The following is a 57,277-nucleotide window of genomic DNA, read 5'->3' as shown; positions in this document are numbered from 1 at the left end:
CGCCGCGCTGGATGACGCTCAGTTTGATTTGTCCGCTTAAACGACCCGCTTCAAACAGACCAAAAGCAATTTCGCTTGTATTCTCGCCGTTTTTCTCCAGCCAGAGCCGATGAAATTCCGCCGTATAATATTCCTCCGGCCTCAACGGCTCCACCGGACAAAAACGATCCTTGTTCTCACGCAGCAAGCACACCAACTCTTCCGCCCACTCCACTGTCATGACTCGCAGTTCCATGTACTATCTGTCCCCCATACCCTCTTATTGTTCCGTCTCTTCCATAGAAATAAGCACATCGCCGTTGAATTTCAGCTTTTTCGTACCGTAAATCCAGACGAAGCCGTTTTCTTGCCGCGCAGTCGGCTCGCCCCAACTCAGTTTGACCTGTTCCTTGAACATGCCGTTGACCACATGAGCGGCTTCGATATTCCGCCACATTTCCGGCGACCAGTTGAACGCCACTCTTGGATTTTCCATGAACAGATCATCTTCCCAGGCCGGCCGATTCGTCCACTCCATGAGCGGCATATTGGTCCAGCTGTAGTTCATCGGCAAGATCGCCTTTCTGCCGCTTACCGAAACGATCAGCCAGATAGGATCTTGCACCTGGATGCCCGGATACACATCGACCACTACAACCGGAAAACCGATGCCGACAGAAACGGCTGCCGGATTTTTATTTCCGGCCGACGGCGCACCGGACAGTTCGCGCAGCTTCGAATACACCGTCTTACCCATAAACTGCTTGCGCGCATTCTCCACGTCCGACGTTCGTACCAAATGATTGACCTGTCCGCGCATACTGCGCGCCACCAATTTTTCGCCGCTGCCTTCCACAGTCATGTACACCATGTATTCCTTCAAATCATAACCGGCCGTAAACGGCACCACTTCCGTAATCAGAACCTTTTTCCCGGCATGGCTGGCATACGGTATGCGAACCGAAACGTCGCCCTCAAAACCTCTTACGGCATTTTCCACCTTAAAAATCCCGTAGCCGTCAACCTGTTTATCGTCCGGCAACGACATGAACGTGAACGAGTGCCCTTTCCAGTCCTCAATCTTCAAATTGTCCACAGCTCCCGCAGACACTCCCCCGACAAGCCAAAACCCTACCGCCAGCACCAGGAACAACATTGCTTTTCGCATTGGCAACCACTCCTTTTCCAACTGACTTTTTGCGGCGACGTTCTTCGCCGCTTGAGGCCTCTTTTCTGCTTCTCTCTGCCCTACGCTTTCTCCTGCCTTCTCTTTCCAACACGTTCGCCTTTCTTTACGCCCTCGCGCTTTTCTCCGCGGAAACAGGCATGCCACGCAGGATTTGCAGTAAAAAGCCAGAATGAAATTCTTATATGGAATTAAATCTCGAGGAGGCTACAACATGTTGCAAAAGATCATCCCGTTGCTGTGTCTGCTGTTTGTTCTGACGGTATTGCCTGCAGCCGCAGCCGTGCCGCCGCCCCTGCCAAACGATGTCAACATCATCGCGCCGGGTCCGGAGGTTCCGGAAAAACTGGCGGCTCTCTCCGGTAAATGGGCCGGACAATTCAGCTGGACGGGGATAAACGGCGGCGCCAGCGGCAGCCGGGAACTTGTCCTGGTCGTAGAAAAAATTGAAGGTGACCAGGTCAGCGTCATTTTCTCTTACGGCTCTGATCCGAGAGCAAAAGAAAAGTGGACCCGCACAGTCGGCACCTTCTCTCTTGGCAAGCTGAAGGTTCCACTGAAACCGCCGTTTTCTCGCGCAGATATAACGGAAGAATTCACGCTGAAACCGGACAACACGCTCGCCTTCTGGGGCCCACCCAGTTCGCCTTACGGCTCCGACTTCAACGGCATTTTAAAAAAGCAGCCTTAAACTATGAAAAAGAGTGGTCATCTGACTGAGATGACCACTCTTTTTCAATCTGTTATTGATGCGTAATGCTGCGGTATGTTCAGTCTTGATATTTCCAATAATTCAAGAGTTCGAGAGTTCTAGTGGCTTGAAACAAATCAGAAACACACATCTACTGGGTGTTTCTGATTATTGGTTACTGTTAAAGTTAAAGCAGAGATCATCGCCCTTATTCTCTATAGGCTTTAACATATACAACGGCTAATTTAGCACTATCCATAATTGCTACTGCGTTTAATTCTTTTTCTTCAATATTAGAAGTCGGCAAATTTACACCTGCAACATTTAATACCGGCAAAATGTAATCGGCTTTTACGGCAAAATTTACATTTTGCGGCACAGTCCCCATTTTCCTTAAATAATAAACACTATTTAATCCTGCACTTGTAATTCCTATGACCCTCCCATCAGATAAGAGTAATGGGCCGCCACTGTTTCCTGGCTGAATTGGAATACTGATCTGAAACACTGTGGGATCATCTTTTAAGCCAGTCAAACAACTTACTAGTCCATCCGTAATTTTATGCCTGGTTCCTAAATCATTTGATAATGGAAATCCAATGGTATAAACCTTTTCGCCTTCTTTAATTTTATTGGTATATCCTAACGCCAAGGGTACGACTTTGCTTTCAAGACCTTCTACCGATAAAACGGCAACATCATTTGCCGCATCTTTTCCCACTACTTTTGCCGTCAATGTATACTCATTCTGAAAGGTAATCTCGATTTTTTTCGCATCAGCTATTACATGATAATTCGTCACTATCGTAGTTGGCGTAACAAAAAATCCGGTTCCCGTTGAGTTTCCGCCAATACTTCCGCCTCCTGTTGTGTTAAAGTTATCAATTCGGATAAAGTGAACCGTTCCAAGATATGGCACATTGGCTTGCATTATGTTTGCCTGACTTGTCACAAAATTAACTGCTTCGAGGTTCTGACTTCCCCACCCGACCATGGATTGAACTACATAGGCCCCCGTATATACTCCTGTAACTGCAGTCTTATTTATTACAATCTTCGCTTCACCATTTTTACCAAAACTATTTCCATTGACCAAAACTCCTGTATAATTCCAGTCTTTATAAAACTCTTTCGAAGGATTTTTAATAATTGCAACTTCGCCATAAAGTCCATTAACGGTAAAAGACCATATCCCTTCAACCGAATCCAGATTTTGATTCTTCAAATACTTAGTAACGATTTCATCTTTTGTCGTTTCTGGAACAACTCTCTTTAACGCAAAACAAGGTGTTGAACTTGCAATTAGAACAATCATCAAACACAGTATGATCCGCTTAAGCATTCAATATCCCCCTCTACTAATTTGAACACAGCCATATTTTTCGCCTCTTTTGAAACCCATTCCCTAATTAGTCAAAAAAATCCTGCTTAAACTCTTTATAAGTTACATAATTATTAAATACATGTTTTTTAACTTCGCTGGCATTTTTTAAGCAATTGAAAAATGCAGGCGAGCCGTAAGGCTTACCTGCATTTTTTCAATTGCTCTGTTATTGACGCGTGATGATGCGCACGACGCGTTCGTATACGAAGTAATCCCACATCCATTTCATGAAGACAACCATTTTGTTTCTGAAGTCGATCAGACGCAGGATGTGAACCAGCGACCAAAAGGCCCAGGCCCAGAAGCCTTTGATTTTGATCGAACCGACGTGGACGACCGCGGCGTTGCGGCCGATCGTGGCCATGTTGCCGACGTCTTTGTATGCAAACGGTTTTTGTTCCGTGATCGCTTTGCCTTTTAACAGACCCTTGATCGATTTGGCGACATGCGCAGCCTGTTGGATCGCGACCGGCGCAATCATCGGCAGCGGACGGCCGTCCTGGACGAAATGCGCGGCATCGCCGATGACGAAGACTTCCGGCTTGCCGGTCGCCTGTAAAAATTCGTTGACCACGGCGCGACGCATGCTGGCCTGTTCGAGGCCGAGCTTGTCCAAGAGCGGTACGGAACGCACACCGGCGGCCCAGATCAGCGTATGCGTCGGGATGACTTCGCCGCCTTTGAGCGTCATGCGCTGGCCATCGTAGTCGGTAACCTGGACGCAAAGACGGATCTCGACCCGTTTGCGAATCAGCGTTTCGAGCGTGGCTTCCTGCAGTTCCTGCGGCATCGACGCCAGCAGTTTATCGGATGCTTCCACAAGCGCGATACGCGCTTCTTTGAAGTTCAGGTTGTGGTATTCATGATCCAGCACGTGATAGATAAGTTCGGAGAGCGCACCGGCGGACTCGACGCCGGTCGGGCCGCCGCCGACCACGACGAAGGTCAGCATCGCGCGCCGCTTGTCGATATCCGGCTCGTGACTGGCCAATTCAAACATTTTCAGGACATGGTTGCGGATGCTGACCGCTTCATCAAGGTTTTTCATGCCGAAACCATAGGTCTCGACGCCTTCCATGCCGAAATAGTTGGTCGCGCCGCCTACCGCAACGACCAGATGGTCGTAACAGATGCGTCCGGTATTGGTCAGGACGCATTTGCTGTCATGGTCGAGCCCCGTTACTTCGGCCATGCGGAAGTTTACGTTCTTTTGCTCTTTGAAGATCGCGCGCACCGGATAGGCAATGTCGTCGACCGATAACCCCGCGGTCGCGACCTGGTACAGCAACGGCTGAAACAAATGGTAATTGTGCCTATCAATCAATGTAATGTCCACGTCGGCTTTGGCCAGGCCACGCGCAACGCGTACACCGCCAAATCCGGCCCCGACAATCACGACATGAGGCCTGTTTTTTTTCTCTTGTTCTCCCATAAAAAAACCCTCCACCCTTCTACTCAATAGCCTGACGAACGACTATGTTCTTTTTTTCACAGTAACCATCCAAAAAAAGATGGCGCCGCACTGCGGAACTGCCAGTCGTGCAAAGCAATACACTTCAACTCTTCCCTACACTTAAAGAGTTGAAAATAAATGATTCGCCACTTCTTTTATTTTTCCTGCTTACAAAAAACTTTTTTTGCGCCTGAAATAAAAAGAGCACATCGGCCCGGCGCTCGTTCGCCAGGAGATGTGCTCTTTTACGTGCTGCGCTCTTCTTCAAAAAGGCCAGCTTTTTTTCACCGTCAATTTTTCTTTCGCATATTGCAGCGCGGCATTATACGACTTTTCTTCCGCCGTTTCCGGAATCACGTCCTTAAAACCTTTGACTGCATACGAATTGCGTTCAGTCGCCAGGACATTTCCGTCCGCGTCAAAGTCCATCGACGTCATCAGTTGCGCCTGCCGTTCGCTCGTTCTGAAATAGTAGCGGCTCAAATTATAACCGCCGGTATCACGGTCCACTGTCTTGACCCACGCATCCACGAGTTTTTCCTCGCGGTAAGGATCTTGGACGTAGCGGATCGTCTGCGTATCGAGCGTCACATTAACCCGGTCTGTAGCAGCAATCACTTGAAAGCGTTCCGGCGCCGGTATCTGTCCGGCCGTGTTGGCTGTCTGGGCTCCGGCGGTCGCCTCCGCCGCCAGTGCCGTGCCCGTTACGGCGCATAAGACGAGCAGACATATCATCCACAGATATTTTTTCACAAAATTTTGCCCCCTTTGCTGCGTGTACCGTGAATTTAACGAATTACCCTACTATCTTTCTCCACCCGTCACTCAATTTCCTACTGCAAATAATTTATTAACTTTTTATTATCTCTTTTTGCCTCGATTGCAAAAAGCCCGGCCAGAAGGCCGGGCGAGACTGACGACAAAACGAAAGCAAGCGGGATGTTTTTTACACGAAGATGCGAAGAAAGGAATGCAGGAAGAGTTTTTAAATTTTTCTTCCTTTCTTCCCGACGGGCCGATACGATCGGCCCACTTCGCTTCTTCGTGTTAGCGCATTCTATTTTTTTCAATTGTCGAGAGTTTGAGTCCGGTTAGTAGGCCGAAAGCATTACAATTTCCCCATCCGTCCGAGGATCACGCGCGCGACGTGGACGCCGCTCGCGCTGGCCTGCGACAAGCCGCGCGTCACGCCCGCACCGTCGCCGATGCCGTACATATCGGGGATTTCAGTTTCCAGTTCACGCGTCAGTTTTAGACGCGAGCTGTAGAATTTCACTTCGACGCCGTACAACAAGGTGTCGTCATTGGCCATCCCCGGCGCAACCTTGTTCAGCGCATAAATCATTTCGATCAAGTTGTCCAAATGACGTTTCGGCAGTACCAGGCTGAGATCGCCCGGCGTCGCCGCGAGCGTCGGACGGGTGAAGCTTTGCGAGAGGCGGTGTTCGTTCGTGCGTCGTCCTTTAATCAGGTCGCCAAAACGCTGCACCAGCACGCCGCCGCCCAGCATGTTGGAAAACGAAGCGATTCGCTTGCCGTATTGATGCGGTTCGTTGAACGGTTCGGTGAAGCGGTTGCTGACCAACAGCGCAAAGTTGGTGTTTTTGCTGTGCAGCGCTTCGTCACGGTAGCTATGCCCGTTTACGGTGATGATGCCGTCGGTATTTTCTGCGACGACGTAGCCTTTCGGATTCATGCAGAACGTGCGCACGAGATCGCCGTACTGCTTCGTGCGGTAGACCAGTTTCGCCTCATATACCTCATCGGTGATATGCTCGAATACTTCCGCCGGGATCTCGACCCGGACGCCGACGTCAACCTGGTTGTTGAATACCGACAGCCCGTGCTTGCGGCACTCGGCGGAAAACCACTCCGCACCCGCCCGACCCGGTGCGGCGATCAAATGGCGGCAATCGACGCTGCTGCCGTCTTTCAGCTGCAGTTGAAAACCGTCTTCCACGCGCGAAAACGTATCCACGGCCACATCGAAGAGCATCGTCATGCGGACTTTCAGGAATTCGAAGAGGCATTTTAAAATGTGCAGATTGTTTTCCGTGCCCAGATGGCGTACCTTGGCCTGCAAGAGGTGCAGGTCGTAGTTGAGCGCCTTGTTGCGCAGCGTGCTGTTTTTCGTGGTGAAGAATTCTTTTGGTGCGCCGTATTCCAGGTTGATGGAATCGACATAGTCAATCAGTTCTTCCACTTCTTTATTAGAAATGAATTCGTTCAGCCAGCCGCCGAATTCAGTCGTGAAGTTGTATTTTCCGTCGGAGAAAGCGCCGGCGCCGCCAAAGCCGCGCATGATATCACAGGGAACACATTTGATGCAATGCGTTACTTTTTTTTCGCCGATCGGACAGCTGCGGCGATAAATGTCATGCCCGGACTCGACCATGATCACTTTTAAATCCGGCGCCTTGACCAGCAGTTCGTACGCGGCGAATACCGCGGCCGGGCCCGCTCCGATAATGGCAACATCATAGCTTTTTTTCATGCGTCACACCTCTTTATTTTTTCAGCCTCATTCGTCCGCCGCCTGCGCGGCAGTAAATTGGCAGGCTAAAAGACTGTCCCTCACTTCGTGCGACAGTCTCTAGGCCAAATGATATTATATAGCAATGACAAAATTTTGCAACATTTTTTTACATATTTTATTTTTCAAAAACAAGGTTGACAACGTTACACCATTATTGGTATAATCCATCCATAACTTCATTAATTGAAGGCAATGACGCCTCCGCACTTTGCGGAGGCGCTGTCTGTTTATTTAGGACAATGACGTCCTTTCACTGCTTAGCGTGAAAGGATTTTTTTCTTTTTCAGCCGCGGGAAAAAGAATTAGATGGCAGACCGTACATATTCCACTATGAAAGGATGGTTTTATCTTATGAAGAAACTTACCGTTTTAACGCTCCTCTTCCTGGTTCTTTTCTCTTTCGCCTCCGTCGCAGGCGCCGAAGAAGTCGTATCCGACGCGGCCGATGCCGCTGCACCGGTTGTCGCAGCCAAAATTGACAGCGGCGACACCGCTTTCGTTTTATTCAGCGCTGCACTAGTCATGCTGATGACGCCCGCTTTGGCTCTCTTTTATGGCGGCATGGTCCGCACCAAAAACGTTCTCAGCACTCTGATGCAAAGTTTTTTTAGCCTGGGTCTTATTTCCGTACAATGGGTATTAATCGGCTACAGTCTTTCCTTCGGGCCTGACGTCAATCACTTAATCGGCAACCTCAGCTGGTTCGGTCTGGCCGGCGTCGGACAGGACGCCAATCCTGATTACGCGGCCACGATCCCGCATCTGGCCTTTATGATTTTCCAAGCGATGTTTGCCGTAATCACACCCGCATTGATCAGCGGTTCTTTGGCCGAACGGATGCGCTTTCCGGCCTTTGCGGTTTTCGTCCTGCTTTGGTCAACCTTGGTTTACGACCCTGTAGCACATTGGGTCTGGGGTACCGGCGGCTGGCTGCGCGACATGGGCATCCTTGATTTTGCCGGCGGCACCGTTGTCCACATTTTATCCGGCGTTTCCGGTTTAGTGGTCGCACTCTATCTCGGCAAACGCAAAGGCTACGGCAGCGAAGTCATGTTGCCGCATCACTTGCCGATGACGGTTCTCGGCGCATCGCTGCTCTGGTTCGGCTGGTTCGGCTTTAACGCCGGCAGCGCGCTCGGCGCTAACGGTCTGGCTGCCAACGCCTTCATCGTCACGCACATTGCAGCCGCAGCCGCTACCGTTTCCTGGGTCGTCAGCGAATGGCTGCAACATGGCAAACCGACTATCCTCGGCGCAGCCAGCGGCTGTGTGGCCGGTCTTGTCGCGATCACTCCGGCAGCCGGTTATGTGAGTCCTTTATCCGCAATTGCTCTGGGCGCATTGGGCGGCATCATCTGCTACGCATTCGTCAGCATCATCAAACAACGTTTCGGTTATGACGATTCCTTAGATGCATTCGGCGTTCACGGCATCGGCGGAACCTGGGGCGCTATCGCCACCGGCATCTTCGCCTCGAAGGACATCAACGCGGCCGGAGCAGACGGTCTGCTCTTCGGCAATCCCGATCAACTTCTTACGCAACTGATCGGCGTCGGCGTCAGCTGGGCTTTTGCCGCAGTTGCAACTTTGGTCATCTTAAAAGCAATCAGCCTGGTCATGCAATTGCGCGTCGATCCGTCTGACGAAGCCGAAGGTCTTGACATCGTCGAACACGGTGAACGCGGTTATGCCTATCAGGATCTCAGCATCGGTTCGCAAATCGCTTTGCCGTTTTCCTCGCTTGAATCTTCACCTGCCGTCGCCACCGCCGACTTAAAGCTCGGCTACAAATAGAGGAGGGACTTTGCCATGCAAAAAATGACCAAGATCGATATCATCACTCGTCCCGGTAAGCTTGAGGAATTGAAAGAAGAACTGAACACGATCGGCGTAACTGGCATGACGGTCAGCCAGATCTTCGGCTGCGGTTTGCAAAAAGGTCACACCGAAGTCTATCGCGGCAAGGAGTACAACATCAACCTCCTGCCCGGCGTCAAGATTGAAATCGTCGTCTGCGAGGTACCGGTGGAAAAAGTCGTAAGCACGGTAAAGCGCGTCTGCCGCACCGGCAAGGTCGGCGACGGCAAGATCTTCGTCTACCCGATTGAAAACGCGGTCCGCATCCGCACCGGCGAAGAAGGCGACATCGCCATCCTCGACCCGACCGATCTGAAAAAATAACCACAGACAAGATCAGAGGCTGTCTCCGCTGCGCTTCTTTCAAGCGATGGAGACAGCCTCTTTCCCGTTCTCTTTCATAAGACTCCCTTCTCAACAAGGCGTTTCGTGTAACTTTGGTCATGTTCGCGAACATGTTCGACCTGCTGTTGATTGAGCTGTTGTACCAGCGTCAATGCGCTCTTCACACTGCGCCTCTTCTTCAAGCGCTCTTCCAGTTCATTCAGCCTGTGTAAAAAAAACTGATGCTGTTCACAGTGATCGGAAAAATCCGCGTAATCGTTAGCCTTTAGATAGCCTTCCTCCGTTTGAAAATGTTCCTGCATATGCGTGCGCAGCTCCGTAAGGAGCAGCACGGTCTCTTCTTTGCCGCCGCCCAATTTCAGGCTGTCATGCAAGCGGTTGATGCCTTCGACGATTTTTCGGTGCTGCCGGTCCAATTCTTTTATCCGGACGCTGTACGATTCATCCCAGCACAATAAAGCCATGGCCGCCACTCCTCCATTCGCCTTCTCGCCTTTCATTTTACAAATATTGGTTATTCAAGTATAAGCGCCCTACCATAAACTGTCAATCGCTTCGGCGCAAATTATCGGCTCCGTCTTGTCCGCTTTTCCCTTTCCTTGCGCTTTAATACGCATTCCAATTCATAAAAATTCTTTTAATTTCCTGCCTTGACGCCTCTAGGGGAAATGGTTATAATAAGCAGGCAATAAACGAAAGGGGACAGGTGACAGACTCATGAGTAAGGACTTGTTAAGTAAAATACTGGCCAAGCTCGATGAAATGGAAGAGCGCATGGCTGAGCTGGAGGAAACCACCGCAGAGGAAATGCAACGGCTGCACACCACGATGGAAGTGTTGAGCATCGAACAGCGCCACGATACGGCCACTGCCTTGCACCGTTTAGATATTAAAATGACTGCTCTGCTGGAAACCCAGAAGCTTAACGTCGAAGTGTTAAAGGCGACCTCATCGAACAGTATTCATCATTAAATCTCGCATACTATGTAAATTGCATTGTTATGACAGGAACAAAAAAAGGGTTACCCCTTTTTTTCGCCGGCTAGGTTACACAAAAAGTTTCCCTCCTGGCCATGAGCGATATATATTCCTTATTATATAGAGATGATGACTTAAAACCACTTTGCATAACTTCAAGCATCCTCCGGATGCCTGAAGTTATGCCTTTTATTTTTTCTTAGCCTTTAACCACGCTTGCCATCACGGCCGACAATTTATCCATCGTGATCGGTTTGACCAGATAGTTTTTCGCGCCTTTTTCAATCGCGTTGAAGACCATGTGTTTTTGCCCCAGTGCGCTGATGACCAAGATACGCGCTTCCGGAAAGCGCTCCATGATCGTTTCGATCGCTTTGACGCCATCCATGCCGGGCATATTCAGATCCATCGTCACAACATCCGGCTTCAGCTTTTCATATTCCGCAACGGCCTGCGCACCGCTTGAGACCTCACTGATGACCGTATGCCCCATCTGCCCGAGTATGCTCGACAGCGTCTTGCGCATGACCAATGCGTCATCGACAATCATTACCTTAGCCATTATTCCCCCACGCTCCCTTTATTTTCTTCATGCCAAATCGATTGGATTGCTTTCCAGCGAGACGAAATGAATCGTCAGCAATTTTTCTTCGCTGGAGATCCGGTACGACCAGATTTCCCGGTGCGGATAATTCAGCCAGCCGCCTCTCAGCTGCGTGATCGTCACCGGCGTATCAATCAAGATGCTTTTCAGGTTAGCCGGAAAGAGCGCCAGCGAATTGCCCAGGATCACATTGGCGCTTTCCGCGACCAGGCCTTCCCACGTTTCGTTTTCCGCCAAGCCAGCCAACACCTCTGGTTGCAAGCCGCCGGACAACGATTGCAGGAACAAGCGGTTCGCGCTGAGAATGAACGTGCCCTGTAAAACCCCTTTTACCGCAATGAATGCCGACATTTCCTCCAGCTGCAGACCGCCTTGCGTCAGACTAAAGTTTTCCGCATAAACCTGTTCCAGGCAGACATGTCCGCGCCAAAAGTCACGCGCCGCTTCTGCCAGCGGCCGCATCACCGCATCCCAGGAGATCTGCGGCGGCGCATCTTGCCGATCCAACGGCAGGAAAAACTGAAAGGTCGTGCCGCTGCCCCATTTTGTCATAACCTCGATGCGGCCACCCAGCTTGTCAACTTCTTTCTTGACCGCCGCCAGACCGATGCCGCGCCCCGACAGACTCGTAACGACCTGGCGCGTGCTAAAATCGTCGCGAAAGATCAGCTGCGTCAAAGCCTGTTCGTCGAGCGACGCCAACGCTGTCGCATCGTACATTCCCGTCTGCAGCGCGCGCTCTTTGATTCGTTCCAGATCAAGACCCCGGCCGTCATCACTGACAGCTACGAGCAAGAAACCGTCTCTTACTTTGATCCGGCACTGAATCGCACCCGCTTCTCCTTTGCCGCTTTTCGCGCGTTCGAGCGGCTCTTCCAGGCCATGTTCCAGCGCATTTTTGATCACATGCACCAGGGTATTGCTAAAAGCACGGTAATACTGCGGATTAACCAGGTTATCGCCGCCTTCAATCAGCATCGGGGCAACCGGTCTGCCGAGACGCTCCGCCATCGTAGCCACATATTCCGGATAGGAGGCCAGCAAATCGCGAAACGGTTTGTAACGCAGTTTGCGGATGAGCGGCAACAGCCACTGGCAATCAAACTTGCTCATATTCTGCAGGATCCGTTTCTCGATCGCCAAGAGTTCCTGCTTCGACACGCTAAGCAGTTCCGCCGCGGCAAAAAAACGTTCGCCGAGAAATCTCTTCAAGACCCGGATGTCATCCTCAAGCCAGGTCAACATCGTCTCACCGGAGAGCAGCGCCTGGTATTCGCGGTCGCCGGCGCCTCGCTCACGCAGATCGGCAAGCCGCTGTTCCAAATGATGCAATTCTTCCACGATACGCAGCAGATGAAATTGCGCGAACTTGCCTTTAAACGTATGGATGTAGTGCAGCAGTTCGGCCAAGCGTTTTTCCGTTAACGCTCCCGGGCCAAAAACGCTTTTCAGTTCGCGCCGGCAAAACTGGCGATATTCCTGGACGCATTCCGACAGATCATTATAGTTAAGTTTGGAGGCAATCACCATCTTGAGCACGTTGTGTTCCAATTGAAACTGTTGCTCCAACTGCCGTTTTTCCGTGACATCGGTAAGGATCAGCATCATCACCATCACCGGAGAGCCGTTTTCCAGGCGCAGTATGACCTTATACTTCAGCTCGAGCGTCATATTGCGCAGGACGATTTCCTCCGGCAGCAACGACAGGAAGACATCGCGCCGTTCCATATCTTCTTCGCGAAAAATCTGCCGGATCGCGCGCGCCAAGAAAGCCCGCTCCTCCTGCTCATGAGCGCTTTGCCCCGGATAAAGCAGTTGGCAGACATCCTGCTGCGCAATCGCGCCGGGAAAGAAGCGCAAACATTCCACGCTGTAAGCCGGATGCACCCGCAAGCTTTCGCCAAACATCAAGATGCCCTGCCCAGCGTTGTTTAAAAGATTCCCCAGCGCATTATTGCTCGCCTGCACCCGCTGAAACGATTCTTCGAGCATCGTCAGCATGCCATTGACGGCAACGGCCAGACGGGTCAATTCATCCTTGCCCTCTTCCGGCAGGCGCTTCCAGCAATCTTCCTGCCGCTTGATTTCCTCAACCTGACGCGTCAGCGTCAGCAAACGGCGCAGCACGGTTTGCTCGAGCAGCCAAAGGATCAGGGCGATCGCAACAACGGAGACAAGGAACATCCCGCCCAGAAAATATTGAAACGCCTGCTCGCCCTGACGTGATATCTTGCGCGGCAGCTGCAGCTTGAGCAAAAGCTCGCCGCGCTGCGCCAACGCAGCGATGGCAATCTGCCCCTGCAGCCGCTCCGGCTCTTCGCGCAGTAAAAACCTTTCCTCGCTCTCTGACGCCAGCGTCGCCGTCTCGTTCATTTCCAAGGAAACCGGCACTTGCAGCTGGCGAGAAAAATCCTCCAGCAACGCACCCTGCAGATAACGGCCGACCACCAGCAGCCCTGCCGCCTGCCCCTGACCGTCAGAATGCGTAATCGGATGATAGCCGATCAAAAGAGGCCCCTTGGGTAGTAAGACCACGCCCGATCCTCCGCTCTGCGGCAACGGTCCTCCATCCGCCAGACGCATTTTGCCAAGCAGTTCGTCTGGCAACGCTATTTCGCGGCGTTCTGCGGCGGCAAACGCCTTGCCGTAAACGAAACGTCCTTCGTTATCGAGCATCAGCCAGACATCGAGCCGATACGCTGCCGAGGTATCGCCGACGACGTCATTGATGTATTTTTCATTCGGCTCCATGACAAACGAATAGCTCTCATCCCATTTTCCATTGTCAAGCGCAACGCCAGCCAGATCCTCGAGACGCGTCTCCAGTATCCGCAACGCCCGTTCCATATCGGCGTGAGCATTCTCCCTTTCGAGCGCCTTAAAGCGCCCCAGGATCAATTCATGGGACAGCCCCGCCAGCAGTAAAAACAACCCGAGCATGATGCCGCCAAGAATGATGACTGTCTTGCGTCGCACCTTCATCCGCTTCACCGCCATAGTAAAAGTATCTTACCCGTTCCACATCCGGCCGCCGATCCCCTGCTCAATTTGGTATTTTTTTACAACCTCATTGTTCTCAGCCGCCTACTCCGGCACTTTGGCAAAGCGCGGCACGCGCACGCCATCGAGCACGACCATTTCCAGGAACATCGCCTTCGGCCGAACCCACAAACCGCCTTCGCCGTATAGCGCCTGATACACGACCAATTCTTCCTGCGTTTCGCTGTGCCTAGCGACGCCGAGCACGCGGTAATCCTTTCCTTTATAATGCCGATACAATCCTGTCTGCATATTTCCGCCCCCTGTGCGCGCTACAAGCGCAAAGATTTCTCTTGCGTCATCCCGCAGCATCAACCGGTTTCTCTCCTAGACTCGATTCGACACGCACTCGGATAGTTCCTCCACAGCTCGCTCTGCCACGCTGTCTCCCGCCCACGCTGCCCGCGACAGAAAAGACGCCCCGGCAGTTCAGCCAGGGCGTCTTCTTATTCCTCTTTATCGCGCATGCAGAACACTTTATTGTTCTTGTCGCGGTGAAAATTGATGCAGGCGCAGCACTTGCCGTGGCGTTCACATTCCTTTTTCGGGCAAGTGCAGTTTTCTTCGTTGCAGCGTTCCATTGTCCGAATCCTCCTTTGACAAAACTCTTGTTATTTCAGCGTTTCCAAATCCGAAACCTTGATCTGAATCGGCGCGGGTTCCGGCGCCGTCAATCGAATGCTGACGCTGTGGTTCGATTCGCTAGCGCCCCAGTCGGTTAGATAGTTCATTTCCTTCAGCGTCGTCCCGCCGCTTTGGAAAGCAAGCGCCAGTTTCAGCTTATAGCCTTTCGGCACATCAAAGAGCAGCGTCTCCCCGGCTGACTGACTGGAAATATAAACGGTCTTACCCAGGCCATAGACGCGAATGCTATCCATTGGCCGTCCCCAAAACGGGTATTTCCAAAAATAATCCGGATTCTCAATCGTCAGATGCACGCCGACTTGAACCATATCCGCTTCCGCAGCCTGTACTGGCGTGCTCGGCAGACAGAATCCCGCTAAAACCAATAAAAACAGTCCTATGCTTGCAACTTTTTGCAACAGCTTCATGCTCAGACTTCCCCTCCTTTGCCAATATCCATACGCGTTCAACTGCTATATCATTCTCGTTTCGAGTGACAATTCCTGCTTTTTCAGTGCCAACGCGCCTTTCCCCCTAATCGCGGCAAGTCAATTAGCTTCTCACGACTATTAAAAGCGTCAGTTTCACTTTCTTTTTTCCCCGTGAGGATAATTGCAGCCACGCGCTTTTGCATGCTATACTGATGTCAGTGTAATCCCCATTTACTTGACCGCCTGTTCCCTCCCGAGCAGGCGGTCGCTCCCATTTTAACGCCAACCTTTCGCTGCCAGCGAAAGGTTTTTTTCTGCTCTGCGTCGCTCTTTTCTTCGCTTCAACTTTCGCGCGGCAAAAAGCGACGAATCAGTTCCGCGCAAAGCCAGCACGACAGCAGCGCAGTCAGCGATACGCCGCTATATTTCAACCAGACCGACACCGTCCATTTCTGCACGACATAAGTCAACGCCAGAACGAAAAACTGATGGATATAGTAGATGCCGTACGAATTCTTCGCCAGATTGCGCCAGACCGGACCCGCTCCGTTGCCGTAAGTTCGGAATGCGGCCAGTAACGCAAACGTCATCGCCAGGCAAAAGAACGCATGGACGATTCCATGTCCGACTTTAAATAAAAGCGGTACCGGCGTTTCTAAGGTGAAAGCCAGACGGTACGCGACAAAAACCATTAATGACAGACCTGTCAGCGGCAGCCAGTTTCGCAAGGCCGGCTGATAGCCTTTCGCCGTAAACCAGCGCTTTTTCCACGCATAGACGCCAAGGCAGAAATAGGCGAAGCACAAGAAAACGCGACTGGGCTGGAAGGAAAACACATACAGTTTGTGAAACCAGGCATCGGCCGGCATAAAGAGATTGCCGACCAGAAAACCGCCTGCGGTCACGAAACCGAACAGGATAAAGGCGCGAGTCGTCGGATGCTGCGGCGACTTGCTGGGATAAAAACGTTTTGGCTTCAGATAAAAAGCGGCGGTCAGTGCCGCGTAGAACCAGGCCAGCGCGCCTAAAAACCAATAATGTGCCTGGTTATAATCCTGCGAAAGAAAAAACTTTTCGCTCCAGTAAGGAATATAAGGCGGCGGCGTCGGGGTACGGCTGAAATAGATCATATAAGTGATCAACGGCGCAAACAGCATCACGCCGCAAAGCCAGGGCAGTACGATGCGCAGCCCCTTGCTCCGCCAAAAAGCGCTGCCGCCTTTGCGCAGCAGCGCGGGCAACGCGAAATAGCCGGCGGTAAGGAAGAGGACCGGCATGATGAAGACGTCGGCAAGCATGACGAACAGATCGAAGAGCTTGCTGTTTTGCGTGTCAATGACATACCACCACTGCGGCGGTTTATGCATGAAACTGATCGCGACATGAAAGACGATGACCAGCAGGATGATCGCCGTACGTAAATTATCAAAAAAATATAAGCGTTCCCGCACCCGTTTCTTCGTTTCCCCTTTTGCTTCGCTAAGCGCTTGCTGCATCGAAACTCCTCCTTGCTGCTTTATTTGCTCAGACTAAAGAGCGGAATTATCTGCTAATTATAAATGATTCCTCTTTCGCGCCTTCAATCCCTGCCCCGAAGGCAAAAAAACGCAAACGCCGCAGCCGAAGCTGCAGCGCTTGCGTTTTTTTAAAAAATATTGCCGATCATGTAGTCCATGCTGACGCGATAAATCGCGCACAAACGTTTCAGATTTTCCAGCGTGACTTCACCGCCCTGTTCCCAGTTCGCGACCGCGCTGCGCTTGACGCCGACCATCTGCGCCAGCTGTTCCTGGCTATGGCCATGCCGTGCGCGCATTTCCTTCAGCCGATCGGCAAACGAGACCCGTTTGCCGCGCAGAAAGACGATGCTCTTGATCGCGCTTTCGATGATCAACATCGTCCGCTCGATGTCCGCGCTTTTCTCGCAGTAAAATTGAATGTCCCATTCCTTTAATGCTTCCATCGGCTCCAGCGTATTCGGCCCGCAGCCGGTCAAAAGCAAAATATACAGATTCTGATTGAATTCGCGAATCTTTTTGACGACCACTTCGCCGTTGCTGTCCGTCAGCAGATAATCGAGAATCAAGAGGTCGAACTCCTCCGTGCGCAAACGCTCGAGCGCCTCGCTCTCATCAGTAAGTCCCACAGTTTCATAATCCGCCAGATGCGCTGCCAAAACACGAACCAGCGCCTTGTCATCATCCAAAATCATGATCTTAAATTTTTTCTTCGCCATTTTCATCCTCGCTCCTCTGCCAGCGGCAATTCTAAGGTAAACTGCGTCCCGTTCTTCGAAGTGGCAAATGAAATGCTGCCATGAAAACGGCCGCGGATGATCGAATAGGTCGTATAAAGTCCAAGCCCGGTGCCGTGTTTCCCTTTGGTCGTAATCATCTCGCGAAACAGCTTGGCCGCGACTTCCGGACTGATGCCGCAGCCCTCGTCCTCGACCCGGATCACCAGCCGGCTCCATTTGATCGCCATCAGCACCTTGACGGCGCCGCCTTTTCCTTTATACGCATCACCGGCATTGTTGACCAGCACCGTCAATACCTGGATCAGGTCATTTTCATGGCTGCGCAGGCGCACCCGGTTCACTTCGGAATCCATCACTAAATCCAGACGGCATTTTTTTTGCTTCAGTTCATGCTGCAGCAAGATGCCGACCCGTCTGGCCACGTCCGGCAAATCGATCTCGTAGTCGTACTGCGCTTTGGAAGGATTGACCACATAACCGTTGACCGTGTTAATCACGTCGGAAATGTAGCGCAGGCTTTCGTAAATTTCGCCGATCCAGCTCTCGATTTCCTTGACCAGTCCCAGATTTCCGGGGAAGCAGGCCAGCTGGCCGACGAGCTTTCGGATCAGTGAGAGACCGCCGGAACTGCTCATCAGCGGCGTCTTCAGATTATGCGCGATCCCGGCCATCAGATGCCCCAGGCTGACCGCTTTTTCACGCTGGATCATCGCTTCCTGCGACTCTCTGAGCTTTTCAGCCTGCGCTTCGAGCCGCTGGTTCTTTTCCGCCAGTCTGGCGTTCGACTCTTCGAGATCTTTCACGACCGCGGTAAGCAGATTGTTGAGCATCGTCACGACCATATTCTTCTTGCCGTCCACGAAGTTATCGGCCGAAAAACCGCTGACGTATTCGGGCGGCGCCTCGCGCGGTCGGGTGCAGATCCCATGTTCCGACAGGCCCAGAATCGTCGTCGTGATATTCAAGAGGACGTTCTTCTTGCGCGGCGTCTGAAAATATTCGCCATAGGTGAAAAAACCCGCCATCGCGATGCCGCGAAACGCCTGCCACTCCTCGGCTACCCGCTGCTGCATGAACATATAGCGCGCGGTGCAGGAATAGATGAAGATCGCCTCCAGTCTTTTGTCGGCCCAATCGTCAAACATTTCATTCGAGCGGCGGATGATCTGCTCGGCGTTGCCGCAGGAAAAAGCCACTCTCGCCCCTTCCGGCACATTGCCGATGAAATACAGCGAGCCGTCGCGCTCTTCCGGCATGGCCAGCGGGCAACGCGCCACCATGTCATCAAGCAGCAAGAGCGGAAACTCGGTCGCGCTGCCCGGCAGGTAGCGCGCCACTTCCTGACCGAGATATTTTTCATAAACGGCCTGCGTCGGCTGGCCATCGAGCGTATAGACGCGATTTTTCTTCGCCTTGGTGACCGTCATCGTCTTGCCGATCGGCTGCCAGCCGAAATTCCGTTCCGTGATGACCTCAAGCGCCGCACCGCTCAGAGAGACGCCCGCCAGGCCGGTGTAGCTGAGCTGTTCATTGCAGCAGACAAAGGTATTGGTATAGAAGCCGTTGTTGCCGGCAAAACCGCCGGCCACGACGAAATGCACGCCGGCTTCTGCCACGCCTTCCAGCATCTCGCTGCCGTTGATCGTCAGCGAATTGCCAAAGAGCAGCAACACCTTGCTGTCATCGCTCACCAATTGCTCCGCCAGTGCTTTGCCCAGCGCGAACGAGTCGTCGCCTTCCATTAGCGCCGAGCGAAGCACCGTCTTTTCAAAGAGACTGAAAGAAAGGACGATGGAAGAGGACTCCGTGCGGCAGTCGATGATTTCCCCGGCCGTCGTCGCTGCAAGGATATGCGCGTTCGGCAGCAAGCCTCTCAGCTCTTTGATCAGCGACGCGATCAGCACGGCGTCATTGATGCCGCTGAAAATCTGCACCAGGCACTGTTCCCCGTTTTCCGCCATCTTGTTTTCCAGTACATACTCGCGCAGCGCATCCGTCGTTTGATAGAGCAAGTTCAAAGTTCTCATCGTTCCGTTCTCCTATTGTCAGCAGCACGGCTGCAATATCTCGGCACATTATATAGCTTTTTATCATTTTTTGTCAATCCATGCGAATCACCCGCAGGTATTTTCGTGAATTTTCACTCGATTCCTTCTTTCATTATAATGTCCGTCCGAATAATAGAGAAGCATTTCTTCCTTTTCATCCTCTCTTCACGTTTTCCTCTTGCGTCACGCCGAGCATCGCGCGACGATTCTCTTGACTCTCTGCGGCAGATAGGTTACAGTATCAACTAATAATCACCGTTTGCCCCTTTGTCCGTTTACACTTTCACGTCACAGGCTAACAGTTGAACAGGAGGTAATGCATCCGTGCCCATTAAGATTCCGAATCACCTTCCGGCGGCCGCTACGCTGGAAAAAGAGAACGTCTTTGTCATGGAAGAAGGCCGCGCCTATGCGCAGGACATCCGTCCGCTGCGCATCTTGCTGCTTAACCTGATGCCGACAAAGATCGCAACGGAAACCCAATTGCTCCGCCTGCTCAGCAATTCGCCGCTGCAGGTCGAAGTCGATTTTCTCTACACGGCGACCTATGCGCCGACCAACACGCCGCAGGAACATCTGGTCAAGTTTTATGAGACGTTCGCCGACGTCAGGCACCGCAAATACGACGGCATGATCATCACCGGAGCGCCGGTCGAGCAGATGCCGTTCGAGGACGTCGCCTACTGGGATGAACTTTGCCAGATCATGGCCTGGAGCAAAAAAAACGTCTATTCGACGCTCCATATCTGCTGGGGCGCACAGGCCGGGCTGCATTACCACTACGGCATCCCCAAACACGCTTTGCCGCAAAAGATGTTCGGCGTATTTGCGCACACTAAGAATTTCACCAAGCAGGACAAGCTGTTTCGCGGCTTTGACGATGTCTTTTACGTGCCGCATTCGCGTCACACCGAAGTCCGGCGCTGCGACATCGAAAAGATCCCGCAGCTCGACATCTTATCCGAATCGGAAACGTCCGGCGTATATGCGGTCGCCGATTTAAAGCAGCGTCGCTTCTTCATCACCGGCCACTCCGAATACGATCCGTTGACGCTGAAAGGCGAATACGACCGCGACGCGGCTCTCGGCCTGCCGATCGCCGTGCCGCAGAACTATTATCCGGGCGACGATCCCGGCCAGACGCCGATGGTCCTCTGGCGCAGCAGCGCCAATCTGATGTTCGCCAACTGGCTGAACTATTATGTCTATCAGGAAACACCCTATGACTTATCGGTCTGGGAAGGAAACGGCAGCGGTCCCTCCGGCTTGGACGGCGACGGCATTTAAAAGAAGGCAAAGACGCTCCTGCTTTAGGAGCGTCTTTTTTCTGTTTGTCCCGCCTTTTAGGTCTTTCGTCTTATTTTATGGCAGGACTTTTCACTTTTAACCCGAACTCTAAGTCAAGATTCTTTTAAAACGCGTCAACTCCTAAGGAGGGCGTCACTTTGTCATTCGAACGCTTATTGCGCAATCTTCTCTTCCTTTGCTTCGGCCTCTTCCTTTGCCTGCCGTCGGCAAAGGCCCAGCCGCCGCAAAGCGTGCAGACCTTTGAAATCTGGCAGGATTCGAGCGGCGCTGCCGACTGGTCACAGATCGCCGCTCAGCCGTTTGCGCCTTTAACGCAGGACACGCTTTCGCTCGGCATTTCCGATCGCGTATATTGGCTGCGCTTCCGTGTAAACGAACCCCTCAGCGAGACGCGGCAGATCCTCCAGCTCGCCAACGGCAACATCGACCGCATCGATGTCTATCTGCCCGCAAAGACACCCGGCCAATACCGTTATTTCGCGGTCGGCAACGACCGCCCCGCCGAAAACAGGGAGATTTTCTCTAACACCTGGGCCTTTTATCTCTATCCGAGCAGCGACTACGTCTATCTGCGTCTTTCCAGCACTTCGGCGTTGCGTCTTCCTGTCCTCGTCTGGCAAGAGGCCGCCTTTTGGCAAAAGATCAATCAAGATTACCTCGTCTTCGGCCTTTTTTACGGCATCTTGCTGACGGCCGGTCTCTTTTATCTTTTCATTTATCGCGCGCTGCACGATAAGGCGCATCTTTATTACTGCCTCTATGTCGCAGGCATGTTCCTCTACCAATTGCAGGTGCAGGGCCACGCCCGCCTCCTCTTTAACTATCCGTACCATGCAGGCAATTTTTTCTTTTGGCTCTTGCTCTCCGGCACCTTCATTGCCTCGCTCCTCTTTGCTGAAGCGTTCCTGCACCTGAACAACAGCCACCAACGCTGGAAAAACTGGCTGCGCTTTCTGATCGGCCTGGCTGTGCTGCAAGGCGCGTTCGGCATCGCCGCCTGGAACATCGCCGCGAACCAGCTCGCACATCTGCTTGGTCTTATCGGCCCGCTCAGCATGATCACGCTGGCTCTCTTCCGTCTGCGCCAGGGTTTTCGCGCCGCTCGTTTCTACTTGGCCGCCTGGCTCATCTTATTTTGCGGCATCCTGATTTGGATTCTTTCGGCTTATCTGCCTTTGCCCGCTTTTTCCTCAATCATCCTCGTGCCTGCGACCGCGGCCGAGATTCTTTTGCTCGCGCTCGCGCTGGCCGACCGGCTGCGCCTGCTCCAGGAAAAACAGCGTCTGCTGCAAGAACGCATGCGTCATTTCCAGCAGCTCAGCCTGACCGACGCATTGACCGGCTTACAGAACAAGCGCAGCTTCCAAAGCCATTTGCAAGAATGCATCTCCTTTGCGCACAAAAATGATGCGCCGCTTGCTCTTTTGATCCTCGACCTCGACAACTTCAAGCATTACAACGACACGTACGGTCACTGGGAGGGCGACCATGTTCTGGCAAGCTTGGGGCAAACCTTGACGTTTCTCTTACGCGACAGCGACAGTGCTTTTCGTTACGGCGGCGAGGAATTCATCGCGCTCTTGCCCGGCGCTACGCAGGAACAGGCGCTACAGATCGCCGAACGCATCCGTCGCCAATTTGCCGCACAGGCGTTTCGTCCGAATCCCGACGTTGTCGTCAACGTCACGTTAAGCATCGGTATCGCCGCTCTGCAGAAAAAGGAAAGCGCCGCCGAATTTTTCAAACGGACCGACGATGCGCTCTATCGGGCAAAGAATTCCGGACGCAACCGCAGCATTTGTGCCTGAGAAACCTACGCCTTTACAAGAAAAGCTCCCGCTTGGCAAAGCTGATTTTGCCAAAACAGGAGCTTTTTTCTTACAACGTCAATGTGCTCGGACCAAGCACCCATTCCTTGGCCAGCTTGGCTTTCCCCATCAGCGTGGTAAAGTTGAGCCGCGTATAGAAATGATAAAACGGGCTTTTCGTCTTGAGGATCGGGATGCGATCCAGCGCATACGGATTGTCGCCGACCTTGACGCGGCCGAAATCGATCGTGAACGCCGCCTTATAGCCCGCTTCCCGTACCAGTTCGCCGACCGTCTCATTATATGCGCCGGTCGGATAGGCGAAGTAATCGATCGGAACATCAAGTTTCCACTGCATGCCTTCTTTTGACTTCGTCAATTGGAAGCGAATCTCATCTTGCGACAAATCGTTGAGCGGCACGTGGTTCAGCGTGTGCGAGCCGAAGACAAAACCGGCTTTGCGCATTTCTTCCACCTGCTGCCAGTTCAGATACCAATCGTTCGTCCCGACCGTATCGGTCACGAGAAAGATCGTCGCCGTCAGGCCATATTTCTTTAAAATCGGGTATGCATTATCGTAATTGTTGCGGTAACCATCGTCAAAAGTGATCAGGATTGGCTTTGACGGCAATTCCGCTCCCTGTTCGAGATGCGCCAAAAGCTGCTTCGGCGTAATCGAATGATAACCCTCTTGCGCCAAATAGGCCATCTGCCGGTCAAAATCGGCCACGCCCAACATCAGCGGATTATGCTCATGGTCTTCGATGCCATGATAATTCAAGACTGGGACTCCACTGTAACGGTCGATCAGACTGCTGCCGAACAAAACCAGTACCCCCAGGAGCAGCAAGCCGCCTAACAGCAGCAAGCCACGCTTCTTTCTTCTTTCAACCATGCGATCGCCTTCCCATCTACCCATTCAATCTTGCGTTATGAAACAAAGACTATGCTACCAGATACCTCTGCCAGCGTCAAGTTTAGACGGTTCTCTACATTGTAAAAGCGCCTGTCGAACAACCAAGCATGTCCGACAGGCGCTTCTTCAGTTCAATCGATGTAGAATCACAATTCCCCATATCATCAGGCCAAGCCCCAGCCAGCCGACAAGGTTCAAACGCTGGCCAAACAAAATAAAGTCCGTCGCCGCAGTGAGACAAAGCCCCGCCGCCCCCCAAAGAGCGTAAGCCACACTCAGTTCAATCGTCTGCACCGCCTGCGCCAGGCAGGCAAAGGCGGCCATAATGCAAGCCAGCGCTAAAAAGCCAAGACCCTTGCGCCGAAAGCCATCAGAATATTTTAAAACAATATTGGCCAGCACGTCTAACGAAACGGCCGAAGCCAGAAATACCAAGTCCATTCGCCAGTCCTCCTTTCGGAACTTCTCTGCGTCGCCCGAAATTCAGCAAAACAATACCGCCCAAAATCGCCAGACAAGCCAGCACTTTCTCTCGCTCAAGCGTCTCGTCAAAGAGCAGACAGCCGATCAAAACGATCGTAATCAGGCCGACGCCTTCCCAAACCGCATAAGCCAGACTTAAAGACATTCCCTGTATCGCCTTCGCAAGAAAAAAATAAGCTGCGCCAACCATCGCAAATAAAAACAGATAATCAAAAATACCGGCATTCACGCCGGAGTACTTGAGGCTGCTCGTTCCGATAATCTCGGCCAAAATCGAAACAAACAGCATGAACCAATAGAACATAGACACCTGCTCTGCAACCGAACTACCGCTCTTCCTGTTACAGGAAGTCGCGCGGCAATTTGTTTTTCCCGCTCAATAGGAGCGAAGATCCGGCGCAGACACTTTCTGCCTTTATTGTATCGCAGCTCGCTCAGGCAAAGCAACGCGCCCTATCGCTCGCTATCCGACGGGGATTGGAGTAAACGCGCGCCGATTGACATCATCTGCAAACTCCGTTGACTTCCCTTGCCGTCCTCTGCTTTCCTCCGCCTTCCTTCGCTCCATTTTCATTTTTTTCCATTTTCCCGTTAAAACTGTAAGTAAGTTCGATCAAACACATTCTTTTCTTCCTCTAGAGCAGGAATTTCTCCCTTCACATAGAGAAATTTGTAAATACATTCATTTCACTGCACAAAGGAGATTCAAATGAAAAAATCTCGCTTTTCACTAACGGCGGCCGTATCGCGGCGTCAATTTCTCCGTTCTTGTGCAACCGCTGCCGGCGTCCTGTTTTTCGCGCCGCATCTCACGTCCTCTTTTGCGCAGGCGGCAGACGACAAGATCAAGCTTCTCGTCACCTCCGATCTGCACGGCAATCTTGTCGGGTGGGACTATTTCACCGCCAAAGCGGCCGAACTCGGTCTAGCCAAAATCAGCACACTGGTCAAAGAGGAACGCTTGGCCAATCCGAATTGCCTCCTGATCGACAATGGCGATATCCTGCAGGGCACACCGCTCGACACCTATTACAGTTCGGTCGACAAAAGCTGGCAGGTTCACCCGATGTTCCAAGCCTTTAACGCGATGCATTATGATGCGGTCGTCTTAGGCAACCACGAGTTCAACTACGGACGGGCTTTCTTGGAAAAAGTGATCGCCGGTTCGGCCTGCCCGCTCCTTTCGGCCAACACGCTCGATGCAAAGACAGGCCGCTGCTGGTCGAGACTCAAGCCTTACATCATCAAACAGTTCACTGTCGCCGGACGACCGCTGCGCGTCGGATTGATTGGGCTGACGACTTCTGCCGTTCCAAACTGGGAGAATCCGGCCAATTTTTCCGGTCTGGCCTTTGAAGACCAGATTGCCGCGGCACGCCGCTACGTAGCCGAGATCAAGGACAAGACCGATCTGATTATTCTTTCCAGTCACTCCGGCGTCGAAATCAGCGGCGAAGAAAGTTTCAGCAACGAAAATCAGATTGCCGCACTGGCAGCCGCCTGTCCGGAAGTCAGCTTAATCATCGCCGGACATAAGCACCAGACGCTCGATAATGACAACCCGGTCCGCGATGCCAACCGCAATGTCGTTTATGACCGTTCACTCATCAAAAACAAACCTGTGCTGGAACCGAACTGTTGGGGCAAATTTCTCGGCACGGCGGAATTCGGCGTGGTTTGGCAGGATGGACGTTGGCAGATCAGCAGCATTCAGACGGCAAACCGTCCGACAAAGGACGTCGTTGAAGATGAAGAAATCCTTCAGCTGGCCAAACCCTATCATGACGCTACGGTCGCCTATCTCAACACGACGATCGCCAAAGCCAGCGGCGACTTCGACGCGGTCAACGGCACGCTGCAGGACACCGCGCTCGTTTCGCTCATCAATCGGATCCAGCGCCAGGTCGGCCACGCGCAGCTCAGCGCCGCCGCCACGTTCAATCCGGAAGCGCGCATCACGCGCGGCGACATCCGCCTGCAAAACATCTACGCGCTCTACATTTACGAAAACTATCTCTACACCATTCAAATCAGCGGCGCTCAGCTGCGCCGCTACTTGGAACACGCCGCGACGTTCTACAAACAAGTGCAGCCCGGCGACAGCGCGATCAGCACGAATAATCATGGTATGCGCGATTATAACTATGATATGATTCAGGGAGTGGATTACACCTTCGATCTCAGCCTGCCGGAAGGAGAACGCCTTCAGGCGCTGACCTTTAACGGCGCGCCTGTCAGCGACAGCGATACGTTCACTCTGGCGCTGAACAACTACCGCTATAACGGCGGCGGCGGTTACATGGCTGCCTTGGGTTTTGACGCGACGCACCGTCCGACCGTCCTCTTCGATTCGCAGAAAAATTTCGGCGACCAGGGACAGCTGCGCAATCTGATCATCAATTACATCAAAGAGCAGCAGACGCTGGCTCCCGTCATCTACGACAATTGGCATTTGACCACCGGTCAATGATCCGTACGCATAGGAGGTCATGCATTTGCAAAAGCTACTTTTTTTCTTACTTTTCGCTCTCTGCCTGCTCTATGCGCCGTCTGTCCAGGCAGGCATGCCTAGCTCAAAAACGCCTCCGGTACCGATGCAGCTGACAAATCTTCGCCTTACGGCGCCGCTTGACATCGCCAGCGGCGAAAATGCGCTGCAACTGACGCTCGACGCCAACGGTCCGGTTCAGGTCAGCGCAACTTTGCCGCAGCCGACGCGTCTGCAGCTGACGATCAGCGGCAGCAGCGGGGCCAAGTTAGCCAAACGATTGACAGCCGACGGAAAAATCGCCAAAGCGATCTCTTTGACGACGCCGACTGCGTCGACGACCGTACTGACGCTGCAACTAGTCAAAGGCATCACGGCCGCAGACTACCGCCTGACGAACCAGCCGCCGGGTGCGGAAAAACCCGGCCAGATCGTGTTGACGATCACCAAACCTCTCCTGCCGTTGCCGCTTGTCTTTACGCCGGGCTTAAAAGGCAAGACGATCACGCTCGATCCCGGCCACGGCGGCAGCGATCCCGGCGCGGTCGGCCCCGGCAAAACGCTGGAAAAGAACGTGACGCTCGCGGTCGCACTGCAGGTCAAAAGCCTGCTGGAAAAAAGCGGCGCGAAAGTCATCCTGACGCGCCAGAGCGATAAAGACGTCTTTGCCGTTAACGCCAGCGCACCCGATGAACTCGGCGCACGCGCCGCGATCGGCAACCGTAACTTATCCGACCTCTTCGTCGACATTCATGCCGACTCATTTTCCGATCCTTCCGTCGGCGGCACCGGAACCTTTTATTTTGAAAAATCGCCCTACGACAAATTGCTGGCGCAAACGCTGCAAAATTCGACCGCAGCGGCCGGAGGACTCGACGACCGCGGTATTTCCAGCGCCAACTTCTTCGTGCTGAAACGGACGCGAATGCCCGCGGCGCTGATCGAACTCGGCTTTATCTCCAACCCCAATGAAGAAAAGCAATTGAGCGATCCGGCTTTCCAACAGAAAGCGGCGCAGGGCATCGTCAACGGTTTACAGAGTTTCTTCATGCAGGCCGCCAAATTGAATAAAAAACCATAAAAAGAGGCCGACTTTCGCATGAAAGTCGGCTTCTTTTTATTATTTCTCTAACAAATCGCGTACCACAACACCGGCGATCAATAAGCCGGATGTCGCCGGGACAAACGAAATGCTGCCGGGCACCTGACGTTTCGTCAGACAATGGCGATCGGAACCTTCCGGGCAGACGCACTGCCCGTCACAATTAGCGCCCGGTCCCTGCGGTTTCAGGGGGATCTCCTCGGAATAGACGACTTTTAATGCCTTGATGCCGCGCGCGCGCAGCTCCTTGCGCATCACCTTAGCCAGCGGGCATGTCTTCGTCTTGTACAGATCGGTGACGCGCAGCTGGCCGGGATCGAGCTTATTGCCCGCGCCCATCGCGCTGATCACCGGAATGCCTTTTTCCTCCGCCTGCATGATAATGTCGATCTTGGCCGTCACCGTATCGATCGCATCGACAATATAGTCATAGTCGGCGCGGATCAGCGCATCGCCCTGCCCCGGCAAATAAAAGGTTTTATGCGTTTCTACGACCGCTTGCGGATTGATCGAAAGGATTCGCTCCTTCATCGCTTCCACTTTGGCCTGACCGACCGTGGCGCGCGTCGCGTGAAGCTGCCGGTTCAGATTGGTCAGACAGATCAGGTCGTCATCGACCAGTACCAGATGTCCGACGCCGGCTCTGGCCAGCGCTTCGACGACAAAACTGCCGACGCCGCCGACGCCGAACACCGCCACCGTGCTTTCCGCCAAACGTTTTAAACCCGCTTCGCCGATCAACAGCTCCGTGCGGGAAAATGCATGTAACATAGTAAAATCCTCCATGAGTATAGTAAAGCGCATTCATTATCACAAGATACGCCCGCCTTGTCAATCAAAATCCGTCGGCGTTTTGTTTTTTCCGCCTGCAGCGGTCGTGGCAAAGCGATTTCAATTCAGGCTGTGCTGCTTTTTCTCTTCCTGCAGGATGAAGTCTTTGAACTGTTTGACTGCGGGTGAAATATAACGTCCCGGTTGCCACGCCAGGCCGATCGTACGGAAACAGACCGGTTCGACAATCGGCAGGAAGACGATTTTCATTTGCTCGAGACCATGAATATGCGGAATCATCGCCACGCCCAAGCCCGCTTCGACCAAACCGGCGACCGTCATGATTTCTTCGCCTTCAAATTTGATTTCCGGGGCGATGTTCGCGCTGCGCAGCAGTGCGTCGCTTAAGATCCGCAAGCCGTAATGTTCTTTAAAGGTGATCAGCGGTTCTTCCGCGATGTCGCAGAGGCGGATGCTGGCGCACTTCGCCAATGGATGCGCAGCCGGCACGGCAATGAACAGTTCTTCCTTAAAGAGCGGCGTCCATTCAATGCCTTCTTCTTCCACCGCCGCGCAGAGGCATAGGTCGATCTCACCGCCGAGCAACTGTTTGACCAACGCCGCCGTGCCGTTTTGGTAGAGTTTGAACTGCACCTTAGGGTGCAGCTTGCGAAAACGTCCAACCAGACTGGGCACGAAGTTCGTTCCCAGCGAGTGCAAAAAAGCGAGCGCGACTGTCCCCTGTTCCGGGTCGATGTACTCGCGGATCGATTCCCGCCCCTGCTCGATTTCAAGCATCGCCCGCTCGATATACTGCAGGAACATCCTGCCGCAAACGCTTAGTTTGATCCGCTTGCCGCCGCGTTCAAACAAGGCGAAGCCAAGCTCTTCTTCCAGCTTTGCCATTGAGCGGCTCAGCGCCGGTTGTGAAACGGACAGTTCCAGCGCGGCTTGCGTGATGTTCTCCAGTCTGGCAACCGTCTTGAACTGTTGAAATTGACTCCACTGCATTCGCTCACCACCTTTATATAATCATAACGCATCATTTCAATGTAAACAATGCATTGGACGCATGAACTATTCCCTATTATGATAGAAGAAAAAGGATAACCCGCGTGAAAGGACCGTGTTTTTTATGCAAGCTTACATTCTTAAAGATAGTCGCGCTTATTACCGGGCGATTGCCGCGCTCTTCGCCGGCAGCCTGGTCAGTTTCGCCGTGCTTTATTGTACGCAGCCGCTGTTGCCGGTATTCTCGCGCGAGTTTCAGTTGTCTCCCTCTTGGGCCAGCTTATCCGTGTCGCTGCCGACCGGGGCGATGGCTCTCTCGATGCTGCTCGTGGCAGGATTGTCCGACCGGATCGGGCGCAAACGCACGATGGCGATCGCGCTCGGCGGCGCTTCGCTCTTGACGCTGGCCAGCGCCTTTGTCAACGACTTCAACCACCTCTTATTCTTCCGGGCGCTGCAGGGCGTCCTGCTGGCCGGCTTTCCCTCGATCGCCATGGCCTATGTCAACGAGGAATTCGATCCAAGCATCACCGGCCTCGTCATGGGCATTTACGTCAGCGGCACTTCGATCGGCGGACTGGCCGGACGTCTGGCCGTCAGCGCGATCACCGATCATTTCTCCTGGCAACTGGCGCTCGGTTCACTCGGTCTTTTGACGCTTTTAGCCAGCCTCGGTTTTTGGCTGGCGCTGCCGAACTCGCAGCGCTTCCAAGCGTCGCCGAAACCGCCGCGTCAACTGGCACTGGCGCTGCTGCGTCTCTTGCAAAACCGGGTCCTGCTCTCGCTATATGCGATCGGCTTTGCAATCATGGGCAGCTTTGTCACGTTATACAATTACATCGGTTACCCGCTCCTGGCGCCGCCTTATAGTCTCAGTCAGACCGCGATCGGCGCGCTGTTCTTTCTTTATCTGGTCGGCACGTTCAGTTCCACCTACATGGGACGCCAAGCCGATCAGCTCGGGCATTCGCGTATCCTTTGCCGTTCTCTTTCGATCATGCTGGTCGGCGCGCTCGCCACGCTCTTGTCTCCGCTCTTTTTAAAACTGACCGGGCTGGCCGTTTTCACGTTCGGCTTCTTCGCCAGCCATTCGGTGGTGAGCAGCTGGATCGGCAAATGCGCCGCGCAGGACAAGGCGCAAGCCTCGTCACTCTATCTTCTCTTCTATTATCTCGGCGCCAGCGTGATCGGCGGCGCAGGCGGCTTTTTCCTGCACCGTTGGAACTGGCCCGGCGTGATTTTCCTGGCCGCTTTCGTACTCAGCCTCGCCTTTGCGGTCAGCTTTTTCCTGCTGCGCCAGGAAAAAAGCGCGGCCATCCAGGCCTCTTCACCCTTATCGGTAGAGAGCTAAGATTTTTTCGCTCATCAATCTGAATAACAAGAAGGGTCTGTTGCAAAATAAGATTTTACTCTCATTTTGCAACAGACCCTTCTCTTTATGCCGCTGCCGGAAGTCGGCCGACGGCTTCGCTTCGGATTTCGATGAGACGATCATCGCCGCTGAAGTCGATGACCTTAAGCGCTTTGATCTTTTCCACCAGGATATCGCGCAGCGGTATGTTGCTGTCTTTTAGGTTCTTGCCTTCTTTGAACATGCTGTAGCCGTCACCGCCGAGCGCCATGAAGTCATTCGTCGCGACGCGATAGCCGCGCTTCTTATCGAGCGCCTGTCCGTCAAGCGTCGTCACCGCGACGATCCGTTCCCCTGGCGGCAGACTGGCGTCGTATTGCACCTTGAGTCCGGCATATTGCAACATGCCGATCTTACTGTTATGAATGCCGTACTGCAGGACCTGCATGACCTGCTCGCCGGTCAGATCGACGGTGAAGAGCGTATTGTCGAACGGCATGATTTCATACAGATTGCCCATCTTGATCAGTCCGGCCGGAATGCTGGTACGGATACCGCCGCCGTTTTGAAAGGCGATGTCCGCCTTGGCGGCTTCGCGCAGCACGTCGCTGCTCCATTGCCCGAGGAGCGAGACATTTTGCTCGCTGCGCTCATGATGCAATTCCCTTAGCGTTTCTCCCAGCACCACCTGCTTGATCGGCGCGACCTCCGCTTCGGCTTTCGCCACGATCGCGGCTACAGCCGGGTCGGCTGTCAGTTCCGCCGGATTCAGTGCGCTGACCTTGGCAACGCTGGCCGTCACCTGTCTGCTTTTTTTATCATAGGTCAGATCGATCTCACCTACCGCACGGCCGAAATAATAGGCCTGCACGATCGGCACTTCACCGACCTTGCCAAAGATCGTCTGATGCGTATGCCCGGATACGATTGCGTTCAAACTCGGCACGCCCGCCGCCAAGCGTGCGGCGTCATCGCTGATGAGACGACTTTCCTTATCCTGATAGCTGCCGAGATGGGAGACGACAACGACCAGATCCGCCCCCTTCGCCTTGAGCTGCGGCAGCAGTGCCTTCGCGCGCTCCACCGGATCGGCGAACTGATACGCGCCGACCGCTTTCGGATTCGTCATATAGGCAGTCTGCGGCGTCGCAAGGCCGATGACCGCGATGTGGACGCCCTTGCGTTCGAGCATCTGATAGTCTTTGGCGAACGGCGCCGCTTTAGCGCTGTCTTTCAGCAGGATATTGGCGCCAAGATAAGGGAAATTCGCCTGTGCGATCCGCTGCTCTAAGCGTTCAATGCCCCAGTCGAATTCGTGGTTGCCGAAAGCCATCGCATCGAACGCAACCTCGTTCATGAATTCGACGACTGGCTTGCCGTAGAGCAGATTCGACTCCACGCTGCCCTGAAACATGTCGCCGCCGCTCAGCAGCAGCGTCCCGTCCGGATTCTTGGCGCGCAACGCTTTCAAATAAGCGGCCAGTTTTGCCGCGCCGGGATTTTTTCCGTTTTCAATCAGCGCGCCGTGAAAATCATTGACGCTCACGATTTGCAGTTCGACTTGGTCGCCATTTTCCTCGGCCGTCGCGGCCGCTGTCCAAAAGGTCAGACAGACGGCGACAAGACAAAGCGCAAGGAGTGTTTTTTTCAGTTTTTGCATACGCAACCTCCCATTTTCCTATTCCTCGCATACATTCTTTTTTAATTTTCGCCGCTTGCCAACTATTTCCTGCTCCTCTTCCCCACCGAAAGTTGACAAAACATTGCTACAATTCCACCTTTTTCTTTCAAGGCACGAAGACTTCTTTCACGAATTGTTAGCCTGTAGCTTATTTTGAACAGGGAGTGTGTTCAACATGGAAAAAAATCTTACCCAGGCAAGCATCAATCTCGACGAACTCAAAATCGAAGACGTGATCGACCTCGACTTTCTGCAGCAGTTTCAAAACACGTTCGCGGAAAGCCTTGGCATCACCAGCATCGCGGTCGATATCGACGGCACGCCGGTCACGTCGCCCAGCAACTTCACCCGCTTCTGTATGGATTTCACCCGTCAGTCGCCTGTCGGCTGCAAACGCTGCATGGAAGGCGACCGCAAAGGCGGCGAAGAGTCGGCGCGCACCGGAAAACCGGCGATTTACGAATGTCACGCCGGCTTGATCGACTTTGCCAGCCCGATCATGCTGGAGGGCCGCCAGATCGGCTCCATGCTGGGAGGTCAGGTGCTGACCGAACCGCCGGTCGAAGAAAAATACCGCAAGATCGCGCTGGAAATCGGCGTCGATCCCGATGAGTATGTCGCTGCGGTACGGGAAATCCCGATCATGCCGCGCAAAAACATCGAGTCGGCCGCCTTGCTTCTCTATCTGGTTGCCAATACCATCTCCAAGGCCGGCGCGTATAAATATCGCCTCCGCCATATGGCGCAAATGATCAATGACAATCTGACTAATATCTCCGCGACGATCGAAGAGCTGGCCGCCTCCGCAACCGACGTAAATACCAACCAAGGCCTCTTGAACGCGGAAATTAAAAACGTAAATATCGTCTCGGCGCAAATCAACGACGTGATCGAATTCATCAAAGAAATCGCCGACGAAACGCGCCTGCTCGGCCTTAATGCCGCCATCGAGGCCGCGCGCGCCGGTGAGGCCGGAGCCGGCTTCGGCGTCGTCGCGCAGGAGATTCGCAAACTGTCCGGCGATTCAAAGGAAACGATCGGCAAAATCCGCGAGTTTACCAACATCATCACGCAGTCGGTCAATAAAACCGTCAGCATGGGCGAATCCACCTCGATCATCATCAATCAACAAGCGTCGGCCATCGACCAGGTCGCACACAACATCGTCGAACTGACGGAAATATCCGAGCAACTCTATAAACTCACGCAACAAAATTAATTTCATTTGATCGCATCTTGAAACTGAAAGGAGCGAGTACTTTGGCACGCATCCAATTGCTTGTTTTTGAAGTCGGCAACCGAGAATTTGCCATCGACGCAGAATCGGCGAACGGCATTCTTCGCGCAAAAAAATTCACCATTCAAAAACTGCCCGGCAACGATCAGCGCATCGACGGCATGATCAATTTACGCGGCAAGATCATTTATCTTTTTAATCTCTGCAGCAAGCTGGACATCCCGCACCGCGAGATCAGTCCGGAAAGTAAGATTGTTTTGGTCCAGGTGTCGGAAGGCAGCGTCGGCTTCATCGTCGACGAGGTCAACGACATCGTCCGCTTCGACACCGACGAGATCGAACCGGCGCCCTTTTTCGTTTCCGCCAAGGACGCCCAATACATCAGCGGCGTCGGCAAGATCGATGAACGTCTGCTGGTCATTCTCAAGTTGGATCATCTGCTTTCGGTCGAAGAACTGGAGTCGCTGCCCGAATCCGTATGAACCGCCCCGTGAAAAGCCGGGCGCAGGCCAAACGTCTGCGCCCGGCTTTCCCTTTTTCGCCGCAGCACAGGATTTTAACCGGCTACGCCGAATGAAGCATTTATGAAGTTTTTTCACGATACGAAGGAGGTTTCCCGATGTCCATCCGCACCGACCGTTTGCGTCAATTTTTAGCCGGCATCGCCTGCGACGCTGTGCTTGTCAGCAAAAAAGAAAACGTCCGCTATTATTCGGGCTTTAGCGGCAGCAATGCCCAACTCCTGATCACACCGGATCAGGCCTGGCTGCTAACCGATTTTCGTTACGTCGAGCAGGCCACGCAGCAAGCGCCGGATTTTTCGATCCTGCGCTACAGCGGTTCGCCCTATCCGGTCATGACCGAAACGCTGGCGTCTGCCTATCCTGGCAAGAAGTTGACGATCGCCTTCGAAGGCGACTTTGTCGTTCACGATACTTTTGAAGCCTTGAAGACGGCATTGCCGGAATCTGCCTGGCAAAGCTGCAGCCTGGAGTCGCTGCGCATGCAAAAAGACGCCGAAGAGCTGCGCCTCATCCATCAGGCGATGGAAATTAGCCAGCAGGCTTTTGCGCAGATTCTGCCGCTGATTAAACCCGGTGCAAGAGAATGCGACATCGCTCTGGAACTCGAGTTTGCAATGCGTCGCCGCGGCGCAGAAGGCAAGGCGTTCGATTTCATCGTCGCCTCCGGAGCGCGCGGTGCGCTGCCGCACGGCGTGGCCAGCGAAAAGGAATTGTGTGAAGGCGAATTGGTGACGCTGGACTTCGGGGCAGTGTATAAAGGCTACCATTCCGATATGACGCGCACGCTTTGCCTTGGCACGGCAAGCGAAAAACAGCTCGAAATCTACAACCTCGTCCTCAAGGCGCAGGAAGTCGGCTGCGCCGCAATCCAACCCGGCATCACCGGCAAAGACGTCGATGCCGCGGCGCGGCAGGTCATCATCAGCGGCGGTTACGGCGAGCAATTCGGTCATGGCCTTGGGCACGGTCTTGGACTGATGATCCACGAAGAACCGCGCCTCAGTCCGGTCGGCGACCGGATACTGACGATCGGCACGCCGGTCACCGTAGAACCGGGCATCTATCTTCCCGGTTGGGGCGGCGTCCGGATCGAGGACACCGTGGTCGTCTCGGCGGACGGCTGCATTAACCTGACTGCCGGAACCGGCAAAGAGCTGCTGGAGATCCGCTGATCTCTTTCAATCGATCCCTGCCGCGTAAAGTACGGTTGCAATTTTACGCCGCCTGCTTTATGATTAAGACAATTAAATATGGGCAAGGGGAGCCGGTATCGCCGGCTGAGAAATGCACCGCTAAGTGCATGACCCTTATACCTGATCTGGATTATGCCAGCGTAGGAATTGCCAGCCGACTCACAAGCCGTCAGCGCATCTTTCTCTGGATGCGCTGTTTTTATTTTATTCCATGAACACAGGAGGAATTCCGGATGAACTTAAAGCAGCAGCTGGCCGAGGCGCTCGAGCGCGTCCAGGCGCAAAACCCGTTGATCCACCAACTGACAAACTTCGTCACCGCCAACGACTGCGCCAATGTCACACTGGCGCTCGGCGCGTCGCCGGTAATGGCTGACGACCCGGGCGAAGCGGCGGAAATGAGCAGCGCCGCCGACGCACTGGTTCTAAATATCGGCACGCTCGATCACAGCCGTCTGCCCGCCATGCTCTTGGCCGGTCAGGCGGCGGCAGAGAAAGGCATTCCGATTATTTTTGATCCGGTCGGCGTCGGCGCGACCGCGCTGCGCAGCGCCGCGGCACAGGAGATCATTCGCTGCCTGCCGCTCAGCGTGATTCGCGGCAACCGTTCCGAAATCAAACAACTGGCCGGCTTTGCCTCTGTTATCAAAGGCGTCGACGCGCAGGAAGACGACGACGAAGAAATCAACGATCTTCCGGCAATCGCACGCGACTTGGCCCAGCGTCTCGACTGTGTTGTTTGCGTTACCGGCAGACAGGATCTCGTCGTCGACAAGCATCGCCTCTGTCTGATCAGCAACGGACATCCTTTTCTCTCTCGCATCACAGGTACCGGCTGCATGGCAAGCGCGCTGATCGCTTCCTGCTGCGCAGTCTGCGGCGATCCGTTCCTCGGTGCTATAACCGGCCTCACCGTCATGGGCGTGGCGGGCGAAACGGCGCAGGCTACACTGCGGGAAGGCGAGGGACTAGGCACGTTTCGCCTGCGTCTCTTCGACGCCATTTCCACTCTGACGCCCGAAACTTTCGCCGCAAAAGCGCGGCTCACAACAACCATAAAGGAGGCTCCCTCATGCCGCTACGCCAACTGACTTTTAGCGCTTTATTCGTCGCCATCGCCGTCTTTTCCGCCCATATCGTCTATATCCCGGTCGGCATCGCCAAATGCTTTCCGATCCAGCATGCGATCAATGTCCTGCTGGCCGTGCTGCTCGGCACTCGCTATGCGGTCAGTGCAGCCTTTACCACCTCACTACTGCGCAATCTGCTCGGCACAGGCTCCTTGCTCGCGTTCCCCGGCAGCATGATTGGCGCAGCCTGCGCCGGTTTCTTGTACCAAAAAACCGGGCGCATCTGGGGCGCGATCCTCGGCGAAATCATCGGTACCGGACTGATCGGCGGCTTGTTGGCCTTTCCGATCGCCAAATTCCTCCTTGGCTCGCAGGTCGGTGCTTTTTTCTTCATCATTCCGTTTCTGATCAGCACCACCGGCGGCAGCCTGCTCGCCTATCTGCTCTGTCAAACGCCGCTTGCCTCGTTCTGCCGCGAGCGCTTGGGGCAATGACTAGTGGCTAGTGGCTAGTGGCTAGTGGCTAGTGGCTAGTGGCTTTTAATTTTACGTGCGATACGCCGCTTTAAAGCATATGCCAACGCCCGTTTCATTTTCCGCTGACTTCCTGTAAAATAAGAGTACTAATAAAAATTGCAGGAGGACGCTGCGTTGGATATACGAAACCTTGCCTATTTCATCGAAGTCGCCCGGCAGAAAAATTTCAGCAAGGCGGCGGAAACCTTGCATGTCTCACAACCGTCGATCAGTAAGGCGGTCAAGGATTTGGAAAACAGACTGAACGTCACGCTTTTTTACCGAAGCACCAAATACGTCGAGTTGACCGATGCCGGCGAAACGATTCTCGAGCAGGCGCAGCAGATCGTCTCCTCGTTTCAAAATCTCACGGCTCAGCTAGATGGGCTCACGCAGATCCGAACCGGCACGATCCATATCGGTTTTCCGCCGATTACCGCGGTAACAAGCTTCTCACACCTGTTGAGCGCTTTTCGCCGCGCTTATCCGCAGATTCAGATCCATCTCTATGAATCCGGGCCGAAAAAAGTCGAGGCTTCCGTTCAGGACGGTCTCTTGGACCTCGGTCTCTTCACGCCGGACGACGCCAGCGATGAATATGACCGCATCTGGTTCGAACAGGATCCGCTCGATGTCATCCTTCACCCCGGTCATCCTTTGACTTCGCGTTCGCAGCTCGTCCTTCAGGATCTGGCGAAAGAACAGTTCATCCTCTTCAGCAGCGAATACAAACTGCATGATATGATCATCGATTGTTGCAAGAAAGCCGGCTTCTCGCCGTCGATCGCGCTCGAGACCGCGCAGCGTGAGCTGATGACGCAGATGGTAGCCGCCAACATGGGCATTGCGCTCTTGCCGCATAAGATCTGCGCAGCGCTTGATCCGGCGCAGATCGCCTCACGACCACTCAGCGATCCGACCATCTGCCTGCGTCTGGCGCTGGTCTGGAAAAAGCGCCGTTACCTGTCGCACGCCGCGCGCGAACTGCTTACCTTCGCACAAACCTTTCAGCATAAATGAGAAAAGACGGCTACGCGGGCCGTCTTTTTTTCATTCAGTTATTCCATATTTGAATATACACAATTCTTTTTTTGTATTTCTCTTATAACTAAACCTGCGCTACAATAAGACCATAGCAAGAGAAAACAGATGAATGCTAGCACACCTTTCCCGAACCGGAAAGAGACGATAAAAATTTGAAAGGAGGCTTCATTATGATGACCGCATCACTGCGCAGCTTGGAACGCAAAGTAGCTGCCAAAACCGTCAAAACGAGCCCCAAAGTCGAAGTCAAAGCCAGCAAAGGCGCTGCCGTCCAAGTTTGGCCGGAACTCAAAGCTTGGCCTGACATCACCCGGCAACAAGGTTTCTGGGATACCGCAGTTCTCTCCTAATTGATGGAACGACTGACGACTGGCGCAACACAGCTTGCGCCAGTCATCCTTTTTCACTTATTTTTTACTCGTACACACGGAAAGAGAGTGTCTTTATGAAAATCCTAACGATCATGTTTCAAGTCGGTGTGCTCTTCGCGTTCGCGCAGTTGGGCTCTGTCATCGCAAACTCGCTTCATCTGCCTTTGCCCGGCAGCATCGTCGGCATCTTCCTCGTCTTTCTTCTGCTCCAGGCCGGAATCTTGCGCCTGGAATGGCTGGAAAGCGGCGCCGACTGTCTGATCGCCGAGCTGATGCTGTTTTTTATTCCCTCTGCGGTAGGCGTCGTCCAGTACCAACAGATGATGCTGGTCAGCGGTCTGCGCTTTGAACTCGTCATCCTCTTAAGCACCCTGACCGTGATGATCTGCACCGGCGTGTTGGCGGAAACAATCCATCGCCTCGGAACGCCAAAGGAGAAGACCTCATGAGTATGCTCAGTCTTTTTTTAACGCTGCTGATCTACGCGGCCGCCAAAGCAGGCTATCGTCGCTGGTCCTACGCGATCTTCTCGCCGCTGGTCATTTGCCCGCTGCTGCTCATCAGCTTGTTGCTCTTAAACCACATTCCCTATGCTTTTTATCAAAGCGGCACCGATTCGTTGACGCAGATGCTGCAACCAGCCACCGTCGCGTTTGCGGTCCCTTTATACAAATACCGCCATTTGATCAAAGAATATGCCGGCGAACTCGTGGCCGGCGTGCTCGGCGGTTCCGTAGTCGCGATTTTAAGCTCGCTGATTTACGCCAAGTGGCTGCATATCGACAATCTCGAACTGTTAGGCAGCCTGGCGCCGCGCTCGATCACCACGCCGATGGCGATGAACGCCTCGCAATCGATCGGCGGCGTCCCGGCCATGACCGCAGTCTTCGTGATTTTGACCGGCCTTACCGGCATCCTTGTCGCGCCGCTCTTGCTGCGCGTCCTGCCGCTTAAGAACCGGATCAGCCAGGGCATGCTGCTCGGCATGGGCGCTCATGCCGCCGGAACGGCCAAGGCTTATGAACTCGGCAACCAGCACGGCGCGATTGCCAGTCTGACGATGATTTTTGCCGGCGTAGCCACGTTGCTGCTTGCGCCGTTTGTCGTCCCGGCCTTCATGCAGTTTCTGACCTTCTCGTTTTAACGCGAAGCGTTTTGTCATAAATGCTATCCTGCGCAGGCTTTTTTTCGTCAGCTCTGCCTACAGGACTTACGCAGAAATGTGCGAAATAGAAAGATAGAGACATAGCTCTCTTATCCTTTCTTTCGCCCCTTTGCTGCTGCCATGGCAAAGGGGCCTCTTTTTATCCGTTTGGCAAAATCTTGATAACTTCTTGTTATCCTTAGCTCTCGATTGTGTTATGCTATTATACATATTCTGTTATCTTATTAGAAAGGAGGCTTCCTCTCATGCAAAAAATAGAATTCAAGGCCTATGCGCTGATGTTTTGTTTTGTTATTGCCTTAGCGGTCACGCAAGCCATCTAAAGCCATTTACTTTTTTCGCTTCGCGTCGATCATCCGTCAGAGACTTTCTCTGCTTTCATACGAACAAGCCTATCTTCTTCCCTTATTATGATAGGCTTGTTTTTTTTACCCTTTAAACATGACCGCCTTCTTCTGAAAGAGCGGTTGCTGCGCATGCAAAAAACCGCCGGGTGACTAAGCCAGTCATCCGGCGGTTCTTACTTGCTAACTTGGATCAACGATCTGAAACTTATAACCTCTTACGGGTCAAGCCACTCCAACCGTTGATAAAAACCTTCACTCGAGCCTACAGCTGAAACAATACAGGTAGACTCTGTCTCGCAACGATACATTGCGCTGTTCAGTGTGTGTCGTTCGACACACTGTGATCTCTTAGCTATTCAATTGTGATCCCATGGTTCGGTTTTCCCAGCATAACCAACTCCTCATCCATTGGGATTGTTCGGCGTCGTTATTCTCTGTCGATGGAATCACCTCTTTCTGCGCATTCTGCGATGAATTTCTTCTTTTTCATTCCTTCTGTGCTTGTCTTTATTATAACCGATTTCTCTCTAAACTTCAACTGAATATTCAAAAAACTACGTTTGTTTTTTCTCGCTGCAGCTCGATTTGATAGAGAAAGTAGCGTGCGCTAACAGGAACGAATCGAACGCTTGGAGAACATGAAAACACGAAGAATCAAAGCGGCCCGATCGTATCGGCCCGGTGAGAAGGTCGGAAGAATTTAAAAGCTCTTCCAACCTTCCCGTCTTCGACTCTTCGTGTAAAAAACGTCCCGCTTGCTTTCGTTTCAGTCTCGGAAAACCGTCTTACGGCGGCTTTCACCCCTTAATTTTATGAGTGCAATAAAAGTTCATGATAACGCGTCTGCAGACCAAGGAATTCTTCAGGGTCCTGTTCCGCCAGTTCCAGCCATAATGCGCTGAATTCACAGCTGCCGGGAGCAAAGCAAAGGCAACGCCCATACGGATGCTCGATGCTGTGCAGCCAACGGACGAATCCATCGGCCAGTTCTGTGCTGAAATGATATAGACCGTACACGATTCCGATGCGTGCTTGCAGCGAAATTTGTTCTCCCACCATGTTCACCTCCCTTCGCGTCGGTGTACCGGCTGAAATAACGCTCTTACTGCAAGTATCGCCGTATTTCGACAACAGCGCTATACCCCTGACGGGATAAATTTCCTGTCAGGAGCTGCGCTGCGCTTATCCTCTCCTACTATTGGCTCACTCGGCTCCAGTTCTCATTAATGATTCGGGCCATGATCTTCTTCGCTTCGACGCCGGGATGCAAACCGTCCATCGCATACTCTTCCGGTAGCCAGCCTTTTTCATCGCTGAGACTCGGCGCTATGTCGATGCAATACGGTTGGCTGAGGATGAAACGATTCACCTTATCATATTCACTGCGCCAGTTGCGTGCAGTGCTGCTCTCCGACACCTGCGCAATCAGCGTCGGGTTCAGCGGCGGCAGCGTCAGAAAAATAGGCCGGATGCCCCAGTTCAGACATTTTTGCCGCAACGCGGTAAGTTCACGGATCACCGTATCGGCGTTTACGCCGTCGCGTAAACTGTTCGTGCCCGCCAAGATGATCAGATTTTGCGGGTGATACGGTACGACATCGGCCTCGAAGCGGTTCAAAATTTGCCGCGCCGTGTCGCCGCTGCGTCCCAAATTGACCGTAGGAAAGTCCAAATACGTCTGATAGCAATATTCACGATCCGCCGGTGAATACGACACGTCACCGCCGCCGTGCGTAATGCTGTCGCCGAGCGTCGCTGCGTAAACAGCCTGACTCAAATCGACGCGAAACTGCCCGGTCGAGGAAAAGCCGCCAATCGGTCCGCCCAGCGCGTCCAGACCGCGCACACGCCAATAATAAACGCCGGGCCGGATACGCGCCACATCGTCATAGCAATCATAACCTTCGACCCGCTTGCGCCAAATACGATGCGAAGACGCTGCCGTGCTGTCCTCTTCCGTCGCTTCCGGCGCCTGATCCAGCACTTCGACTTCATATGCATACGCTCCCGGTACCGGAATCCAGGCATAGACCGGATAAAGCGGCGTTGCCTGTCCCGCTTCGTTAAAACGCGCGGTCAACGTCGGACGCAAGAGAGTGATCCGCCCGTGTTGCAGCGTGATCTTCTGCGCATCGGAAAACACGCCGACCGGGCGGCCATCGAGCGTCAAGCCGCGCACACGCCAATAGACCGCCTTGCCCGGATAGTCGGACAAATCCGCCTGATAGCCGAGCGTAAAAATATCGCGCACCGCGCGCAGCCGATACTTGGAAGCATCGCTAGCATTCGGATTTTCCGGCATCTTCTCCAAAAATTCCACTTCATAGGAAGCCGAACCCGGAACCAGACTCCAAGACAAGAGCGGTCGATCCGTCGCAGCCTGCTCTAAAGATTGTGTGATCGGCTGCGGCTTCACTGCCGCTGCGCTAGCCTCCGCAAGCTGATTTTGCCCTACTATAGTAAGCAGTAAACAGGCTGCCATTATGATCCATCTTTTCATTCACTTTGTCCTTTCCTACTCCGTCGCTTCATTTTCACCCAGCGGCCCTAGCAGTTGAACCGCTTCCGGCGACGGCAATTCCTGCACATCGCGTAATTTCCGTTCGATCGCGCGCGAGCGTCGCGCGGCGCTGTCGATGGTATTGCTGGCTTCCTGCAATTTTTTGCCGGTCTTATCTAAGAGGTCGCCGAATTTGCCGAACTCAGTCTTGACCGCGCCGAGCAGCCCCCATACTTCCGAACTGCGCCGCTCGATCGCCAGTGTCCGAAAGCCCATCTGTAGACTGTTCAACAGTGCGCCGAGCGTCGTCGGTCCGGCAATCACGACGCGCTGCTCGCGCATCAGCTGTTCCGACAGACCCGGACGACGCAGCACTTCGGCATATAAACCTTCGGTCGGCAAAAACAGAATGGCAAACTCCGTTGTCTGCGGCACACTGATATATTTTGCGGCAATATCCTTAGCCTCACTTTTCACGCGCAATTCCAGCGCCTTAGCCGCTTCTTCCGCCAGCACCGGATTGGCCGCCTCCTGCGCTTCAAGCAGACGCTGATAATCTTCCTGCGGAAACTTGGCATCGATCGGCAGCCAGACGACGCTACCCTCTTTATCACGGCCCGGCAGCTTAATCGCAAATTCGACCCGCTCATTGCTGCCCGGTTTCGTTGCGACATTCTGTTCATATTGTTCGGCGGTCAGCACCTGTTCCAATAAGTTGCCAAGTTGGATCTCACCCCAGATGCCGCGCGTCTTCACATTGGTCAGCACCCGTTTCAGATCGCCGACGCCGGAAGCGAGCGTCTGCATCTCACCCAAGCCCTTATGCACCTGTTCCAGACGGTCACTGACCAGCTTAAAGCTTTCGCCCAGACGTTTCTCCAGCGTCTCATGCAGTTTTTCATCCACCGTCTTACGCATTTCCTCCAGCTTCTTGCCGTTATCGTCCTGAATATCCTTGAGTTTCTTTTCTACCGCCTGGCGCACCTTTTCCATGCGCTCTTCATTGGCCGCGGTCAGCGTCTGCAGCTGCTTCACCAGATTCTCATTATGCGCTGCCTGCAGCTGTCCATGCCCGGCCATCTGGCGTGCCATCGAGTCCGCGGCGTCTTTCAGCCCTTTGGCCACTTCCGCCCGCAGGTCCTTGGCGCTGAGAGCGGCCTCCTGCCTGTTTTTTCCCGCTTCGGCGGCGAAATTCCGCTCCAGCCGCTCCAGTGCACTCTCCAGTACGGCCAATTTTGCCGCCGTATCGCCCTGCCCGCGCCCCGACACTTTGACCAGCAAGATAAGTAACAGTAAAAGGCCCAGCCCCTGTACCGCAAGCATAAGCCAAATCGTATTTTGCGCCATGCTGCGCCTCCTTTCCTAGAGCACGATTAGATGTTCGCCCTTAATATTGAATTGCAGGCTGCTGCGCCCCTGCCATTCATTCTTGACCGGATGCCCGATGCCGCCGACATAGTTCGGCTCACCGGCCGTGCGATAGAGCTGCGCCTGGCCGAATGCGACCAGCTCGACGCCCCGCTCGCCGACCAGCTTCACGTGCTGTTTTTCCTTGCCCATATACATCTTCTTCTGCACGAAGAACTGCTCCAGTTTGAAAAGCGGCGAAGGGAATCCAGTACCGAACGGCGCCAGCGCTTCAATCTCATCGACAAGCTGCAAACTGAACTCTTCTTCTTTCATCACGAAGTCGACGCCGGGTTCCGGGTGAAAAACCTCCTCCGGATACTGCTGCGCCAATTCGAGCAGCCGCGCTTCGAGCGCCGGGATATTTTCCTCTTTCAAGCTGACGCCGGCAGCCATCGCATGACCGCCGCCGCGTACCAATAAGTCCGCGCAGCCGTCGATCAGATTCTCCTTGATATCGAAACCGCTCACCGAACGCGCCGAGCCCTTGACGAGTCCTGCTTCCTTGTCCGTCGTCAGGACCAGCGTCGGCACGCCGTATTTTTCTTTGACCCGCCCGGCGATCAGACCGACGATGCCCTCGTGCAGCTCCGCTTCATAATAAACGATGAAACGTTTCTCCGTCAGACCGATGTACTTCATCGCCTGTTCCACCTGCGCCTTCGTCAGTTCCTGACGCTCGCAGTTGATCGCGTGCAATTCTTCGGCCAGCTTCTCGGCCCGCGCCGCATCGCGCGTCGTCAACAGTTCGATCGCCATCGTCGGAATTCCGACGATCCGCCCTTGCGCATTCAGCGCCGGACCGAACATAAAGCCGAGATGATAAGCGCGGATATCGCCGCTGATCTTAAAGACCTGCTTGATCGCCTTGATTCCGGCTCTCGCCTGCGGCCAGTTCATCAGCGTTAGGCCGTTTTTGACGATGATCCGGTTTTCGCCGACCAGCGTCATCACGTCGGCGACCGTGCCCATCGCAGCCAGATCTAGATACATCAGCGCCTGGCGCGGCTGCTTGCGTCCGTTGAAGAGTTGCTGCACCAGTTTGAACGCGACGCCGACGCCGGCCAGATTCTTATCGGGATAAAGACAGTCCGGCTGTTTCGGATTGATGATCACATTCGCATCCGGCAGCTCGGCCGCCAAATCATGGTGATCGGTGACGATCACGTCGATGCCGCGTGCGCGCGCCTCGCGCACCGCCTCCAATGCGCTGATTCCGTTATCGACCGTGATGATCAGGTCAATCGCTCCCTGCAGCGCCATCTCCTCGAGCGTACCGACTTGAAAACCGTAGCCCAGCTCAAAGCGACTATTGATGTACCAGTTTAAATTTTTTGCGCCTAACTGCTTCAGCGCCAGCAAGAGCAAGGCAGTTGATGTGACGCCGTCCGCGTCAAAATCCCCGACGATCCAAATATGTTTATCTGCAGCTATGGCCGCTTCGATCAGCGCCGCCGCCTCTAAGACGCCTTTTAGCAGGCCGGGCTCGCGCAGCTCAGCCACCTCCGCTTTGACGAAACGTTCCCGTTCCTCCGCCGGAATGCCGCGTTTTTCTAAAAAATCTTCTTGAAATCTTGTCAGCATATGCTATGTTCTCCTCTTGTTTTCCCTTCGCTTCTTACCAGCGTGATAAAAGACTCCATCGCGGGTGAGATATACTTATTCTTATGCTGAACCAGCTGAAAGGTTCGTTTAAACTGTAGGCCGCGCAGCGCGACGACCGACAACTCTCCCCGCTCCGCTTCGCGGCGCACCGCAAGTCTCGATATGACTGTGTGCCCGAGTCCGGCGCTCACCGCCGCTTTGATCGTTTCGGCATTATTATACACCCCGCCGGCCCGCCAGGAAATCCCCGCGCCGGCCATGACCATCTCAAATAGCTCCCGCGTGCCGCTGCCCGCCTCACGCACGAAGAAAACTTCGCCGCTCAGTTGCGCCGCCGCGACCGACTTGGCCTTCGCCCAGTCATGTGACGCGGCGCAGGCCAGCACCAGCTCGTCTTCCATGAACGGCTCCGTCAGCAGCCAGGGTGAATGCACTTCGCCTTCGACCAGTCCGATGTCGATCCGATCTTCCAATAACCCGTCCTCGATGACCTTTGTGTTGCTGACCGAAGAGGTCACCTTTACCGCCGGATGCCTTTCAGCAAAGCGTTTGACCAGCCCACTGAGCAGATACGTGCCCACGGTGACGCTTGCGCCGATGCGGATCTCGCCGTGCTGGCTGACCTCCCGCATCGCCTCCGCCGCCTCCTGGTTCAAGTGAACAATGTGACGGGCATACGTTCTGAGACGTTCCCCCGCCGCAGTCAAAAACAGCTTCCGCCCCAAGCGCTCAAACAGTTTCACCTGATAATGCCGCTCCAGTTCGGAAATCGCCTGGCTGATCGACGGCTGCGCCACATACAGTTTTTCCGCCGCCGCCGTCATGCTGCCTAAATCGCAGACGCTGAGAAAAATATTCAAATGACGAAACGTCACTTTTTCACACTCCATCCATAGGTTATTACTTATGGTTTATATTAAATTATAGTATTTTACATATCCTTTTACAAGGCGTATCCTAAGAACATACGAAAAAAGGAGCGTTCTATGATGTCATTTGCAAGCATTTCTACTACATTGCCCGGCCTCTTGATGGCTTTTGCCATCGCTGTGCCAGCCTGGCTGCTCGGCAAGGCCGTCCCGCTGATCGGCGGCCCGGTCTTTGCCATTTTGCTCGGTATCCTGTTGGCCGGCTGGCAGCGCCCTGCCGTTTTTGAAACGGGCCTGCGCTTTTCCGCCAAGAAAGTTCTCCAGGCTTCGATCGTCCTGCTCGGTTTTGAAATGAACCTCTACAGCGTGCTTGCGGTCGGCGCGCAATCCCTGCTGATCATGCTCTTCACGCTGAGTGCGGCATTCCTGACCGCCTGGCTTGTCGGACGCCTGCTTAACCTGCGCGGCAACACCAGCATCCTGATCGGCGTCGGAACCGCCATCTGCGGCGGTTCCGCGATCGCGGCGACCGCGCCGGTCATCGGCGCCAACGACAAAGAAGTCGCCTATTCCATCTCGACGATTTTTCTCTTCAACATCGCGGCGGTCTTTATCTTCCCGTTCACCGGTCATCTCTTGGGTCTGAGCGACGCCGGTTTCGGCATGTGGGCCGGTACCGCGATCAACGACACCTCTTCCGTAGTCGCCGCCGCTTATTCCTATAGCGATGCAGCCGGCAGCTACGCCACGATTGTGAAACTGACACGGACATTGATGATCATTCCCATCACGCTGGCATTGGCTATTTACACCGCACGCCAGCAAAACGCGCAGGGAACGTTCAATCTGCTCAAAATTTTCCCACTCTTTGTGCTTGGCTTTCTCGGCGCTTCCATCATCAGTACCAGCGCCGTATTGCCGCCTGCGTTTTGCCTCTTGCTGGCGCAAGCCGGAAAATTCTGCATCGCCGTCGCGATGGCTGCGATCGGCCTGAACACGCATCTGCGCCAGTTGATTCATAACGGCGTTGCGCCGCTCTTTCTCGGCCTTGCCTGCTGGGCGGCCGTCGCCGTCGTCTCCCTGCTCACGCAGCATTACCTGAACCTTTGGTAAGTCGCATCCGCCAATTTCCTGCATTTTTTCTGCAAATGGCTGCTCTTTCGAGCGGCCGTTTTTTCAATTTTCACGCTTAATTTTCTGTATAATTTTGTAAATCAATGTTATACTATGATTACACAGAGAGGAGGGATAGTCATGAAACTTCGTGTTCGTCTGCTCCTGGTCTTCTCGCTTCTGATCGGTTGCGCCTTGCTCACGCTGGCGATTACCGGCTATTCGATGTTCAAACAGGAACTGACAAAGGATATTGACGCGCAAATGTCAACGGCGGTAGAAAGCAGCGTCAATAAACTGGACGGCTGGTTGCTCTCAAAAGCAAAAGCCATTGACATCTTAGGAGGCACTGTTAAAGTTGCCGTTCCTGATGCCGCTCTCACCATTCCGATGTTTGCCGGCTATCAGGCCGTAGACAAGGAATTTTCCGACGTCTATTTCGGCACTGCGGACGGCAAGATGATCGACGGCAGCGGTTGGACGCCGCCGGCCGATTATGACCCTCGCACGCGCCCTTGGTATAAAGCAACCGCGGCCAAAGGCGGCCCGGCCTTTAGCGATCCGTACGTCGACATGGTCACCAAACAGTATGTCGTCAGTTACGCAACTCCGGTCAATGACGCGAACGGTAAACTGCGCGGCGTCGTCTGCGGCGACATCCTGCTGACCACTTTAGTCGATCTCGTCAGCAAAATCAAAGTCGGTTCAGATCAAAGCTATGCCTTTCTAATGGATGACAAGGGCAACATGCTGGCGCATCCGGATAAAGACGTCGTCTCGAAAAATGTCTTTGAAAACGATAAGACAAAAGCAATCGCTCCGATGCTGAAGGACATCCTCAGCAGCAAAGAGAGCGGCTTCAAAGAATATCAATATGCCAATCAGGATAAACTGCTCTATTATGCCAAACTAAACACTACGGGTTGGACCGTTGCGATTACCGTCGATAAGAGCATCGTTTATGCTCCGCTAAATAAGATCGCCACTCTTTTCATCTTTTTAACCATAGGAGCCTTGCTAATTTCTATTCTCGTCGTTCTGTTTGTAGCGCGACGCATCGCGCAACCGGTCGCCTATCTGATGGGACAATCCCAACTGGTGGCCGCTGGTGACCTGACCGTCACGACACAGGTCGACCGTAGCGATGAAATCGGTGCATTGGCCAATGCCTTCAACCAGATGAGTGCGAATTTGCGTAATCTGGTGCAAAACATGCGCGAGTCGGGCATCCGTTTGACGGATACTGCGACAAGCGTCAGCAATTCCGCTTACGAAACCGGCAAAGTCTCCGAACAGCTGGCCGTAACGGTCGGCGAAATTGCCAAAGGCACCGGCGAACAGGCGCAGTCACTGCAAAAAGAAGCCTCGATGATCTCCGACATGGCCAGCATGATTGATTCGATGGCGCATAACGTAAGCAAATCCGGCGAACTGGCCACTGAAATGCAGGGCTTCGTTAAGTCAGGCCAGGGCGTGATTGACAAACAAAACCTGATGATGGGCGAAAGTCGCAGGGCAGCTGACAATGTTGGCAAGACGATCGCCACCTTGGCCGACCATTCGCAAAAAATCGGCCAGATCATCGAAGTCATCACCGCGATTGCCGGACAGACGAATCTCTTGGCCTTGAACGCCGCGATCGAAGCGGCCAGAGCCGGCGAAATGGGGCGCGGCTTCGCGGTCGTTGCCGACGAGGTCAGGAAGCTGGCCGAACAGTCCGCGAACTCAAGCCAGGAAATTTCCAAGCTCGTCTCCGAAATTCAAAATATGGTGCAGCAGGCGGTAAAAGAAGTCGACGGCACCTATCAAGTCGTTAGCAATCAGGAAAAATCGACCGTCGAAGTGCGCGAGTATTTCTCGAAATTCAGCGAATCGATCGACATCATGGTGCGCGAGGTGAACGCGGCGCAAAGCGCTGCCGAAACGACGCGCAACCGGGCCTCCGACGTCAAAGGGCTGATCGAGAACATCGCCAGCGTTTCGGAAGAAACCGCCGCCGGCGCAGAAGAAATGGCTGCGGCAGTCGAAGAGCAAACGGCAACCGTTCAATCGATCGCCCAGGAAATCGCCTCGGTAAAAAACACCGCCGAAGAATTGCAACGCGAAATCGACCGCTTCAAGGTATGAGTCATTGGAAAGAGGCTGTGAAACAATTCGTTTCACAGCCTCTTTTTTCGTTCAGAATGGCGTCTCGCTGCCCAGATAACAGGCGATGCCGCGTTCCAGATAATAGTCCTGCAATGCCAATAAACGTTCTTCTTCCATGCTTTTCTGCTCAGCATAAGGATACTGCCGGCCTAATTGCGTCCATTTCGACTCGCCCAGGCGATGAAACGGCAGCAGGTTGATTTCAAACAGATCCCATCTTTTCATGAAAGCCGCGATTTGCCTGTGATTCTCCCGTCCATCATTGTAGCCTTCAATCACCGGTACGCGCAGCACCAGTCGCCCCGGCCAGGCACATTGCCTGAGTGCGGCAATATTCCCTAATGCAAGCGCATTATCCACTCCGGTTCCGGCGCGATGCGCTTGCGTATCGCTGTGCTTCAGATCGATGAAAGCGAAATCGACCCATTCCATGACCGCTAAAAAAACGTCCCTTGCGACATGCGCGGTCGTTTCAATCGCCGTATGGATATAAGCCTGACGGCAGCGTTTCAGGCAGGCCGTCAAAAACTCCGCCTGCTGCAGCGGTTCGCCGCCGCTGAACGTCACGCCGCCTCCGCTGCCCCAATAGGTACGGTCACGCTGTAAGACCTGCATGACCTCTTTTACGCTGTACGTTTTGCCGCAAACGCGCAGCGCCTCATACGCGCAGGCGCTGACGCAAACAGGATTCTCGCATGCGCGGCAGCGCTGCCAATCGAGCGCAAGCATCTTTTCCCGGATACGGATCGCCCCCAGCGCGCAAGAATCCAGACAACGCCTGCAGCCGCTCGCACAGCGGCACTTGCCTGCGCTGAACATCAGTTCCGGCTTGCCGTGCCAACTTTCCGGATTTGCGCACCAGGCGCAGCGATGACTGCAGCCTTTCAGAAAGATTGTCGTCCGGCAGCCCGGTCCGTCATGTACAGAAAAACTTTGCATATCAAAGATAATGCCGCTTACGTTTTCCTCAGCAGCGTCCGACATAGCCTTCACAACTCACCGCCCTGTTTTCGGCCGCGCTCCAATACTCTTTTTTAAAACCGCTGCAGCTGCCCATTCCATCCTTGTCATTTTGCGTAAAGCACTGGCAGTTGCCGCATTTCGGCAATTCTTCAAACTCCGTGCAAACAGCCGTATCAATCAGAACGAATTCACCGTTTAGACGACAAATTCCTTTTGCCGCGTCGATCGCGCAAAAATTCTCACAATCACTATGCTTGTTCATCGAACGCTTACACCCCTTCATATTCGGTTCTCGCAATCACTTCATCCTGAATCGGCTTGCCGATTTCGCACCAGTACTGCGTAAAACCGGCCACCCTGACCATCAGGTCGCGGTGCGCAGTCGGTTCTTCCTGCGCCGTTTTTAAAACCTTGGAGTCGACAATGTTGTATTGCAGATGAAAACCGCCCTGACGCATATAGGAACGCGTCAGTTCAAGCAGTTTGCGCGCGCCCTCTCGGCCTTTCACCGCGGCCGGATGCAGTTTGAGGTTCATCTGTGAATTTTGCGACAGACTATGATCCCAGACGGTCGCCGAATGGAACAACGCATAAGGCCCGTTCTTATCGGTTCCGGGATAGGCCGACAGCGAACCGTCCGCATATGTCGTCCCGGCCAGCCGTCCATCGGCTGTCGCAAGCGTGCACGCACCCTGCGGCCCGTGCGTCGAGACGGAAATCTGACTGGCATAGAGCGGTTTGCCGTAGAGTGATTCAAAATCATGCGCCATCGCGCAGAACCAGTTTTCATAGTCCGCCAAAATATCGTCGGCATACGCGTCCGCATTGCCGTATTTCGGCGCGCGCAGGCAGGCTTCATACAGCGCGTCATACGCGTCGTCAGCGCTGCGCTTTTCCTGATCAGAGAGCGAATAGCTGCCGACTTCTTCCGCCGTCTTGAAGCCGAAATTTTCGAGCAGTGCCTCCGTCAGTTGCGCCAGCGTGCAGCGTTGTTCCTCATAGACCACTTTCTTGATCGCGGCGAGCGAATTGACGCAGGTGATTGTGCCGCAGCTTTCGATGTTCAGCGTCGCATTGTAGCGGTAGCCAAGATTCCCGATGTGCTGGCCTTTCGTCAGACAATCCGGCTTCAAAAACGAATTCAGGATCGACATGTTGTTCTTGCGCCAGATATCGAGTTGGATATTGTTTGTCTTGATCACCAGATCGCAGCTCAGCTTATAATATTCCCGGAACTGGTCAACCAGTTCCGCATAGCTGTCGAGACTGCGATTATGCGCCGGATACACCTGCGCACCGGTCCGCTTGTCAAAACCATTCGTCAGCACCAGTTCCAGTATCTTCGGATTGGCGAGGAAATGGACGCCGGTCCCAGCCGTCTGACCCGAACCGCCGGGGATATCGTATTGTCGTCCGTTTAGTTCCAGCGGCAAGTAGCTGCACGGTGACGTCTCAAGACAACCGCCCATTGCGACCGCTCTTGCTTCCTGAGGCGTCATCCCTTCTTTGCCGAACTGGTTTTGCAGAAATTCCATCGCCCCCCGGTTGTTGACCCAGGCCGGATATCCGGTACCGGTTTTCGTACATTCGACTCCCTGCAGCAGGAATTCTTCCGGCAGCTTTTCATCATACAGGCAGGTCAGCGTCGGCTGCGGCGTCTCGCAAGTCATGCCCGCTTCCAAGATCAGCATTTCCAGACGGTTGGCCGCCGAGCTGCCGTCTTTTTTCAGACCGCCCAGCGTCAGATTGTTGAACGTATTGCCCGACAGCACGCCGCCGACCACGCCGGTCGAGGCAAAACAATCGATGCAGGTCATTTTGACGCGTTGCAATTCCAATAATTCGAGTACTTCCGCTTCCGTCGTCCGCCCCGCCGCCAAATCCTGTTCAAACCAGGGATAGAGGACCTGACCAAGCCGTCCCGGCGACATGCCCGATATCGCATCTTCATTGACCACCGCAATATGAATGATATAAGTCAGCTGCAAAGCCTCACGGAACGTGCGCGGCTGATGATGCGCAATCCATTCCAGACAAGCGGCGATTTCGCCGTATTCCAGACTTTGTTCCGCGGCTTTGCATCTTGCCGCCAACTTTCGTGCCAGTTTCGCATGATTTAAGATCCAGTTTTGCAACCCCTCGATGATGACGCGCACCGCTTCATAATAATAAAGCCGCTCCATGCCCAACACGCCGTCGCCGCCGGCCTGTCCGGCCACTTCGGCCTTGCGCTCCTCCGCCAGTCGTTTCACGCCGTCAAAACCATATTGCAGCGGGAAATAATAATTGATCACTTCGCGCCCCTGGGGCAGCGTATAACCGGAATCGAACATGCAGACGACCGACTTCATCAGATTCTCTTTTATTTCATAGCCCGGCGTCATCATTTCATATTTGTGTCCCAAGTCCTCAACCGACCGGCCCACCCACTCTTTTGCAAGGCGCACCAGACTCGGCACTTCTTCCTTTCGAATACCGAATTTCCCGGCGATCGAAACGACATTGCCAAAACTTTGCGTCACGTTGCCGCCGCCGCTGCCGAATTTGCTGAGTTCGCCTGCACTCTCGCTGCCGCGCTGCATCGCCTCGCGATACAGTTCATCTTCTTTTGCAACAAAAAAGCCTTCCGAAAGCCAGGGCATCGGAAACGAACCGCGATAATTGCGCGTTTTTTGCATGACCAGTTTCTCATCCGGCAGGATATTCGGCGTGAGATGCGAAAATGCGCTTTTCAACGCCTCCGCCCGCCGCACGACCGCGACCTCGCCCTCCAACTCATTCCAGCGCCTTGTATACCAATAAGGAAATTCCGTATCGACCGTTGACAACGTCGCATAGTAAATATCGCGCAGCTTAGCCGCCCGTGCGCCCGGCTGCTTCCTAACCTCCCGTTGCGTCAGGCCGTCCGGGGCCTGGCCGCCGGATTGAAAATTGACCGGCACGCCTTTTTCCTTAAGGATCTCAAGCAACTTCTTGTTCACACTCATCGTTTCGGAAAACCTCCTGATTTTATTTAGCAGGCTAATTATATGCGTAAAAATAAAAATGCTTTCGCTTCTCTAAGTATACCGCCTAATCCTTCGCTGATAAAGAGCCGTGCGCATTTTTCCGCTCGTTTTATCGCCTTATTTTATGGTATACTAAGAAAATTGCGGCCTCTTGGCAGCGCTACTTTCTTTTCACGTTCTCCAAGAGCCGGTTCATCAGCTGCGATAAGAGCTGCATTTCTTCCGGCGCGAAGCCTTTGAATAGCTGCTTGCGATATTCTTGGATCTCCTGATTCCAAAGCGGAAAACGCTCTTGCGCCGTTTCGGTCAGCGACACCCTTTTCACACGACGGTCCTGGCACGTCTCGCGCCTGACCAGTCCCGCTTCCTCCAGACGGCGCAGCATATTCGTCAGCGTCGGCGCTTCGATCGACAGATACTGGATCAGCTCAGACTGCGTCGCACTGCCGAGTTCATGCAGCGCGAGAATCAGCGACCATTGACCGGTGTAAATTCCGAGCGGGCCCAATTTTTTGTTGGTCGCTTCATTGACGATTCGAACGTATTTATTGATGCGAGGAATAATGTATTCTGAAGTCATTTGCGCCCGTCCTCCTTTTAAAATCAACGCCTTCCCTGTGATTGTAGCGGACTTTCCTGCCAAATGCAAGGCATAGCGTCCTACAATATATTGTGTTTTTATGTCATTAAACCTATTTACTCATACTATATAATGCGTTTATAATGATAGTGGGCCGTATACCAGGCCATATTTTTCTGTCATTCAGCGGTCTGCGCAGCAAGAAATTTGAGGAGGAATTGTATGTCAACGGATTTATTCCAAACAATTTTCACCGAGCAAGAACAAACCCAGCTCACCAGCTATACGGAAAACCTGAAGGAAAACCTGACCCGCGTCGTCAAGCGCAGACAGAAAGAGGTCGCTTTCGACCCGATCAAGATCTCTTCCGCTATTTATAAATCATTAATCGCGGTAAAAGAATACGCCACGCCCAAAAACTACACCAGCGAAGCCTGGGCGCGCAATCTGGCGCTCAGTATCACCAAGATGGTCGTCGACCGCTTAGTGATGGACAACAAACGTGTTTACAGCGTCGAAGACATCCAAAATTTTGTCGAAGACGCCATTTTTGATAACGGTTTCAAACAAACAGCTAAAGCCTACATCCAATATCGCGCGAACCGCACCGCGATTCGTGAGGCAAAGAACTCGCTCGACAAAGCCGTTGCGGAAATTTTGGAAGAGACGCACAAGGAAAACGCCAACGTTGCCAACTCGCCCTCGGCCAAAATGCTGCAGATCGGCAGCGCGGCCAGCAAAAATTACTACCTGAGCAAAGTCATTCCGGAAAAATTCGCCGAAGCGCATAAAAGCGGCGCCATCCACATCCACGACCTCGATTTTTACGGCAAGACGCTAAACTGCCTGCAAATTCCGTTGCGCAAACTGCTCGAAAGCGGCTTTAACACCGGTCACGGCTATATCCGTCCGCCCAAACGGCCCACTTCGGCAGCCGCTCTGGCCTGCATTATCCTGCAAAGCAACCAGAACGACATGTTCGGCGGCCAATCCTACGCCTTCTTCGACCGCGATCTTGGCCCCTACTTCAATGATGCCAATGACATCGAAGCGTATCAGGCGATGGAAGCCGTGATTCACAATCTCAACAGCATGCATTCGCGTGCCGGTGCACAGGTGCCCTTCTCCAGCGTGAATATCGGCACCGATACCTCGCATGGCGGCCGCCTTGTCAGCAAGAACCTGCTGCTCGCCTATCGTAAAGGTCTCGGCAACGGCGAATCACCGATTTTCCCCAACATCATCTTCAAGGTCAAGGCGGGAGTCAATATGAACCCGGGCGACCCTAACTATGACCTCTTCAAACTGGCGTTGGAAGTCGCCAGCGTACGTCTCTTCCCGACCTTTAGCTTCCTCGATTCCAGCTTCAACAAAGATGCCGAAGAGGAAGTCGGCTATATGGGCTGCCGGACGCGCGTCATTTCAAACCGCCGCGGTCCCGAAGTCACCGACGGACGCGGCAACCTGACCTTTACGACGATCAACCTGCCGCGCGCCGCGATTGAAGCCAACGGCGACCTGGCAAAATTCTGGAGCAATCTGGAATCGTTGACGAATTTGGCCATCGAGCAGCTTTACCAGCGTTTTCGCGTTCAGTCGCAGCTTAAAGTCAAAGACATGCCGTTTTTGATGGGACAAGGTCTCTATCTCGATTCCGATAAACTGGGCATGGGCGATCATGTTGAAGATTCAATCAAGCACGGTTCTCTGTCGGTCGGCTTCATCGGTTTGGCCGAAACATTGATTTCCCTTACCGGAAAGCACCATGGCGAATGCCCCGATGCGCTGGCGCTAGGCGAAGCGATCGTGAAGAAACTGCGCGACATGATGGATCAGGCCAGCGAAACCTATGATCTTAACTATTCGCTGATGGCGACGCCGGCTGAAGGACTCTCCGGCCGTTTCACGCGCATCGACCGCAACCGCTACGGCGCGCTCGAGAACGTCACCGATCGAGAGTACTATACCAACTCCTTCCATGTTCCGGTATTCGCGCCGATCAGCGCGTTTGACAAACTGCGCATCGAAGGCCTCTTCCACAAATATTGCAACGCCGGGCATATCAGCTATGTCGAACTGCCCTCGCCGCCGGCCGGCAACGTCGCTGCAACGGAAAGCCTGGTTCGCGCGATGGCCGCCTCCGACATCGGTTACGGCGGCATTAACTTCCCGCTCGATTACTGCTGCAACTGCGGCTATACCGGCATCATCGCCGAAGACGATTGCCCGAACTGCCGCGTTTCCAGTGTTCGCCGCGTTCGCCGCATCACCGGCTATCTCAGCACGGTCGATCGCTTCAACTCCGCGAAACGGGCCGAACTCGACAGCCGCATCGATCATTTTAAGGCCTAAGCAGCATACGAAAGGGCTCTCGACCGATAATCCGGTTGAGAGCCCTTTTTTACCGTTTGACGTCTTTTTTTACAAAATCAATCCAAGCCAGCTTGTCCTCCAAGAAATCCACATACTGCTGCACAAATTCATTTTCTGGCGGCCATTCGCCCTTCGCCCAGGCACGAATTCCTTCATAGTCATAATGTATCGTCACTGTCGTATTTTGCTGCTTTTTCGCCCATTTCAGCGCACGGATCACCGCTTCGATTTCACCGCCGCCATTTTTCATCGCCAGCGCCTGCGGATTTTTCCCCTCTCCGCTTGTCATATGCAGCATCACCGGCCCCTCGTTGACGACAAAACCCCAGGCATATTTTCTCGGTTGCTGACTTCCGTTTACATATATGTCAAAGTGCTTTTCCATTATCTCATCCTTTCCCACTCTCTCCTGCATCATCTTCTCTAGCATTGTACCGGAATTTTTTTCGAAACGCAAGCCACTCGCTAGATTTAAGCAGTTGCTGTCCTTCGCTTTTTCTTTCTATTTTTGTGCTTCAAAGCATTCCAATATAGAAAAAGACCGTCTGCACGTTCATGCAGACGGTCTTTTTAACCGGCAACTCCCTATCCTCCCAGGCCGCTTCCAGCCAAGTACTTTCGGCGTATGTGGGCTTAACTGCTGTGTTCGGTATGGGAACAGGTGGGACCCCACAGCCATCATCACCGGATACTTCGAATTGTCCTAAACCATTCATCTGCTGCGTTGCTGCTTGCGGTCCTCGCTCAACGTAGCTTCCGCTACGCCTTCGCTTACGGTCCTCAGCGCGCCTTGCCGCTAAATGCTTTATGCCAATTCTTTGCAACACGAGCTAACGCATCGCAAGATCTTACAGGTAAACATTTCTACAAGAGAATATATTCCCTGAAAACTTTATAGAAGAAAGATTTGCAAA

At 53.5% G+C, this 57,277-nt stretch carries 52 protein-coding genes, 1 rRNA gene and 1 riboswitch (1 of these 54 cut by a window edge); of the genes, 21 read left to right on the top strand and 32 right to left on the bottom strand.

Translation table 11 applies throughout. The annotated features are described in order from the left end of the window. Both QTL79_RS14550 and QTL79_RS14545 read right to left on the bottom strand, forming a co-directional pair. Window positions 1-235 carry the 5' end (the start) of a GNAT family N-acetyltransferase gene (locus QTL79_RS14550; RefSeq protein ID WP_346355697.1) on the bottom strand. 275 nt of this gene lie to the left of the window's left edge, so 235 of the gene's 510 nt are visible here — the first part of the coding sequence; it begins with the start codon at window positions 233-235; the stop codon falls past the left edge of the window. Between the two features lie 24 nt (window positions 236-259). Then, the gene (locus QTL79_RS14545; protein ID WP_346355696.1) at window positions 260-1,147 is read right to left on the bottom strand and encodes a hypothetical protein; all 888 of its coding nucleotides are present in this window, start codon (window positions 1,145-1,147) and stop codon (window positions 260-262) included. 232 nt (window positions 1,148-1,379) lie between these two features. On the opposite strand from QTL79_RS14545, the gene QTL79_RS14540 reads away from it, so the two are divergent. Further along, complete coding sequence (locus QTL79_RS14540) at window positions 1,380-1,856, top strand: hypothetical protein (protein WP_346355695.1); 477 nt, start codon at window positions 1,380-1,382, stop codon at window positions 1,854-1,856. Window positions 1,857-2,064: 208 nt separating this feature from the next. Here the strand turns inward: QTL79_RS14540 and QTL79_RS14535 are convergent, their stop codons facing one another. From QTL79_RS14535 to QTL79_RS14520, 4 genes are all read right to left on the bottom strand, one after another. After that, entirely contained in the window at window positions 2,065-3,198 is a 1,134-nt protein-coding gene (locus tag QTL79_RS14535) for a S1C family serine protease (protein WP_346355694.1), read from the bottom strand. A gap of 208 nt (window positions 3,199-3,406) precedes the next feature. After that, the gene (locus QTL79_RS14530) at window positions 3,407-4,672 is read right to left on the bottom strand and encodes an NAD(P)/FAD-dependent oxidoreductase (protein WP_346355693.1); all 1,266 of its coding nucleotides are present in this window, start codon (window positions 4,670-4,672) and stop codon (window positions 3,407-3,409) included. A gap of 285 nt (window positions 4,673-4,957) precedes the next feature. Continuing rightward, on the bottom strand, window positions 4,958-5,446 hold the full coding sequence (locus QTL79_RS14525) for a hypothetical protein (protein ID WP_346355692.1): 489 nt from the start codon (window positions 5,444-5,446) through the stop codon (window positions 4,958-4,960). A 355-nt stretch (window positions 5,447-5,801) separates the two neighbouring features. After that, window positions 5,802-7,187: an NAD(P)/FAD-dependent oxidoreductase gene (locus QTL79_RS14520; protein WP_346355691.1), complete on the bottom strand. Its 1,386-nt coding sequence runs from the start codon at window positions 7,185-7,187 to the stop codon at window positions 5,802-5,804. A gap of 393 nt (window positions 7,188-7,580) precedes the next feature. On the opposite strand from QTL79_RS14520, the gene QTL79_RS14515 reads away from it, so the two are divergent. Continuing rightward, a complete protein-coding gene (locus QTL79_RS14515; RefSeq protein WP_346355690.1) occupies window positions 7,581-9,023 on the top strand; it encodes an ammonium transporter in 1,443 nt (480 codons plus the stop codon). Window positions 9,024-9,038: 15 nt separating this feature from the next. After that, on the top strand, window positions 9,039-9,410 hold the full coding sequence (locus QTL79_RS14510; protein ID WP_346355689.1) for a P-II family nitrogen regulator: 372 nt from the start codon (window positions 9,039-9,041) through the stop codon (window positions 9,408-9,410). A 74-nt stretch (window positions 9,411-9,484) separates the two neighbouring features. Here the strand turns inward: QTL79_RS14510 and QTL79_RS14505 are convergent, their stop codons facing one another. Then, window positions 9,485-9,895 carry a bacteriohemerythrin gene (locus QTL79_RS14505; RefSeq protein ID WP_346355688.1) on the bottom strand — a complete coding sequence of 137 codons (411 nt, stop codon included), beginning with the start codon at window positions 9,893-9,895 and terminating at the stop codon, window positions 9,485-9,487. A 253-nt stretch (window positions 9,896-10,148) separates the two neighbouring features. On the opposite strand from QTL79_RS14505, the gene QTL79_RS14500 reads away from it, so the two are divergent. Further along, complete coding sequence (locus QTL79_RS14500; RefSeq protein WP_346355687.1) at window positions 10,149-10,403, top strand: hypothetical protein; 255 nt, start codon at window positions 10,149-10,151, stop codon at window positions 10,401-10,403. A gap of 205 nt (window positions 10,404-10,608) precedes the next feature. Here the strand turns inward: QTL79_RS14500 and QTL79_RS14495 are convergent, their stop codons facing one another. From QTL79_RS14495 to QTL79_RS14460, 8 genes are all read right to left on the bottom strand, one after another. Next, window positions 10,609-10,971 (bottom strand): response regulator, encoded by a 363-nt coding sequence (locus tag QTL79_RS14495; RefSeq protein WP_346355686.1) that lies wholly within the window; start codon window positions 10,969-10,971, stop codon window positions 10,609-10,611. 27 nt (window positions 10,972-10,998) lie between these two features. Continuing rightward, a complete protein-coding gene (locus QTL79_RS14490; RefSeq protein WP_346355685.1) occupies window positions 10,999-13,995 on the bottom strand; it encodes a CHASE4 domain-containing protein in 2,997 nt (998 codons plus the stop codon). Between the two features lie 102 nt (window positions 13,996-14,097). After that, window positions 14,098-14,304, bottom strand: coding sequence for a DUF1653 domain-containing protein (locus tag QTL79_RS14485; protein ID WP_346355684.1), 207 nt, complete (start codon window positions 14,302-14,304; stop codon window positions 14,098-14,100). Between the two features lie 194 nt (window positions 14,305-14,498). Then, window positions 14,499-14,633: a hypothetical protein gene (locus QTL79_RS14480; RefSeq protein ID WP_346355683.1), complete on the bottom strand. Its 135-nt coding sequence runs from the start codon at window positions 14,631-14,633 to the stop codon at window positions 14,499-14,501. A 30-nt stretch (window positions 14,634-14,663) separates the two neighbouring features. Beyond that, entirely contained in the window at window positions 14,664-15,104 is a 441-nt protein-coding gene (locus tag QTL79_RS14475; protein ID WP_346355682.1) for a hypothetical protein, read from the bottom strand. A 344-nt stretch (window positions 15,105-15,448) separates the two neighbouring features. Continuing rightward, window positions 15,449-16,603, bottom strand: coding sequence for an acyltransferase family protein (locus tag QTL79_RS14470; protein ID WP_346355681.1), 1,155 nt, complete (start codon window positions 16,601-16,603; stop codon window positions 15,449-15,451). A 149-nt stretch (window positions 16,604-16,752) separates the two neighbouring features. Beyond that, the gene (locus QTL79_RS14465; RefSeq protein ID WP_346355680.1) at window positions 16,753-17,343 is read right to left on the bottom strand and encodes a helix-turn-helix domain-containing protein; all 591 of its coding nucleotides are present in this window, start codon (window positions 17,341-17,343) and stop codon (window positions 16,753-16,755) included. Window positions 17,344-17,345: 2 nt separating this feature from the next. Then, complete coding sequence (locus QTL79_RS14460) at window positions 17,346-19,391, bottom strand: FIST N-terminal domain-containing protein (RefSeq protein ID WP_346355679.1); 2,046 nt, start codon at window positions 19,389-19,391, stop codon at window positions 17,346-17,348. A 345-nt stretch (window positions 19,392-19,736) separates the two neighbouring features. Between QTL79_RS14460 and metA the strand changes: the two genes are divergently transcribed. Together metA and QTL79_RS14450 are read left to right on the top strand one after the other, a co-directional pair. Continuing rightward, window positions 19,737-20,699 carry a homoserine O-acetyltransferase MetA gene (gene metA / locus QTL79_RS14455; protein ID WP_346355678.1) on the top strand — a complete coding sequence of 321 codons (963 nt, stop codon included), beginning with the start codon at window positions 19,737-19,739 and terminating at the stop codon, window positions 20,697-20,699. Window positions 20,700-20,857: 158 nt separating this feature from the next. After that, window positions 20,858-22,528, top strand: a complete 1,671-nt coding sequence (locus QTL79_RS14450; RefSeq protein ID WP_346355677.1) for a sensor domain-containing diguanylate cyclase — start codon at window positions 20,858-20,860, stop codon at window positions 22,526-22,528. A 70-nt stretch (window positions 22,529-22,598) separates the two neighbouring features. Here the strand turns inward: QTL79_RS14450 and QTL79_RS14445 are convergent, their stop codons facing one another. The 3 genes from QTL79_RS14445 to QTL79_RS14435 all read right to left on the bottom strand — a co-directional run bounded on the left by QTL79_RS14445 (window position 22,599) and on the right by QTL79_RS14435 (window position 24,231). Then, the gene (locus tag QTL79_RS14445; protein WP_346355676.1) at window positions 22,599-23,423 is read right to left on the bottom strand and encodes a polysaccharide deacetylase family protein; all 825 of its coding nucleotides are present in this window, start codon (window positions 23,421-23,423) and stop codon (window positions 22,599-22,601) included. Window positions 23,424-23,570: 147 nt separating this feature from the next. After that, entirely contained in the window at window positions 23,571-23,885 is a 315-nt protein-coding gene (gene mdtI, locus QTL79_RS14440; protein ID WP_346355675.1) for a multidrug/spermidine efflux SMR transporter subunit MdtI, read from the bottom strand. Continuing rightward, on the bottom strand, window positions 23,815-24,231 hold the full coding sequence (locus QTL79_RS14435; RefSeq protein WP_346355674.1) for an SMR family transporter: 417 nt from the start codon (window positions 24,229-24,231) through the stop codon (window positions 23,815-23,817). Before QTL79_RS14435 ends, mdtI begins: the two co-directional genes overlap by 71 nt. Before the next feature lie 405 nt (window positions 24,232-24,636). Between QTL79_RS14435 and QTL79_RS14430 the strand changes: the two genes are divergently transcribed. Then, window positions 24,637-26,397 carry a bifunctional metallophosphatase/5'-nucleotidase gene (locus QTL79_RS14430; protein ID WP_346355673.1) on the top strand — a complete coding sequence of 587 codons (1,761 nt, stop codon included), beginning with the start codon at window positions 24,637-24,639 and terminating at the stop codon, window positions 26,395-26,397. 25 nt (window positions 26,398-26,422) lie between these two features. Next, the gene (locus QTL79_RS14425) at window positions 26,423-27,496 is read left to right on the top strand and encodes an N-acetylmuramoyl-L-alanine amidase family protein (RefSeq protein ID WP_346355672.1); all 1,074 of its coding nucleotides are present in this window, start codon (window positions 26,423-26,425) and stop codon (window positions 27,494-27,496) included. Window positions 27,497-27,535: 39 nt separating this feature from the next. On the opposite strand, the gene QTL79_RS14420 is transcribed toward QTL79_RS14425, so the two are convergent. Both QTL79_RS14420 and QTL79_RS14415 read right to left on the bottom strand, forming a co-directional pair. Next, on the bottom strand, window positions 27,536-28,288 hold the full coding sequence (locus QTL79_RS14420; protein ID WP_346355671.1) for a tRNA threonylcarbamoyladenosine dehydratase: 753 nt from the start codon (window positions 28,286-28,288) through the stop codon (window positions 27,536-27,538). A 120-nt stretch (window positions 28,289-28,408) separates the two neighbouring features. Next, complete coding sequence (locus QTL79_RS14415) at window positions 28,409-29,299, bottom strand: LysR family transcriptional regulator (RefSeq protein WP_346355670.1); 891 nt, start codon at window positions 29,297-29,299, stop codon at window positions 28,409-28,411. 124 nt (window positions 29,300-29,423) lie between these two features. Here QTL79_RS14415 and QTL79_RS14410 point away from each other — a divergent pair, with 124 nt between their 5' ends. After that, window positions 29,424-30,650, top strand: coding sequence for an MFS transporter (locus tag QTL79_RS14410; protein WP_346355669.1), 1,227 nt, complete (start codon window positions 29,424-29,426; stop codon window positions 30,648-30,650). 85 nt (window positions 30,651-30,735) lie between these two features. On the opposite strand, the gene QTL79_RS14405 is transcribed toward QTL79_RS14410, so the two are convergent. Then, entirely contained in the window at window positions 30,736-32,310 is a 1,575-nt protein-coding gene (locus QTL79_RS14405; protein WP_346355668.1) for a bifunctional metallophosphatase/5'-nucleotidase, read from the bottom strand. Between the two features lie 196 nt (window positions 32,311-32,506). On the opposite strand from QTL79_RS14405, the gene QTL79_RS14400 reads away from it, so the two are divergent. The 9 genes from QTL79_RS14400 (at window position 32,507) to QTL79_RS14360 (ending at window position 39,429) form a co-directional block, all read left to right on the top strand. Next, the gene (locus tag QTL79_RS14400) at window positions 32,507-33,550 is read left to right on the top strand and encodes a PocR ligand-binding domain-containing protein (protein WP_346355667.1); all 1,044 of its coding nucleotides are present in this window, start codon (window positions 32,507-32,509) and stop codon (window positions 33,548-33,550) included. A 41-nt stretch (window positions 33,551-33,591) separates the two neighbouring features. Beyond that, window positions 33,592-34,050, top strand: a complete 459-nt coding sequence (locus QTL79_RS14395; RefSeq protein WP_346355666.1) for a chemotaxis protein CheW — start codon at window positions 33,592-33,594, stop codon at window positions 34,048-34,050. A gap of 137 nt (window positions 34,051-34,187) precedes the next feature. Further along, window positions 34,188-35,264, top strand: coding sequence for a M24 family metallopeptidase (locus QTL79_RS14390; RefSeq protein ID WP_346355665.1), 1,077 nt, complete (start codon window positions 34,188-34,190; stop codon window positions 35,262-35,264). Window positions 35,265-35,339: 75 nt separating this feature from the next. After that, a riboswitch (TPP riboswitch) is annotated at window positions 35,340-35,450 on the top strand. Window positions 35,451-35,518: 68 nt separating this feature from the next. Beyond that, on the top strand, window positions 35,519-36,376 hold the full coding sequence (gene thiM / locus QTL79_RS14385) for a hydroxyethylthiazole kinase (protein ID WP_346355664.1): 858 nt from the start codon (window positions 35,519-35,521) through the stop codon (window positions 36,374-36,376). Further along, complete coding sequence (thiW, locus tag QTL79_RS14380) at window positions 36,358-36,849, top strand: energy coupling factor transporter S component ThiW (RefSeq protein WP_346355663.1); 492 nt, start codon at window positions 36,358-36,360, stop codon at window positions 36,847-36,849. The genes thiM and thiW overlap by 19 nt, the downstream gene beginning before the upstream one ends. Window positions 36,850-37,005: 156 nt before the next feature. After that, on the top strand, window positions 37,006-37,890 hold the full coding sequence (locus QTL79_RS14375) for a LysR family transcriptional regulator (protein ID WP_346355662.1): 885 nt from the start codon (window positions 37,006-37,008) through the stop codon (window positions 37,888-37,890). A 194-nt stretch (window positions 37,891-38,084) separates the two neighbouring features. Further along, complete coding sequence (locus QTL79_RS14370; protein WP_346355661.1) at window positions 38,085-38,264, top strand: hypothetical protein; 180 nt, start codon at window positions 38,085-38,087, stop codon at window positions 38,262-38,264. 95 nt (window positions 38,265-38,359) lie between these two features. After that, a complete protein-coding gene (locus tag QTL79_RS14365) occupies window positions 38,360-38,734 on the top strand; it encodes a CidA/LrgA family protein (protein ID WP_346355660.1) in 375 nt (124 codons plus the stop codon). Next, entirely contained in the window at window positions 38,731-39,429 is a 699-nt protein-coding gene (locus tag QTL79_RS14360) for an LrgB family protein (RefSeq protein WP_346355659.1), read from the top strand. Before QTL79_RS14365 ends, QTL79_RS14360 begins: the two co-directional genes overlap by 4 nt. Window positions 39,430-40,607: 1,178 nt before the next feature. Here QTL79_RS14360 and QTL79_RS14355 read toward each other — a convergent pair. The 5 genes from QTL79_RS14355 to QTL79_RS14335 form a co-directional block, all read right to left on the bottom strand. Next, the gene (locus QTL79_RS14355; protein WP_346355658.1) at window positions 40,608-40,856 is read right to left on the bottom strand and encodes a hypothetical protein; all 249 of its coding nucleotides are present in this window, start codon (window positions 40,854-40,856) and stop codon (window positions 40,608-40,610) included. 136 nt (window positions 40,857-40,992) lie between these two features. After that, window positions 40,993-42,297, bottom strand: coding sequence for a GDSL-type esterase/lipase family protein (locus QTL79_RS14350; protein ID WP_346355657.1), 1,305 nt, complete (start codon window positions 42,295-42,297; stop codon window positions 40,993-40,995). A 15-nt stretch (window positions 42,298-42,312) separates the two neighbouring features. Further along, window positions 42,313-43,644: a DNA recombination protein RmuC gene (locus QTL79_RS14345; protein ID WP_346355656.1), complete on the bottom strand. Its 1,332-nt coding sequence runs from the start codon at window positions 43,642-43,644 to the stop codon at window positions 42,313-42,315. Window positions 43,645-43,659: 15 nt separating this feature from the next. Then, window positions 43,660-45,288, bottom strand: a complete 1,629-nt coding sequence (gene recJ, locus QTL79_RS14340; RefSeq protein WP_346355655.1) for a single-stranded-DNA-specific exonuclease RecJ — start codon at window positions 45,286-45,288, stop codon at window positions 43,660-43,662. After that, window positions 45,282-46,184, bottom strand: coding sequence for a LysR family transcriptional regulator (locus QTL79_RS14335; protein ID WP_346355654.1), 903 nt, complete (start codon window positions 46,182-46,184; stop codon window positions 45,282-45,284). Before QTL79_RS14335 ends, recJ begins: the two co-directional genes overlap by 7 nt. A 111-nt stretch (window positions 46,185-46,295) precedes the next feature. On the opposite strand from QTL79_RS14335, the gene QTL79_RS14330 reads away from it, so the two are divergent. Together QTL79_RS14330 and QTL79_RS14325 are read left to right on the top strand one after the other, a co-directional pair. Further along, complete coding sequence (locus tag QTL79_RS14330; protein WP_346355653.1) at window positions 46,296-47,291, top strand: YeiH family protein; 996 nt, start codon at window positions 46,296-46,298, stop codon at window positions 47,289-47,291. Between the two features lie 141 nt (window positions 47,292-47,432). Continuing rightward, window positions 47,433-49,418, top strand: coding sequence for a methyl-accepting chemotaxis protein (locus QTL79_RS14325; protein ID WP_346355652.1), 1,986 nt, complete (start codon window positions 47,433-47,435; stop codon window positions 49,416-49,418). Between the two features lie 51 nt (window positions 49,419-49,469). On the opposite strand, the gene hpdA is transcribed toward QTL79_RS14325, so the two are convergent. The 4 genes from hpdA to QTL79_RS14305 form a co-directional block, all read right to left on the bottom strand. Beyond that, window positions 49,470-50,423, bottom strand: coding sequence for a 4-hydroxyphenylacetate decarboxylase activase (hpdA, locus tag QTL79_RS14320; protein WP_346355708.1), 954 nt, complete (start codon window positions 50,421-50,423; stop codon window positions 49,470-49,472). Continuing rightward, a complete protein-coding gene (gene hpdC / locus QTL79_RS14315; protein WP_346355651.1) occupies window positions 50,407-50,664 on the bottom strand; it encodes a 4-hydroxyphenylacetate decarboxylase small subunit in 258 nt (85 codons plus the stop codon). The genes hpdA and hpdC overlap by 17 nt, the downstream gene beginning before the upstream one ends. A gap of 7 nt (window positions 50,665-50,671) precedes the next feature. Next, on the bottom strand, window positions 50,672-53,389 hold the full coding sequence (gene hpdB / locus QTL79_RS14310; protein ID WP_346355650.1) for a 4-hydroxyphenylacetate decarboxylase large subunit: 2,718 nt from the start codon (window positions 53,387-53,389) through the stop codon (window positions 50,672-50,674). Window positions 53,390-53,570: 181 nt separating this feature from the next. After that, window positions 53,571-53,990, bottom strand: a complete 420-nt coding sequence (locus QTL79_RS14305; RefSeq protein WP_346355649.1) for a MarR family winged helix-turn-helix transcriptional regulator — start codon at window positions 53,988-53,990, stop codon at window positions 53,571-53,573. A gap of 222 nt (window positions 53,991-54,212) precedes the next feature. On the opposite strand from QTL79_RS14305, the gene nrdD reads away from it, so the two are divergent. Next, a complete protein-coding gene (gene nrdD / locus QTL79_RS14300; RefSeq protein ID WP_346355648.1) occupies window positions 54,213-56,342 on the top strand; it encodes an anaerobic ribonucleoside-triphosphate reductase in 2,130 nt (709 codons plus the stop codon). A 49-nt stretch (window positions 56,343-56,391) separates the two neighbouring features. Here nrdD and QTL79_RS14295 read toward each other — a convergent pair whose 3' ends face one another. Together QTL79_RS14295 and rrf are read right to left on the bottom strand one after the other, a co-directional pair. Beyond that, on the bottom strand, window positions 56,392-56,748 hold the full coding sequence (locus QTL79_RS14295; protein ID WP_346355647.1) for a ribonuclease H family protein: 357 nt from the start codon (window positions 56,746-56,748) through the stop codon (window positions 56,392-56,394). A 187-nt stretch (window positions 56,749-56,935) separates the two neighbouring features. Continuing rightward, window positions 56,936-57,052 (bottom strand): 5S ribosomal RNA (gene rrf, locus QTL79_RS14290). Between the last annotated feature and the right edge of the window lie 225 nt (window positions 57,053-57,277).

The sequence above is a fragment of the Azotosporobacter soli genome, from assembly GCF_030542965.1.
Taxonomy (GTDB): Bacteria; Bacillota; Negativicutes; order SG130; family SG130; genus Azotosporobacter; species Azotosporobacter soli.
Note: the sequence above shows the minus strand (reverse complement) of the source record. Positions and strands in the feature narration are given on the sequence as shown.

Excerpts from the sequence above, each read along its gene's own strand:
- QTL79_RS14545 (WP_346355696.1), bottom strand. The coding sequence starts at position 1,147 with ATGCGAAAAGCAATGTTGTTCCTGGTGCTGGCGGTAGGGTTTTGGCTT.
- QTL79_RS14540 (WP_346355695.1), top strand. The coding sequence starts at position 1,380 with ATGTTGCAAAAGATCATCCCGTTGCTGTGTCTGCTGTTTGTTCTGACG.
- QTL79_RS14535 (WP_346355694.1), bottom strand. The coding sequence starts at position 3,198 with ATGCTTAAGCGGATCATACTGTGTTTGATGATTGTTCTAATTGCAAGT.
- QTL79_RS14530 (WP_346355693.1), bottom strand. The coding sequence starts at position 4,672 with ATGGGAGAACAAGAGAAAAAAAACAGGCCTCATGTCGTGATTGTCGGG.
- QTL79_RS14520 (WP_346355691.1), bottom strand. The coding sequence starts at position 7,187 with ATGAAAAAAAGCTATGATGTTGCCATTATCGGAGCGGGCCCGGCCGCG.
- QTL79_RS14515 (WP_346355690.1), top strand. The coding sequence starts at position 7,581 with ATGAAGAAACTTACCGTTTTAACGCTCCTCTTCCTGGTTCTTTTCTCT.
- QTL79_RS14510 (WP_346355689.1), top strand. The coding sequence starts at position 9,039 with ATGCAAAAAATGACCAAGATCGATATCATCACTCGTCCCGGTAAGCTT.
- QTL79_RS14505 (WP_346355688.1), bottom strand. The coding sequence starts at position 9,895 with ATGGCTTTATTGTGCTGGGATGAATCGTACAGCGTCCGGATAAAAGAA.
- QTL79_RS14500 (WP_346355687.1), top strand. The coding sequence starts at position 10,149 with ATGAGTAAGGACTTGTTAAGTAAAATACTGGCCAAGCTCGATGAAATG.
- QTL79_RS14495 (WP_346355686.1), bottom strand. The coding sequence starts at position 10,971 with ATGGCTAAGGTAATGATTGTCGATGACGCATTGGTCATGCGCAAGACG.
- QTL79_RS14490 (WP_346355685.1), bottom strand. The coding sequence starts at position 13,995 with ATGAAGGTGCGACGCAAGACAGTCATCATTCTTGGCGGCATCATGCTC.
- QTL79_RS14485 (WP_346355684.1), bottom strand. The coding sequence starts at position 14,304 with ATGCAGACAGGATTGTATCGGCATTATAAAGGAAAGGATTACCGCGTG.
- QTL79_RS14480 (WP_346355683.1), bottom strand. The coding sequence starts at position 14,633 with ATGGAACGCTGCAACGAAGAAAACTGCACTTGCCCGAAAAAGGAATGT.
- QTL79_RS14475 (WP_346355682.1), bottom strand. The coding sequence starts at position 15,104 with ATGAAGCTGTTGCAAAAAGTTGCAAGCATAGGACTGTTTTTATTGGTT.
- QTL79_RS14470 (WP_346355681.1), bottom strand. The coding sequence starts at position 16,603 with ATGCAGCAAGCGCTTAGCGAAGCAAAAGGGGAAACGAAGAAACGGGTG.
- QTL79_RS14465 (WP_346355680.1), bottom strand. The coding sequence starts at position 17,343 with ATGGCGAAGAAAAAATTTAAGATCATGATTTTGGATGATGACAAGGCG.
- QTL79_RS14460 (WP_346355679.1), bottom strand. The coding sequence starts at position 19,391 with ATGAGAACTTTGAACTTGCTCTATCAAACGACGGATGCGCTGCGCGAG.
- QTL79_RS14445 (WP_346355676.1), bottom strand. The coding sequence starts at position 23,423 with ATGGTTGAAAGAAGAAAGAAGCGTGGCTTGCTGCTGTTAGGCGGCTTG.
- mdtI (WP_346355675.1), bottom strand. The coding sequence starts at position 23,885 with ATGGACTTGGTATTTCTGGCTTCGGCCGTTTCGTTAGACGTGCTGGCC.
- QTL79_RS14435 (WP_346355674.1), bottom strand. The coding sequence starts at position 24,231 with ATGTTCTATTGGTTCATGCTGTTTGTTTCGATTTTGGCCGAGATTATC.
- QTL79_RS14430 (WP_346355673.1), top strand. The coding sequence starts at position 24,637 with ATGAAAAAATCTCGCTTTTCACTAACGGCGGCCGTATCGCGGCGTCAA.
- QTL79_RS14420 (WP_346355671.1), bottom strand. The coding sequence starts at position 28,288 with ATGTTACATGCATTTTCCCGCACGGAGCTGTTGATCGGCGAAGCGGGT.
- QTL79_RS14415 (WP_346355670.1), bottom strand. The coding sequence starts at position 29,299 with ATGCAGTGGAGTCAATTTCAACAGTTCAAGACGGTTGCCAGACTGGAG.
- QTL79_RS14410 (WP_346355669.1), top strand. The coding sequence starts at position 29,424 with ATGCAAGCTTACATTCTTAAAGATAGTCGCGCTTATTACCGGGCGATT.
- QTL79_RS14405 (WP_346355668.1), bottom strand. The coding sequence starts at position 32,310 with ATGCAAAAACTGAAAAAAACACTCCTTGCGCTTTGTCTTGTCGCCGTC.
- QTL79_RS14400 (WP_346355667.1), top strand. The coding sequence starts at position 32,507 with ATGGAAAAAAATCTTACCCAGGCAAGCATCAATCTCGACGAACTCAAA.
- QTL79_RS14390 (WP_346355665.1), top strand. The coding sequence starts at position 34,188 with ATGTCCATCCGCACCGACCGTTTGCGTCAATTTTTAGCCGGCATCGCC.
- thiM (WP_346355664.1), top strand. The coding sequence starts at position 35,519 with ATGAACTTAAAGCAGCAGCTGGCCGAGGCGCTCGAGCGCGTCCAGGCG.
- thiW (WP_346355663.1), top strand. The coding sequence starts at position 36,358 with ATGCCGCTACGCCAACTGACTTTTAGCGCTTTATTCGTCGCCATCGCC.
- QTL79_RS14370 (WP_346355661.1), top strand. The coding sequence starts at position 38,085 with ATGATGACCGCATCACTGCGCAGCTTGGAACGCAAAGTAGCTGCCAAA.
- QTL79_RS14365 (WP_346355660.1), top strand. The coding sequence starts at position 38,360 with ATGAAAATCCTAACGATCATGTTTCAAGTCGGTGTGCTCTTCGCGTTC.
- QTL79_RS14360 (WP_346355659.1), top strand. The coding sequence starts at position 38,731 with ATGAGTATGCTCAGTCTTTTTTTAACGCTGCTGATCTACGCGGCCGCC.
- QTL79_RS14355 (WP_346355658.1), bottom strand. The coding sequence starts at position 40,856 with ATGGTGGGAGAACAAATTTCGCTGCAAGCACGCATCGGAATCGTGTAC.
- QTL79_RS14350 (WP_346355657.1), bottom strand. The coding sequence starts at position 42,297 with ATGAAAAGATGGATCATAATGGCAGCCTGTTTACTGCTTACTATAGTA.
- QTL79_RS14345 (WP_346355656.1), bottom strand. The coding sequence starts at position 43,644 with ATGGCGCAAAATACGATTTGGCTTATGCTTGCGGTACAGGGGCTGGGC.
- recJ (WP_346355655.1), bottom strand. The coding sequence starts at position 45,288 with ATGCTGACAAGATTTCAAGAAGATTTTTTAGAAAAACGCGGCATTCCG.
- QTL79_RS14330 (WP_346355653.1), top strand. The coding sequence starts at position 46,296 with ATGATGTCATTTGCAAGCATTTCTACTACATTGCCCGGCCTCTTGATG.
- QTL79_RS14325 (WP_346355652.1), top strand. The coding sequence starts at position 47,433 with ATGAAACTTCGTGTTCGTCTGCTCCTGGTCTTCTCGCTTCTGATCGGT.
- hpdA (WP_346355708.1), bottom strand. The coding sequence starts at position 50,423 with ATGTCGGACGCTGCTGAGGAAAACGTAAGCGGCATTATCTTTGATATG.
- hpdC (WP_346355651.1), bottom strand. The coding sequence starts at position 50,664 with ATGAACAAGCATAGTGATTGTGAGAATTTTTGCGCGATCGACGCGGCA.
- hpdB (WP_346355650.1), bottom strand. The coding sequence starts at position 53,389 with ATGAGTGTGAACAAGAAGTTGCTTGAGATCCTTAAGGAAAAAGGCGTG.
- QTL79_RS14305 (WP_346355649.1), bottom strand. The coding sequence starts at position 53,990 with ATGACTTCAGAATACATTATTCCTCGCATCAATAAATACGTTCGAATC.
- nrdD (WP_346355648.1), top strand. The coding sequence starts at position 54,213 with ATGTCAACGGATTTATTCCAAACAATTTTCACCGAGCAAGAACAAACC.
- QTL79_RS14295 (WP_346355647.1), bottom strand. The coding sequence starts at position 56,748 with ATGGAAAAGCACTTTGACATATATGTAAACGGAAGTCAGCAACCGAGA.